49 protein-coding genes, 5 pseudogenes and 1 riboswitch (1 of these 55 running past the window's edge) are annotated in these 57,671 nt (G+C 58.5%); of the genes and pseudogenes, 34 read left to right on the top strand and 20 right to left on the bottom strand.

Going from position 1 to position 57,671, the window contains the following annotated elements; genetic code table 11:
- The 8 genes from NKH28_RS26300 to NKH28_RS26265 form a co-directional block, all read left to right on the top strand.
- Positions 1-204, top strand: the final stretch of a protein-coding gene (locus NKH28_RS26300) for a methylaspartate ammonia-lyase (protein WP_352980768.1). Its footprint begins 1,050 nt before the window's first position; 204 of the gene's 1,254 nt are visible here — the last part of the coding sequence; its start codon lies beyond the left edge, outside the window; it ends in the stop codon at positions 202-204.
- Positions 205-219: 15 nt separating this feature from the next.
- Positions 220-1,371, top strand: coding sequence for a CaiB/BaiF CoA transferase family protein (locus tag NKH28_RS26295; RefSeq protein WP_352980767.1), 1,152 nt, complete (start codon positions 220-222; stop codon positions 1,369-1,371).
- Positions 1,372-1,504: 133 nt separating this feature from the next.
- Positions 1,505-2,407, top strand: coding sequence for an HpcH/HpaI aldolase/citrate lyase family protein (locus NKH28_RS26290; RefSeq protein WP_352980766.1), 903 nt, complete (start codon positions 1,505-1,507; stop codon positions 2,405-2,407).
- A gap of 130 nt (positions 2,408-2,537) precedes the next feature.
- Positions 2,538-3,464: a LysR family transcriptional regulator gene (locus tag NKH28_RS26285; protein ID WP_352980765.1), complete on the top strand. Its 927-nt coding sequence runs from the start codon at positions 2,538-2,540 to the stop codon at positions 3,462-3,464.
- Between the two features lie 197 nt (positions 3,465-3,661).
- Positions 3,662-5,095 (top strand): NAD-dependent succinate-semialdehyde dehydrogenase, encoded by a 1,434-nt coding sequence (locus NKH28_RS26280; RefSeq protein WP_352980764.1) that lies wholly within the window; start codon positions 3,662-3,664, stop codon positions 5,093-5,095.
- A 6-nt stretch (positions 5,096-5,101) separates the two neighbouring features.
- Positions 5,102-6,646, top strand: a complete 1,545-nt coding sequence (locus NKH28_RS26275) for a fumarate hydratase (protein ID WP_352980763.1) — start codon at positions 5,102-5,104, stop codon at positions 6,644-6,646.
- Between the two features lie 485 nt (positions 6,647-7,131).
- The gene (locus NKH28_RS26270; protein WP_352549738.1) at positions 7,132-7,629 is read left to right on the top strand and encodes an Lrp/AsnC family transcriptional regulator; all 498 of its coding nucleotides are present in this window, start codon (positions 7,132-7,134) and stop codon (positions 7,627-7,629) included.
- Between the two features lie 194 nt (positions 7,630-7,823).
- The gene (locus NKH28_RS26265; protein ID WP_352875030.1) at positions 7,824-8,234 is read left to right on the top strand and encodes a hypothetical protein; all 411 of its coding nucleotides are present in this window, start codon (positions 7,824-7,826) and stop codon (positions 8,232-8,234) included.
- 614 nt (positions 8,235-8,848) lie between these two features.
- Here NKH28_RS26265 and NKH28_RS26260 read toward each other — a convergent pair.
- Positions 8,849-8,935, bottom strand: a pseudogene (locus NKH28_RS26260) (IS5/IS1182 family transposase); the annotation flags it as partial.
- Positions 8,936-9,504: 569 nt separating this feature from the next.
- Here NKH28_RS26260 and NKH28_RS26255 point away from each other — a divergent pair.
- The 4 genes from NKH28_RS26255 (at position 9,505) to NKH28_RS26240 (ending at position 13,503) form a co-directional block, all read left to right on the top strand.
- On the top strand, positions 9,505-9,711 hold the full coding sequence (locus NKH28_RS26255; RefSeq protein WP_352549734.1) for a hypothetical protein: 207 nt from the start codon (positions 9,505-9,507) through the stop codon (positions 9,709-9,711).
- A 167-nt stretch (positions 9,712-9,878) separates the two neighbouring features.
- Positions 9,879-11,051: an ABC-three component system protein gene (locus tag NKH28_RS26250; RefSeq protein WP_352980762.1), complete on the top strand. Its 1,173-nt coding sequence runs from the start codon at positions 9,879-9,881 to the stop codon at positions 11,049-11,051.
- Positions 11,048-11,533, top strand: coding sequence for a three component ABC system middle component (locus NKH28_RS26245; RefSeq protein ID WP_352980761.1), 486 nt, complete (start codon positions 11,048-11,050; stop codon positions 11,531-11,533). The genes NKH28_RS26250 and NKH28_RS26245 overlap by 4 nt, the downstream gene beginning before the upstream one ends.
- Positions 11,533-13,503 carry a DUF3732 domain-containing protein gene (locus tag NKH28_RS26240; RefSeq protein ID WP_352980760.1) on the top strand — a complete coding sequence of 657 codons (1,971 nt, stop codon included), beginning with the start codon at positions 11,533-11,535 and terminating at the stop codon, positions 13,501-13,503. The genes NKH28_RS26245 and NKH28_RS26240 overlap by 1 nt, the downstream gene beginning before the upstream one ends.
- Positions 13,504-14,198: 695 nt before the next feature.
- On the opposite strand, the gene NKH28_RS26235 is transcribed toward NKH28_RS26240, so the two are convergent.
- Both NKH28_RS26235 and NKH28_RS26230 read right to left on the bottom strand, forming a co-directional pair.
- Positions 14,199-14,363, bottom strand: coding sequence for a hypothetical protein (locus tag NKH28_RS26235; protein ID WP_352980759.1), 165 nt, complete (start codon positions 14,361-14,363; stop codon positions 14,199-14,201).
- 195 nt (positions 14,364-14,558) lie between these two features.
- Entirely contained in the window at positions 14,559-15,035 is a 477-nt protein-coding gene (locus tag NKH28_RS26230) for a hypothetical protein (RefSeq protein ID WP_352980758.1), read from the bottom strand.
- Positions 15,036-15,501: 466 nt separating this feature from the next.
- Here NKH28_RS26230 and tnpA point away from each other — a divergent pair, with 466 nt between their 5' ends.
- The 8 genes from tnpA (at position 15,502) to NKH28_RS26185 (ending at position 21,723) form a co-directional block, all read left to right on the top strand.
- Positions 15,502-15,903, top strand: a complete 402-nt coding sequence (gene tnpA / locus NKH28_RS26225; RefSeq protein WP_352980757.1) for an IS66-like element accessory protein TnpA — start codon at positions 15,502-15,504, stop codon at positions 15,901-15,903.
- On the top strand, positions 15,900-16,559 hold the full coding sequence (gene tnpB, locus NKH28_RS34535) for an IS66 family insertion sequence element accessory protein TnpB (protein WP_502906664.1): 660 nt from the start codon (positions 15,900-15,902) through the stop codon (positions 16,557-16,559). The genes tnpA and tnpB overlap by 4 nt, the downstream gene beginning before the upstream one ends.
- A 288-nt stretch (positions 16,560-16,847) precedes the next feature.
- Entirely contained in the window at positions 16,848-17,345 is a 498-nt protein-coding gene (locus tag NKH28_RS26210; protein WP_352621197.1) for an Lrp/AsnC family transcriptional regulator, read from the top strand.
- 163 nt (positions 17,346-17,508) lie between these two features.
- Positions 17,509-18,915, top strand: coding sequence for an aminotransferase (locus NKH28_RS26205; RefSeq protein WP_352980756.1), 1,407 nt, complete (start codon positions 17,509-17,511; stop codon positions 18,913-18,915).
- 541 nt (positions 18,916-19,456) lie between these two features.
- Positions 19,457-20,185 carry a LuxR family transcriptional regulator gene (locus tag NKH28_RS26200; protein ID WP_352496525.1) on the top strand — a complete coding sequence of 243 codons (729 nt, stop codon included), beginning with the start codon at positions 19,457-19,459 and terminating at the stop codon, positions 20,183-20,185.
- A 91-nt stretch (positions 20,186-20,276) separates the two neighbouring features.
- A complete protein-coding gene (locus NKH28_RS26195) occupies positions 20,277-20,903 on the top strand; it encodes an acyl-homoserine-lactone synthase (protein WP_352980755.1) in 627 nt (208 codons plus the stop codon).
- A gap of 33 nt (positions 20,904-20,936) precedes the next feature.
- Positions 20,937-21,170, top strand: coding sequence for a transcriptional regulator domain-containing protein (locus NKH28_RS26190; protein ID WP_352549367.1), 234 nt, complete (start codon positions 20,937-20,939; stop codon positions 21,168-21,170).
- Positions 21,171-21,228: 58 nt separating this feature from the next.
- Positions 21,229-21,723: a DUF2285 domain-containing protein gene (locus NKH28_RS26185; RefSeq protein WP_352496528.1), complete on the top strand. Its 495-nt coding sequence runs from the start codon at positions 21,229-21,231 to the stop codon at positions 21,721-21,723.
- A gap of 12 nt (positions 21,724-21,735) precedes the next feature.
- Here the strand turns inward: NKH28_RS26185 and NKH28_RS26180 are convergent, their stop codons facing one another.
- Positions 21,736-22,011 carry a DNA -binding domain-containing protein gene (locus NKH28_RS26180; RefSeq protein ID WP_352496529.1) on the bottom strand — a complete coding sequence of 92 codons (276 nt, stop codon included), beginning with the start codon at positions 22,009-22,011 and terminating at the stop codon, positions 21,736-21,738.
- A gap of 125 nt (positions 22,012-22,136) precedes the next feature.
- Here NKH28_RS26180 and NKH28_RS26175 point away from each other — a divergent pair, with 125 nt between their 5' ends.
- The 3 genes and pseudogenes from NKH28_RS26175 (at position 22,137) to NKH28_RS26165 (ending at position 23,270) form a co-directional block, all read left to right on the top strand.
- Positions 22,137-22,382 carry a helix-turn-helix domain-containing protein gene (locus tag NKH28_RS26175; RefSeq protein WP_352496530.1) on the top strand — a complete coding sequence of 82 codons (246 nt, stop codon included), beginning with the start codon at positions 22,137-22,139 and terminating at the stop codon, positions 22,380-22,382.
- A 204-nt stretch (positions 22,383-22,586) separates the two neighbouring features.
- A pseudogene (locus tag NKH28_RS26170) lies at positions 22,587-22,810 on the top strand (helix-turn-helix transcriptional regulator).
- Between the two features lie 190 nt (positions 22,811-23,000).
- Complete coding sequence (locus tag NKH28_RS26165; protein WP_352980754.1) at positions 23,001-23,270, top strand: hypothetical protein; 270 nt, start codon at positions 23,001-23,003, stop codon at positions 23,268-23,270.
- Positions 23,271-23,495: 225 nt separating this feature from the next.
- Here the strand turns inward: NKH28_RS26165 and NKH28_RS26160 are convergent, their stop codons facing one another.
- The 4 genes from NKH28_RS26160 to NKH28_RS34530 all read right to left on the bottom strand — a co-directional run bounded on the left by NKH28_RS26160 (position 23,496) and on the right by NKH28_RS34530 (position 27,374).
- A complete protein-coding gene (locus tag NKH28_RS26160; RefSeq protein ID WP_352980753.1) occupies positions 23,496-24,269 on the bottom strand; it encodes a 4'-phosphopantetheinyl transferase family protein in 774 nt (257 codons plus the stop codon).
- 310 nt (positions 24,270-24,579) lie between these two features.
- Positions 24,580-25,122 (bottom strand): amino acid kinase family protein, encoded by a 543-nt coding sequence (locus NKH28_RS26155; protein WP_352980752.1) that lies wholly within the window; start codon positions 25,120-25,122, stop codon positions 24,580-24,582.
- Between the two features lie 190 nt (positions 25,123-25,312).
- Positions 25,313-25,993 (bottom strand): OmpW/AlkL family protein, encoded by a 681-nt coding sequence (locus tag NKH28_RS26150; protein WP_352549383.1) that lies wholly within the window; start codon positions 25,991-25,993, stop codon positions 25,313-25,315.
- Positions 25,994-27,089: 1,096 nt separating this feature from the next.
- The gene (locus NKH28_RS34530) at positions 27,090-27,374 is read right to left on the bottom strand and encodes a hypothetical protein (RefSeq protein WP_502906663.1); all 285 of its coding nucleotides are present in this window, start codon (positions 27,372-27,374) and stop codon (positions 27,090-27,092) included.
- A gap of 146 nt (positions 27,375-27,520) precedes the next feature.
- Here NKH28_RS34530 and NKH28_RS26140 point away from each other — a divergent pair, with 146 nt between their 5' ends.
- The 3 genes from NKH28_RS26140 to NKH28_RS26130 all read left to right on the top strand — a co-directional run bounded on the left by NKH28_RS26140 (position 27,521) and on the right by NKH28_RS26130 (position 32,584).
- Positions 27,521-28,891, top strand: a complete 1,371-nt coding sequence (locus NKH28_RS26140; protein WP_352980751.1) for a lysine N(6)-hydroxylase/L-ornithine N(5)-oxygenase family protein — start codon at positions 27,521-27,523, stop codon at positions 28,889-28,891.
- 506 nt (positions 28,892-29,397) lie between these two features.
- Positions 29,398-30,177, top strand: coding sequence for a phytanoyl-CoA dioxygenase family protein (locus tag NKH28_RS26135; RefSeq protein ID WP_352980750.1), 780 nt, complete (start codon positions 29,398-29,400; stop codon positions 30,175-30,177).
- Positions 30,178-30,514: 337 nt separating this feature from the next.
- A complete protein-coding gene (locus NKH28_RS26130) occupies positions 30,515-32,584 on the top strand; it encodes a class I tRNA ligase family protein (RefSeq protein WP_352980749.1) in 2,070 nt (689 codons plus the stop codon).
- Positions 32,585-33,342: 758 nt separating this feature from the next.
- Here the strand turns inward: NKH28_RS26130 and NKH28_RS26125 are convergent.
- The 3 genes from NKH28_RS26125 to NKH28_RS26115 form a co-directional block, all read right to left on the bottom strand.
- Positions 33,343-34,800, bottom strand: coding sequence for an NAD-dependent succinate-semialdehyde dehydrogenase (locus NKH28_RS26125; RefSeq protein ID WP_502906665.1), 1,458 nt, complete (start codon positions 34,798-34,800; stop codon positions 33,343-33,345).
- A gap of 509 nt (positions 34,801-35,309) precedes the next feature.
- Positions 35,310-36,734, bottom strand: coding sequence for a M16 family metallopeptidase (locus NKH28_RS26120; protein WP_352980748.1), 1,425 nt, complete (start codon positions 36,732-36,734; stop codon positions 35,310-35,312).
- A 958-nt stretch (positions 36,735-37,692) separates the two neighbouring features.
- A complete protein-coding gene (locus tag NKH28_RS26115; protein WP_352473851.1) occupies positions 37,693-37,920 on the bottom strand; it encodes a hypothetical protein in 228 nt (75 codons plus the stop codon).
- A gap of 372 nt (positions 37,921-38,292) precedes the next feature.
- Between NKH28_RS26115 and NKH28_RS26110 the strand changes: the two genes are divergently transcribed.
- The gene (locus tag NKH28_RS26110; protein ID WP_023679670.1) at positions 38,293-38,505 is read left to right on the top strand and encodes a cold-shock protein; all 213 of its coding nucleotides are present in this window, start codon (positions 38,293-38,295) and stop codon (positions 38,503-38,505) included.
- 227 nt (positions 38,506-38,732) lie between these two features.
- Here the strand turns inward: NKH28_RS26110 and NKH28_RS26105 are convergent, their stop codons facing one another.
- Positions 38,733-39,203 (bottom strand): Ros/MucR family transcriptional regulator, encoded by a 471-nt coding sequence (locus NKH28_RS26105; RefSeq protein ID WP_352980747.1) that lies wholly within the window; start codon positions 39,201-39,203, stop codon positions 38,733-38,735.
- 560 nt (positions 39,204-39,763) lie between these two features.
- On the opposite strand from NKH28_RS26105, the gene NKH28_RS26100 reads away from it, so the two are divergent.
- Together NKH28_RS26100 and NKH28_RS26095 are read left to right on the top strand one after the other, a co-directional pair.
- On the top strand, positions 39,764-40,084 hold the full coding sequence (locus tag NKH28_RS26100; protein ID WP_352642380.1) for a DUF982 domain-containing protein: 321 nt from the start codon (positions 39,764-39,766) through the stop codon (positions 40,082-40,084).
- A 780-nt stretch (positions 40,085-40,864) separates the two neighbouring features.
- On the top strand, positions 40,865-41,917 hold the full coding sequence (locus NKH28_RS26095; RefSeq protein WP_352980781.1) for a cytochrome-c peroxidase: 1,053 nt from the start codon (positions 40,865-40,867) through the stop codon (positions 41,915-41,917).
- A 1,043-nt stretch (positions 41,918-42,960) separates the two neighbouring features.
- Here the strand turns inward: NKH28_RS26095 and NKH28_RS26090 are convergent.
- The 3 genes and pseudogenes from NKH28_RS26090 to pdxR all read right to left on the bottom strand — a co-directional run bounded on the left by NKH28_RS26090 (position 42,961) and on the right by pdxR (position 45,631).
- Positions 42,961-43,668, bottom strand: a complete 708-nt coding sequence (locus tag NKH28_RS26090) for a B3/B4 domain-containing protein (protein ID WP_352980746.1) — start codon at positions 43,666-43,668, stop codon at positions 42,961-42,963.
- Between the two features lie 218 nt (positions 43,669-43,886).
- Positions 43,887-43,964, bottom strand: a pseudogene (locus NKH28_RS26085) (MOSC domain-containing protein); the annotation flags it as partial.
- Between the two features lie 161 nt (positions 43,965-44,125).
- Positions 44,126-45,631, bottom strand: a complete 1,506-nt coding sequence (gene pdxR, locus NKH28_RS26080; protein WP_352980780.1) for a MocR-like pyridoxine biosynthesis transcription factor PdxR — start codon at positions 45,629-45,631, stop codon at positions 44,126-44,128.
- A gap of 73 nt (positions 45,632-45,704) precedes the next feature.
- Here pdxR and NKH28_RS26075 point away from each other — a divergent pair, with 73 nt between their 5' ends.
- Genes NKH28_RS26075 through NKH28_RS26065 form a run of 3 tightly spaced genes read left to right on the top strand, consistent with a single transcriptional unit; the run spans position 45,705 to position 48,145 of the window.
- Positions 45,705-46,937: a trans-sulfuration enzyme family protein gene (locus tag NKH28_RS26075; RefSeq protein WP_352980745.1), complete on the top strand. Its 1,233-nt coding sequence runs from the start codon at positions 45,705-45,707 to the stop codon at positions 46,935-46,937.
- 52 nt (positions 46,938-46,989) lie between these two features.
- Complete coding sequence (locus tag NKH28_RS26070; RefSeq protein WP_352980744.1) at positions 46,990-47,892, top strand: dihydrodipicolinate synthase family protein; 903 nt, start codon at positions 46,990-46,992, stop codon at positions 47,890-47,892.
- A 34-nt stretch (positions 47,893-47,926) separates the two neighbouring features.
- A complete protein-coding gene (locus NKH28_RS26065; RefSeq protein WP_352980743.1) occupies positions 47,927-48,145 on the top strand; it encodes an FMN-binding negative transcriptional regulator in 219 nt (72 codons plus the stop codon).
- A 98-nt stretch (positions 48,146-48,243) separates the two neighbouring features.
- On the opposite strand, the gene metE is transcribed toward NKH28_RS26065, so the two are convergent.
- On the bottom strand, positions 48,244-50,589 hold the full coding sequence (metE, locus tag NKH28_RS26060) for a 5-methyltetrahydropteroyltriglutamate--homocysteine S-methyltransferase (RefSeq protein ID WP_352980779.1): 2,346 nt from the start codon (positions 50,587-50,589) through the stop codon (positions 48,244-48,246).
- A gap of 94 nt (positions 50,590-50,683) precedes the next feature.
- Positions 50,684-50,884: riboswitch (cobalamin riboswitch) on the bottom strand.
- Between the two features lie 393 nt (positions 50,885-51,277).
- Here metE and NKH28_RS26055 point away from each other — a divergent pair.
- Positions 51,278-51,664 (top strand): hypothetical protein, encoded by a 387-nt coding sequence (locus NKH28_RS26055; RefSeq protein ID WP_352980742.1) that lies wholly within the window; start codon positions 51,278-51,280, stop codon positions 51,662-51,664.
- Positions 51,665-51,968: 304 nt separating this feature from the next.
- Here NKH28_RS26055 and NKH28_RS26050 read toward each other — a convergent pair whose 3' ends face one another.
- From NKH28_RS26050 to NKH28_RS26035, 4 genes and pseudogenes are all read right to left on the bottom strand, one after another.
- Positions 51,969-52,802, bottom strand: a complete 834-nt coding sequence (locus tag NKH28_RS26050; protein ID WP_352980741.1) for a helix-turn-helix transcriptional regulator — start codon at positions 52,800-52,802, stop codon at positions 51,969-51,971.
- Between the two features lie 184 nt (positions 52,803-52,986).
- A pseudogene (locus NKH28_RS26045) lies at positions 52,987-54,331 on the bottom strand (MFS transporter).
- A 230-nt stretch (positions 54,332-54,561) separates the two neighbouring features.
- Positions 54,562-55,821 (bottom strand): tyrosine--tRNA ligase, encoded by a 1,260-nt coding sequence (gene tyrS, locus NKH28_RS26040; protein ID WP_352980740.1) that lies wholly within the window; start codon positions 55,819-55,821, stop codon positions 54,562-54,564.
- Positions 55,822-56,266: 445 nt separating this feature from the next.
- Positions 56,267-56,503 (bottom strand): hypothetical protein, encoded by a 237-nt coding sequence (locus NKH28_RS26035; protein WP_352980739.1) that lies wholly within the window; start codon positions 56,501-56,503, stop codon positions 56,267-56,269.
- 247 nt (positions 56,504-56,750) lie between these two features.
- Between NKH28_RS26035 and NKH28_RS26030 the strand changes: the two are divergent.
- A pseudogene (locus NKH28_RS26030) lies at positions 56,751-57,516 on the top strand (IS5 family transposase).
- Positions 57,517-57,671: the final 155 nt, after the last annotated feature.

The following is a 57,671-nucleotide window of genomic DNA, read 5'->3' as shown; positions in this document are numbered from 1 at the left end:
GGAGCGTATGTCGGGGGAAGCTGCACTGAGACTGATCTCTCCGCCCGGGCTTCGGTCCACATATCGGTGGCAACCCAGGCGGACATGATGCTCGCAAAGCCCGGAATGGGAGTCGATGAGGGATTCTCCATCGTCGGGAACGAACAGAACCGATTGCTTGCGATGCTGAACCGTCGTCGGACACAAAACGAAAACGTTGGATGAAAAGCACGGTGTCGCATGCAAAACTCTCTTGAGGGGATCACTGTCGTAGCCGTGGAGCAGGCCGTTGCTGCCCCTTACGCATCGTCTCGCCTTGCGGACGCTGGAGCCCGGGTGATCAAGATCGAGAGGCCCGAAGGGGATTTTGCCCGAAACTACGACAAGTTGGTGCGTGGGCAAAGCGCCTATTTCGTCTGGCTTAACCGGGGTAAGGAGTCAGTGTGTCTGGACTTGAGGTCGGAGGCGGACCGGGCCATCCTGGAATCGCTCATCGCCGTTGCTGACGTCTTCATCCAAAACCTAAAGCCGGGCAGTATCGAAAAACTGGGTTTCGGGTCTGCTGGTCTGCGCCGACGCTTTCCACGGCTGATCGCCTGCGACATCTCGGGTTTCGGGGAGAAAGGGCCGTATTCCCACTTGAAGGCTTATGATCTCATCGTCCAGGCCGAAACAGGGCTATGCGCGATCACCGGCAACCAACAAGGGCCCGCACGTGTAGGGGTCTCGGTTTGCGACATCTCAGCGGGCATGACGGCGCATAGCGCCATTCTTCAGGCCCTCTATCACCGCGAGGTCACCGGCGAAGGCACTAGCATCCAAGTGTCACTGTTCGATGCCGTCGCCGACTGGATGAATGTTCCGGTTCTGCAAAACGACTACAGTGACTATCACACGCTACGCGCCGGCGTGAAACACCCGTCGCTGGCGCCGTATGGCGCCTATCGTTGTGCCGATGACAAAGAGCTCATCTTTTCGGTGCAAAATGACCGCGAATGGGTAAATTTCTGCGAGAAATTCCTGCAGCAGCCGGAGCTTACACGCGCACGTGGTTTTGCTGATAATATGGAGCGCCTCAGTAACCGTGCGCAACTTGATGAGATCATTGAGAGGCGCTTTTCCGAGCTGTACCGCGACGAAGCGATGCGCGAGCTTGAGGCCGCCGGTTTGGCATATGGCCGACTGAACGAAGTAGCGGATGTTTCAAACCATCCACACATTCGCAGGGTGCAGGTTGGCACACCTGAAGGAGTTGTAGACACGATAGCGCCGGCGGCGATTTTCAACTCCGAGCACCCCGCGTTGCGCCCAGTTCCGGCTCTTGGCGCTCATACCGAGACTGTCCGCGAGGAGGTTCTAGGGCGTTTGCGCGAGAGAGCCGCGTCGGAGTGAGCGCGCATCTCGGTAGGGTGGGTGCGCTCGCTATTTCCAAGGAGCCTGTGTACCGCGCATCATCTCAGCACGCCGGCCGCCCAGAAAGCTCACTGGCACCGCCCTCGCTAAAATCGGCCGCGGAGGCGACTCCATGATCAAAGACACCTTTGCGGCCGTTGAAAGCGCGATGTCTGTACCCCGCTGGAGATCCCTGCTCTTCGTTCCCGCTCACGTTCCGCGCTTTGTGGAGGCGGCTCATGAGCGCGGGGCAGATGGCGTCATACTCGACCTCGAGGACTCCGTTCCCCAGGATCAAAAAGGGGGGTCACGTTGGCAGCTTTCTGCATCCGTGGCAAAGGTGGGCCGCAAGGGCGCGTCGGTTTTGGTCCGCGTTAATCGTGGTTTGCGCGCCTTGGCGGCCGATCTGGATGCAGCCGTGATACCGGGTGTTGACGCACTTGTTCTTCCGAAGACGGACTCGGCAGAGTGGGTTTTAGAGATCGCGAATGCGGTATCAGAACTTGAACGGGAAAGAAATCTTCCGCTGGGACGCATCCGGTTCCTTGCCCAGATCGAGACGCCGGGCGCCTTGCAAAGGCTCGCGGCCATTGCGTCGGCGCATCCAAGGATGGTCGCGATGGGACTTGGTCCTGAAGATTTCAGTGCTGCTGTTGGCGGCGCCCCGGAATTCGACCTTCTCTTGTCGCCGAACCTTTCTGTTCTGTTTGCCGCCCGCGCGGCGGGCTTGCTCCCGCTGGGCTTCGCGGGAAGCATTGGCGAGTTCTCGGACTTTGATAAACTTCGTGAAACCGCAGCGCATGCGCGGCGGCTTGGCTTTGCCGGAGCTTTGGCGATCCATCCGACACAGGTGGCCATATTCAACGAGGCTTTCTCGCCAAGCCCGCAGGAACTCGAGTGGGCCCGTCGCGTCGTTGCGGCGGAAAACGATGCCGCCACGCGTGGCCTGTCTGCATTCTCGTTGAATGGTAAGATGATTGATCCCCCGGTGGTTCGGCGTGCTCACGAGATCCTGGCTCTCGCCAGCAATAACTGAGCTGCCTTAATCAGCAGCCGGACAGGCGCTTGTTTTTCGAGACATGGCCCGAATATTGCTTGCCTTCCATCTCGTTTCGAGATAGATAAGAAGGCACTGGGGATTATGCCTCGGTTTGGATTTGTTCAGCGTGGACATTAGGCAGTTAAGATACTTTGTCGGCGTCGTCGAAGCCGGCAGTTTCACGAAGGCAGCTGCGACCCTCAACGTTGCTCAAAGCGCTCTAAGCCTGCATGTGCGTCAACTGGAGGAAGGATTCGGCACGCAGCTGCTGGTTCGCGATCGGACCGGTGTCAGCGTCACGGCGTCCGGAGACAAGCTGCTGGAACGCGCGCGCATCATTCTGAAGGAAATTCAGCTCACTGAGGCGGAACTGACCAACTCGGTGGCTGCTCCTTCCGGAGAGGTGACCATTGGCATTCCTTCCGGAGCCGCTCGCGTCCTTAGTGGTCCCCTGATCGAATCGGTAAGAAGCGAATTGCCAAGGATTTCGCTGAAGATGATCGAGGGCATGACCGGACCGCTAGAGGAGTGGATGGCCGGCGGCCGTTTCAATCTGGCTGTCCTGTATCGCACTGCCGAGAGCGTGGGGCAAATGACGGTGCTGGCCCGCGAAGAGTTTTGCCTGGTGGTGCCGCCGGGCCAACCGCCATTCGAAGATTCGATACGGCTCGCCGACCTGCACGCGTTTCCGCTGGCGGTTCCCATGCGCAATAACAATGTCAGGCGTTCGGTGGCTGATGTCGTTGCCCAACACGGTTGTGTGCTGGACGTCAGATTCGAAGTCGACTCCCTTTCTACGATCATCAATATGGTCATGGAAGGAAAGGCGTATTCCATCCTTACCCCTTCGGCCATTCAGAAAGAGGCGTCTCAAGGCCAAGTCCGGACGGTTAAGATCATTGATCCAGTGATCACCCGTTCCGTTGTGCTTGCGGTCAACCCGAAAGATGAGCGCTCTCCAGCCGTTTCTGCGGTCCGCAAGCTTATCCCCAAGGTCGTCAGGACATTGATCGAGAGCAGGCACTGGTCGGCCACGACACCGGACCGACCTTAGGCACATCCTTCAAACCAAGTTCCAGGTGCTACCGCTCCTCCGCGGCTGCTTGCGCGATATCAATCTGGATTCCAGATGGTTTTGGGCGATATTCCATATTTGACCGGACCCGATCAATGCGATGAACTGCAGAGAAGCGGGCCTAGGTTCGATATCGGCGGGTCTCGCATTGGCAAAATACTCAAGCGGAGCATGGGATGTCCAACGCCACGAGCTATCAGCTCTTCATCAATGGCAGATGGCGAGCCGGTGGTAGCGGAGCCACTCTGCCGGTCATCAATCCGGCGACGGAGATGGTATTTGCCTCGGTGGCCTCGGCGACGATACCGGATCTGGATGAGGCCCTCGCTTCGGCAGAGCGCAGCCGCAAGGCCTGGTCCTCACGGCCTGCAAAGGATCGTGGCGAGATTCTTGTGGCAGCCGCCGAAATTCTGGCAGCGAAGGTTGAAGCGGCGGCTAGGGACCTGTCAGCCGAACAGGGAAAGACGATTGCCGAAGCGACAGGTGAGTACGCGCGCGCTGTCGAAACGCTGGAGTGGAACGGCACGCACGCCGAAGAGCTGTCGGCCCCCATTCCGATGGGCCCGAACCGGATGATAGTACCGGAGCCGCTTGGCGTCGTTGCTGCCTTCACGCCCTGGAACTATCCCGCCGTTCTCATCGCTCGCAAGCTCGCCCCTGCTTTGGCGGCAGGCTGCCCGGTGATCCTCAAAGGGGCTGAAGAGACACCAAGCGCGGCTGTCCACTTCGTCGAAGCCTTGCGACAAGCGGGTATCCCGGACGGCGTGGTCAATCTCGTCTTTGGCGTTCCGGTGCAAATATCCCGGCATCTCCTCAGCTCGCCGATCGTCAAGGTCTTGACTTTCACGGGCTCTACCGAGGTTGGAAAACAGCTCGCCAAGCTCGCCGCGAATAACTTGCAGCGGTGCATTCTTGAACTCGGTGGGCACTCCCCGGTCGTTGTATGCGAGGATGCCGACCTGGCAACGGCCATACCGGCAATTGCGGAATACAAGTTCGAGTGCGCGGGCCAGAGCTGCAATGCGCCTAGCAGGATCCTCGTCGCGCGGCCTCTCTACGAGGAATTCCTGTCCCGGATGACCGAAGTCGCCCGCAAGATCAAGATCGGTCCACCGGACGACCCGGCGACGGAGATGGGTCCGATGGCAAATGCACGGCGAATCGAGGCCATGCAGCGTCTAGTCAAGGATGCGGTCGATCGCGGCGCCACCGTCGAAACCGGTGGCACCCGCCTCGACCAACCGGGTTTTTACTGGCCGCCAACGATCCTGACAGGGGTGCAAAAGGATGCGAAAGTGCTTCATGACGAGCCGTTCGGGCTCATCCTCACCGTGGCGCCGTTCGACACGATCGAAGAGGCGATCGAAGAAGCCAACGCCACTGAGTATGGCTTGGCTGCCTACTTCTTCACCGGCGCCACCGATGCGAAACGGGCGCTGATCGGCGGTCTTTCGGCAGGCGCCGTCAGTGTAAATTACCTGAAAGGGGTTTCTGCAGATGCGCCGTATGGAGGCGTCAAACAGAGCGGCTATGGATATGAGGGCGGCGAGCAAGGTTTTCGGAGCTTCCAGAACCTGAAACTGGTGAACGGGCTCGGGTCATTCGGATGAGATTTCGTGAATAAAAGAACACGGACCATTGCCGGCAAGGATATCACAAAGAGCGTCGCCGACGCCCTTCAGTACATCTCGCACTACCATCCCCCCGACTATATCCGGTACCTTTCGCAGGCATACACGCGCGAACAGAGTCCGTCGGCTAAGAACGCCATCGGGCAGATTTTGCTGAACTCTCGCATGGCGGCCTTCGGACGGCGCCCGATCTGTCAGGATACCGGTCTTGTGGTGGTCTTTGCAAAGGTCGGCATGGGCGTCCGCATCAAATCAACGGCCAGTTTCGCCGACCTCGTCAATGAGGGCGTTCGCCAAGCATATCTCGACCCCTACAATCCCCTTCGACCATCGATCGTTGCGGATCCGCTTGCCGGGCGGGTGAACACGCGTGACAACACGCCAGCGGTCATCCACGTCGACCTTGTGCAAGGCAACCAGATTGAGATCACCATCGCCGCAAAAGGGGGCGGATCGGAAAACAAGGCGCGTTTCACCACCCTGAACCCCAGCGCGTCCGTTGCCGACTGGGTGGTCGACACTGTTTCGACCCTTGGCAGCGGATGGTGCCCCCCCGGCCTGATCTCGGTCGGCATCGGTGGCAGCGCTGAAAAGGCGATGCTGCTAGCCAAGGAGGCCATGAACGAACCCATCGACATGTCGGAACTGATCGCCAGGGGGCCGTCAAGCGCGGAGGAGGCACTACGGGTTGAGCTTTATGAGCGGATTAACGCGCTGGGCATCGGCGCTCAGGGCCTCGGCGGCCTGACAACAGTCGTGGACGTCAAGGTTGCAACCTATCCTACCCACGCCGCGTCCAAGCCCGTGGCACTCATTCCGCAATGCGCCGCCAACCGGCACCTGACCTTCACATTGGACGACACAGGGCCGGTCCAGCTCCAACCGCCCGACCTTTCCGAATGGCCACAGATCGAAAATGAGGAGTTGCACACGGCCGATGTCCGGCGGGTCAATCTCAGTGCGCTCACAAACGAAGAGACGGCATCATGGCGCTGCGGGGAAACCCTCCTTTTATCCGGAAAGATGCTGACGGGCCGTGACGCCGCCCACAAGCGAATAGTCGATTTGATCGATACCGGCGAGCCGCTTCCCGTCGATCTGCGGGGACGCGTGATCTACTACGTCGGACCCGTCCGCGCAGTGAGGGATGAGGTGGTCGGGCCGGCTGGCCCAACAACCTCCAGCCGGATGGACAGTTTTACTGAAAAGATGCTCGCCGAGACCGGCCTATATGCGATGGTCGGCAAAGCGGAGAGAGGCCCGGCGGCCATCGAGTCGATTGCGAGACACAGAACGCCCTATCTCATCGCAGTCGGTGGCGCTGCATACCTGATTTCAAAATCGATCAAAGCGGCGCGGATCGTTGCCTTTGAAGACCTGGGCATGGAAGCCATCTATGAATTCGAGGTGCAGGACATGCCGGTCATCGTGGCTGTCGATGTTAAGGGAAACTCCGTTCACAGTTCGGGGCCTCTTGAGTGGCGTAAGCGCATGGCGGCCGACAGCATCGCACGCAACATCGGCGTTTGAGTCTTCCCGGCTGGGCACCGGCCAGACTCCAGCGCCGGATTCTGGGCCGTAGCGGTAACACGAGCTGCATGTTGCAATGCCAATCGGCGAGCCAGATAAGAAGGGCGTTTAGTCTCGAAGCCGAATGCGCCGATGTAAGCACTGCATCTAACTATTCAGTGCACGCAATCAATGCTCGGATGCTGTCGAGGGTGTCAGTTAAAGCAGCGGAGGATCAAAAAAATGCGTTATCTAGTTACGATGAGGTCTCCGCCGAAGGCGACTATACTCTCCAGTTGCGTCATCGCCCCGTTAGGCCGCGAGGCGATAGCCAAACTGCTTCTACAGCCTTTCTCCATGGATCGCTTCCACTGACTTTCGACAACCCCACTCTGGCGCATTGCGGGCCGAGAACGGATGCCGTCCACTACATTCGATCACTTCATTAATGGTAATATTGATTGGCATGAATTGCGCTGTCGACAACGGCTTGAGAGCAAAAGGTCATGAAGTCGAAATCTGATCCTGTGCGCCTAGACGCTTGGGACGTCCGGATTCTCTCAGAGATTCAGTCAGACGGTCGGATTTCGAAAAGCGAGCTCGCAAAGCGTGTTCATCTTTCGGCTTCGGCCTGTTCGGAACGGCTCCGTATACTCCAAGCCGCAGGAATAATTGAGGGGTTCTACGCGCGACTAAGTCCAGCGCTCATCGGGGGCATGATCTGCATAATGGTGGAGGTGGTTCTGGATCGTCATCGTCTGGAGGATCAACGGAACTTCGAGACTGCGATCCAAGAGACGCCGGAAATCCTGGACTGCTGGGCTATCGGGGGGCGGATCGATTATCTTATGCGAGTTTCATCTCCTTCTATGGCTGCGTATCAGGATTTCATGGAGGGACTGCTGCAGGCAGGCTTAGGGATCGATCAATACTACAGCCTTATCGTGACGAAACCAGTGAAATCCAATTCACCAATCCCTTTGTCCGCACTAAGTCAACGGTAAACTCCCGAAGCCGTGGTTTCCACGGCGATTGGTGCCGATCCAGCGAATTCGTCGGCTAAAGACATGCATTTCCGTGAAACTCGAGAGGCGTTTGCCGGTATGCTTTCAAGAGTTAATAAAGCGCCCTGCGAATTGGATTTAAAAACCGCAGGGGGTTCTCATGATCAGAATACTAAAAGTCGGAGGAGAGTTTGATGTCCACGTTTTTTACGAAGGCGGCAATCGCCGCGAGTTTTCTGTGGTTTCTGTCAATCTCGGCTTTAGCTGAGGATGTCGGGACAATTGACCTCAGTGATGCGAAGGGTTGGGTTGACAGGCAACCGCCACCTCCAGACGGCCTCCACATTCGCGAAGTGAAGATCTGGGCCCCGACCCCCTGCCACCACGCTGTGATGAAAGCCGCCGGAGAATCAAAGTCTAGTCCACCTGTACCTCAGTTTGAGGTCACGATTGAGGAGCCCGCAACAAACGTTGTCTGCGTCCTTGTTGTTAGTAAAGTCACCGTGGAACCATTCGATGTAGACGATTATACGGGCGGCTTGCAGGTCCAGATTTTCTACAGGGGCCACGAGGGACAGCTACTCGAGTTGCAAGAGGTTCACTGAAGGCCCGCGAGTAAAAAATGCCCGCCGGCATTCGCCCGGCGGGGCTAGTTTGCCGCGCGGCGCGGTTTAAGCAAACTGGCGGAGGCGCAGCTGTTCTAAAAGCTATCCTCATTGCAAATATACGTTGGTAGTTCTAGCGTGTGCGACCGATCCCGTTGAGCACCGTAGAGCGGGAATTCTCCCACTTCCTGTCAGAAAATGCGGGAAATGTGCGCGGACAGCGAGAAAACGCCGAATTCCTGCGACGATGGGGCGGTTATTCGCGCAACGCGGTCCGTTTGGCGCTGCTATACTCACGAAGCGGGCATTGAGCAGCCGTTATCGAGGATTGCCTAGAAGGACGGAAACTGGGGAATAGAAATCACTGAAAGCAGCCTGATTACTGAAGGTCGAATGTTCCGGCAAATTGCTGGTGATCGACTGAAGTGTTTGCCGGGCAGCTTTGGCGTTGCCCTTGCCGAAGCAGCCCAAATAAGAAACCATTTGGCCGGAAGAAGGTGATTTCCATATCCGAAATGGCACATTCCAGGTTTAGGTGGAGATCATCAAGTAGTGGGAGCGCAAAATACCAGAGAGATTTGAGTGCTAAGAGTCCGTTTGAGAATTGGTTCAATGGCTGTTCTGCGCATCAAAAGACTGCCCACGGCGACGTGGATCATGGCTTCGGAGAGGTCGATGCGTCGTTCGTAGTCGCGCACGAGACCATAGCGCCCATCGTATTCGATTGCATGCGCTAGACCCGACCGTCCAGTCGGTGTCGGCTAAGCGGGATTCCCAAAAAGGGCTCATCGGCGGCTCCTTCCGAAGTGCTTAGGTCCGCACCTCCGGGATCGAAGCCTGCCGCCGATGCGAAGGGCGCCTTGACCAAGGCGCCCTTCATTCTAGAGCGTCGAGCATTCTGACTGAATCGAACGGATTGCCGTCGTGTAGCGACGACCTGCTGTCAGAAAATCTGGATTTGAATATCACGTCGGGGGATGTTGTTGTCTACAGAGCGGTACAGCGGCTTGGGACTTCCACTGTCATTCGTTCTTAATTGCTGAAACGGAAGACGAAGGTGGTTGCCGGAGAACCGAATGACGTGCGATTGAAAAACGTTGACAGCCAATGGATTGTCCAGGTCGTCGAAAATGGCAAAATAACTCGGCATTTATTCGACGCTCAAGCCGTTGCCGAGAGCTACGCCGAAGGCCAGCGAATTAGGCTCGGCCTGCCTGGAAGGCCACCGATCAGTTGACAAGCGTTGAACCTGGATTAGGAGGAGAACCCGGTGGATGAGCGCCCTAAGAGGCTCCGCGAAACACCAGACTTCATCATCAACGATGTACTCGACCTCGCCGAGTACTCCGATCGCCGTATTGTCACTACCCTAGTTGATACGCACGGAGTTCGCCTTCGTCTCCACCTCACAGTCGTGACCTCAGAATTGCTTTGCGAGCGAATTGCCAACGCGCTGGAGCGCCGGTACGGCGAATAGCGACCTAAGAGTCCTCTCTGTCTAGTGGATGTGGCGACCGTGTGGATAAGATCAGATCGGTAGTACAAGCTGCTCGTCCGATACTAAGCCGCCTGTTAGGGTAGCGCATACTTTATTGAAATTCTGAGGGTAGGGGCGGGGAACTGCATAAGTCCGCCGCGGGGCACATGAGCGTAGAAGACATGGTAAGACCGGTGAAGACATCCGCTCCTGGACAATATCTGGGATACGCGGTGCAGCCAGTACGATTCTGCTACCACTTACTGCGCGCCGCCCATGGAGAGCTGGTGTCGCTTGAATATATGGACGACGTCGCTATCCATCGTCCTTCGGGTCAAGTGGCACTTGAGCAATGCAAGAGCTCAATTCGGCCGAAGCTCATTACCGACAAATCAATTGACCTTTGGAAGACCTTCGGCAACTGGGTGGACATATGTGCTGCCCACGGGCTGGAACCGGGGAACACAGAGTTCATCCTCTATGTGGCTCCCGGGGAAGCTGGTCCCATCGTCGAAGCCCTTCACGCGGCAAACACGGATGACGCGGCTAACGCGATCATCACCAAACTCAAGAGTTGGCTGACCCCAAGTACGGTAGGAAAGGGATTCGGCGAACATCTCCAAAGATTCCTGGTTGCCGGCGATCCCGCATGCGCTGCAATCATCAAGAAATTTAGGTTCGATGCCGAGACGGACCCACTGGATCGAATCCGCGAGATTTTGCGCGCCACTATTACCGAGTCAGCTGTAAATGACTTTTGCAGTGCTGCGATTGGACGTGCCAAGGAGGACGCCGAACGCCTAATCCGAGATGGCAAGTCGCCAGTCGTCGATGCGCAAGCGTTTCGGCGTCGCTTTCAAGCGTTTGTGCGAAAACACAATCTTGCAGGCCTGCTCAACTCGACGACCGCTGCACCTGGTACGGCGGACATAGAAAAGACCATTGCGTCGGCACCAATGTTCGTCCGCCAGCTCGAAGCGGTGGAGCTCACCCCAGAGCTTATCGTCGGTGCTGTGAGCGCTTGTCTGCGCTCGACTGCCGACAAGATCAAATGGGCTGCCGACGGTGACATCGTCGAAGACAGCCTTGATGAGTTCGACGCGGGCTTGCAGCAGCGCTTCTCGCTCGTACGCGACGAAGTCGAGGACCTTCATGCCGCGCACGATCCCAAAAAGCGCGGCCGATTGGTCTACAGGCGTTGTGCTACCGTGCAGATGCCACTTGAAGGACGGACTCTGCCCAATCACTTCGTCGAGGGAGCATACAACGATCTGGCGAATGATCTTCGTGTCGGTTGGCATCCGTCGTATCAAGATATCCTTGGGAAGAATTGGGCATGACGGAGAGACTCTCAGCCGTTGAGCTGGTTCAAAACCCAGCGTTCGGTTCGACGATCCTTTGGAATTTCATTCATGGGTTCCAGGAGGAATCCATGGATCGCCTTCCGAATATGGAATTGATGTTTCTTGTTTTTCCGATCGTCATGCACACGCAGACAATGGAAGTGGTCACATCCACGCGGGTCGGATCAGCATTAGGGAAGTTCGTCGCCAATCTTTCAGAAAATCGTGAAGACCTGCTTGCCCTTCACGATCGCGCCCTCGCGATGCGGCTTTTTACTCTCGAGTCCATCGGCACGGGTGTTGCGAGCAAAATCGTTAGCCTTGATTACGCGACTGCAACGTTGCGCGCGAATGAAGTCAAGCTTCCTAAGCCACCTGAGAGGTTAAAAGCACACGGTCCGGCAGCAGAAAAATTGGGCCGGTGGATAGCGCGCGTCCCGGCAAATCATGCCTTCTCCATCCTACAGGTTCATCTCTGATGCATTTTCAGATTCTCAAACTCATCCTCTGGCCCAAAGGCGATTTTGCGCCGCGCGAAGTTGAATTCGAACCAGGTATGGTCAATGTCATTAGCGGTGCATCAAAGACCGGCAAGTCCGCTGTCATTCCGATCATCGACTATTGTTTGGGATCGGGAAAATGTCGAATTCCCGTCGGAAGCATCCGAAATGCCTGCGCGTGGTTTGGCGTTTTGATCGAGACGCTGGATGGACAGAAATTGTTGGCCCGGCGAGAGCCGGGGGATGCGCAGCAGACTGGTGACATGTTCGTCCTGGAAGGAGGCGGTATCGAAATTCCGAACCGCATCGACCAGAAGAACGCAACGGTCGATGAAGTGAAGCGAATGTTCGACCGCCTTGCTGGACTGTCACAGCTACGGCTTGATCCCGATGCCTCTGAACAAAGTTTCCAATCCAGGGTCAGTTTTAGAGACCTGACAGCCTTCATGTTCCAACCGCAATACATAGTCGCCAATCCGATGGTGCTATTCTTCAACGCGGACACAACCGAGCACCGCGAGAAACTGCGGGCGATCTTTCCTTACGTTGTTGGGGCTTTGACCCCTGCGATGCTGGCCGCTCGCTGGGAAATTGACAGGCTTCAACGGCTACTGCGCAGAGCAGACAGTGATCTGTCGGGCATTCGCCGAGGCGTCCGAGCGTGGCAAGCTGAAACACAAGCGTGGATGCGCCAAGCGATCGAATTTGGTCTACTGCCTGTAGGCACCATCGTCCCCGAGGAGTGGCCCGAGACCGTGGACCTTTTGCGTCAGGTGGTGCAATCAGATACGCGCCTCGCCAATACCACGGTCGACTCCATCGAACCAACCTTGGTTCAACTTGAGCAGCTACGTCAGGGAGAGTCGGCTGCAGCAGCGCTCGTTTCTCAACACAGGCAGCGTCTCAATGAAGTTCAAAAACTGATCGAGAGCAGCTCTAGCTATGGGGCCGCAATTCGCATTCAGCGCGATCGTCTCAGTATCGCATCATGGCTGAGCAGCTTTGCCGGTCGAACGGACGATCCTATCGCCGCACTGACAGGCTCCGGCCGTGAGAAACTCGACCAACTCACTGAGGCGCTATCCGGAATAGAAATTGAGCTGCGAAGCCAGCCTCTTCTTTCTGACACGTTCGATCGAGAGCGACTTCGGCTGCGCGGGCTCGTTGAAGAGTCCACAGCTCGTTTGAGTGGCATCAGGCAAGAAATTTCTATTCTCGAACGCAGGTCCGATGAAGTCAGCAAGGCAATTTATCGCTCCGACCGCATCGAACGCTTCCTCGGCAGACTAGAGCAAGCGTTGGTCACTTATGATCGCGCGGACGAAACGTCCGAGCTCAATGCTCGCGTTCAGCAGCTAACTGAGCAAATTGAAAAGTTGCGGAAGATTTATTCTGAGCAGCAAGTGAAGGCTCAGACCAACAACGCTCTTCGGATCATAGAGAATTTTGCGGCACAAATTATCCCAACGCTCGACGCAGAATGGAAGGAAGCTCCTATCAAGCTTCTAATCGACGATCTCACAATTCGTGTCATTCATGCGGACCGTTCGGACTTTCTCTGGGAGATAGGCAGCGGCGCCAACTGGCTCGCCTACCACGTTGCATTAACGCTGGCGCTCCAACGGTTTTTCCTCGAAGAGGGCAATCATCCTGTCCCGGCGCTTCTAATTTATGACCAACCAAGCCAAGTGTATTTCCCACGAAATCTCGATCAGGGCACTGATGACGTCCCAGTGCGCATCAGAGACGTGGATATTTCTGCCGTTCGCGCCGTGTTCGAAGCCCTCGGCAGAGAGGTTGTGCGTGCAAAAGGCCGTCTACAGGTGATCGTTCTCGATCATGCCGGGTTTGACGTCTGGGGCGAGATCGAAGGTGTGACGCTTGCTCAGGAGTGGCGCGACAACACAAAACTGGTTCCGCCGGAGTGGCTAGGATCGGCGCAACAATGATTGATCGTGGGGGGTAGCGGCCCGTTTGGCTGGCTAACGAACGAGGGCCTGGATCGAACCAAGCGCTACGCTCGCGAGAACGGGATTAAGAAAATGATCATTTGCCCCAAGTTGCCGGGTTGAGGGGTGTGCGATGCCGAATGTCTCGCGCCTTGTGCAAAGAATTCATTTTGAAGATTTTGTGGGGCCGAATTCGAGAGGCTCGTCTTTGCATATCATGTCCGGGCCGGATGGACCGAGATCGCCTGGTATGGGCAAGCCGGGGGCGACCACGGGCGGTTGCTTGACGATGGCACGCGCTGCCGGGCGGTCATTCAATGCGTCAATCGTAGCAGCCTTACCCAAAATAAGGCTGAGCATGACATGCAGAGGATGCTTTCCTCTCCCTCGAAGATTGATGCACTCAAATTCGTAACGCGCGGCGCGGTGTCCGCAACGCGCCGAGACGCCATTCAAACATTTGCCAAAGCAAACGGCATAAAAATCTATCAATCTGGTCAGGCGTAGAGTTCGAGGAACATCTGCGCCTGATCGGCGAAGATCTTCTTAGGCCGCTTTTGCGCTGGGGAAGTTTTTCCAGATAGGGCTGACGAATTGCTCCGTTTTGCCGACGACTTATCGGCCTTACAGATGGCGATGCCCTTGCTCCATTCGACCGTCCTGCATTTCGAACACCGTTCCTCGAAGAGTGTTCGCTATCGGCGTTTCAGCAGGCCATTGAAGATACCATCGTCGCGCTGAATACCGACATTTGGCGAACGCGAGAGGGCGATGAGATACGTCGGATACCTTCGCTGCATCACCTGCGTGACCAGCGAGTTAAAGCGAGCGTTTCGCGCGCCGTTCAATTGATTGATCAATTGCGGCGCACCTTTGTGTCAGGTCTGCGAGACAAGAGCATCAGACTTTGTGCATGTGGAAGTAGTGACTGCACGACATTTAATGTCGAACGCGCCGCCGGGATCAAGTTAGACAAGATTCGATCAGAGGCCCTCGGAGCCTTTCGAGATGCGTACCCAGGGTTTCGGGTGGAAATCGCGTAATCGCTGCTTATCTCAAAGTCTGCGGAAGATGCCTTCGGCGGCATCGAACGAAGGCCGGGGCCGGTTAGGCTGCGCTTGCCGTCGCATAGGTTCGTAGAGCATCGAAAAGAACGTATCGGCGATTTCAGCGGCCAACTCAGGCAGAAGATGGTCGACAGACCCAACAAAACTGGAGCCGGAGAACAGCGATTTGACCGAAATGCGCCGAGCGATGATCTGGTATGTCTTGAACATCTCTCGGACCAAGGTCGTCCCTCGATCGCCCTGCACATGTCCTTCATCTTGAGGGTCGATGGAGATGCAATCCCAACGGAGTTCGAAATATTTACGCCGGGTCGCGATACACAAATTTGGAATGCCTCGCTTTGTGCATTCGCGGAACCAACGAATTAGCACTGCGATCGCCGCTGGCGAATTCGACCCAGATACGATCTGGCAACGACGGCGATCTCGCAACCATCCTGACGGCTGAGAGATCAACATCGGCATGGCCGAACGTTGCCAACCTGTCTGACATTCGCCACAGGTCTAAGTGCGAGAGCGTAGGCCTCGCAGGCGAAGTGCTTTTAAGCGACGCAAGTAGCGCGGCGTTTGTGCCGTAGCCCAGTCCGGACGCGAGCGCTTCCGTAAGGTGTGATGATTTCACCTGCGAGAGCAAGCCTCGCAGTGTAACCATCGGCGTGGTACGGTGACGGCCGCTTTGCAGCGTTAGATCTTCGTGGTGGGAGTCAGGCGGTCATCGCGTTGTGCGACGTCATGACGTCAGCCGGCACCCGCGACCGCACGTCCCCTCTGCTGCTTGCACGTCTCGGGCTGCGCGCCGTGCGATATTGCGTAAGCGATGTTCCGACGGCACCTTTCGGGGATCGGCGTGAAGGACGATGTTCGGAGCCTTTGAGGGCTTCGACATATGACGATTTCAGAGCTTACGCTTAAGTCGAACGACTTGGGGCCGGTGCGCCGGTTCGAGGTGTTCACGGGCTCCGGCCGGCGACGCGAATGGCCTCCAGAGGAGAAGGCGCGGATCGTTGCGGAGAGCTACGAGGCTGGCGAGACGGTTTGTGCTGTAGCTCGCCGATATGCGCTTTCCCCGCAGCAATTGTTTGCCTGGCGCCGGGCTGCGCGTCAGCCCTCGGCGGAGGCGCCGGCATCAGAATCCCTGTTCGTTCCTGCGGTGGTTGCGGCGTCCTTGCCGGAACCGGTGGCGCAGCGCCCAGGACGACCACGGAAGCAGAAGGCGGTCCGCGACGCCGGCGTGATCGAGTTTGAGATCGACGGTGTCGCCATGCGCGTTGGCCGCGGCGCCGACACCAAAACGGTGGCTGCTATAATCCGCGCGCTTAAGGCAACGACGTGATCGGGCCGACGGGTGCGGTCAACGTAATGGTGGCGACAAAGCCAGTCGACTTCCGCAAGGGCGCGGAGGGGCTGGCCGCGCTGGTGCGCGAGACGATGGGCGCCGATCCGTTCAGCGGCGCCGTCTACGTCTTCCGGGCGAAGCGCACCGACCGGATCAAGCCGATCTTTTGGGACGGCACCGGCGTTTGCCTCTATGCCAAGCGCCTGGAGGACGGCGAGTTCCGCTGGCCGAAAGTACAGGACGGCGTGATGCGGCTTACGGCCGCGCAACTGTCGGCAACCGCCAGCCGGATGGACGGTTTTACTGAAAAGCTGCTCGCCGAGACCGGGCTTTTCGCAATGGTGGTTAAGGCGGAGAGGGGACCGGCGGCCATCGAGTCGATTCTCAGACACAAAACGCCCTATCTTATCGCAGTGGGTGGCGCTGCGTACCTGATTTCAAAATCGATCAAGGCGGCACGGCTCGTTGCCTTTGAAGATCTGGGCATGGAAGCCATCTATGAATTCGAGGTGCAGGACATGCCGGTCATCATGGCTGTCGATATTGAGGGGAACTCAATTCACAATTCCGGGCCTCTTGAGTGGCGTAAGCGCATGGCGGCCGACAGCATCGCACGCAACATCGGCGGATTCTGGGCCGTAGCGGTAACATGAGCGGCATTTTGCACTACCCAGCGGCGAGCCCGATAAGAAAGGCCTTCAAGCCGAATGCGCCGGTGTAAACACTGCATCTGACTGTTCCGTCCACGCGATCGATGCTCGGATGCTGTCGAGTGTGCCAATCAGGTAAAGCAGCGGAGATTCAAAGAATGCACTCGACAACCCACTCTGGCGCGTTGCGGGCCGGGGAGCGGATGTCGTCCACTACATTCGGTCACTTCAATTAATGACAGAATTGATTCGGATCAATTGCGCTGTCGACCACCGCTTGAGAGCAAGGTCATGAAGTCGAAATCTGATCCTGTGCGCCTAGACGCTTGGGACGTCCGGATTCTCTCAGAGATTCAGTCAGACGGTCGGATTTCGAAAAGCGAGCTCGCAAAGCGTGTTCACCTTTCGGCTTCGGCCTGTTCGGAACGGCTCCGTATACTCCAAGCCGCAGGGATCATTGAGGGGTTCTACGCGCGACTCAGTCCATCCCTCATCGGTGGCATCATCTCTATCATGGTGGAGGTGGTTCTGGATCGCCATCGTCTTGAGGATCAACGGGACTTCGAGACTGCGATCCAAGAGGTTCCGGAAATCCTGGACTGCTGGGCTATCGGGGGGCGGATCGACTATCTGATGCGCGTTTCTTCTCCTTCCATGGCTGCGTATCAGAATTTCATGGAGGGACTGCTGCAGGCAGGCTTGGGGATCGACCAATACTATAGCCTTGTCGTGACCAAACCAGTGAAATCCAATTCACCGATCCCCTTGTCCGCTCTAAGGCAAAGATAAACTCCCCAAACCTCGATTTCCACGGCGATCGGTGTCGTTTCCGCGAATTCGTCGGCTAAAGTCGTACATTCCCGCGAAAGTCGAGAGGCGTTTGCCGGTATACTAATTGCTAAAGAGGCGGCTGGCTGAGTGTCCTCCGCCGATGATCGCGAGGAGACGGACGATGAGCTTGAGCAATCTGGGAACCGAGCAACTCCGGGAGAAGGATCGGAGCTTTGTCTTTCATCCGTCTACGCACTTAGCCAAGCACAGCCGCGGCGAGACGCCAAACCGAATTATGGTAGGCGCAGAAGGCGTGTACATCTGGGATACCGAAGGCCGAAAAAGCCTCGACGGTTTTGGCGGGCTCTATTGCGTCAATATGGGGTATGGCTGCACCGAGATAGCCGACGCCATTGCCCGGCAAGCGCACGAGTTGCCGTTCGCCCATGTCTATGCAAGCCAAGGAACCGAGCCAGTCGCGCTCTTGGCAGAGGCCGTGGTCGAATATTTCGGTCAGAACATGCGAAGGGTCTATTTCGGCCTCTCCGGTTCCGACGCTAACGAAACCAATATCAAGCTGGTCTGGTACTACAACAACATCCTCGGCCGTCCTGAAAAGAAGAAGATCATCTCGCGACATCGCGGATATCACGGGTCCGGGCTGATCACCGGTAGCCTGACAGGCCTTCCCTTCTTTCACAATTTCTTCGACCTGCCGCTGGACTTGGTGCGCCATACGACGACGCCACATTACTATCGCCAGGCGCATGACGGCGAAAGTGAGGAAGCGTTCTCCAGACGCTGTGCTAACGAACTTGAAGCCCTTATCCTCGCTGAAGGCCCCGAGACAGTTGCAGCCTTTATCGGAGAGCCGGTACTTGGGACCGGCGGCATCGTTCCGCCCCCAAAGGGATACTGGACGGCAATTCAAGGCGTGCTCGACAAGTACGATATCCTTCTGATCGCCGATGAAGTGGTCTGCGGCTTCGCGCGAACCGGTGAGAAATTCGGTTCCCACCTGTATGGCATGCGCCCGGATTTCGTCACGATCGCCAAGGGCTTGAGTTCAGCCTACCTGCCTATCTCCGGGTCTATTATCGGTGATCGGGTCTGGTCGGTCTTGGAACAAGGAACGGAGAAGCACGGCCCACTTGGCCATGGCTGGACATATTCTGGTCACACGCTTTGCGCGGCGGCAGCGCTTGCGAATATTAAACTGCTCAAGGAAAGAAACATCTTGGAACATGTTCGGGATGTCGGACCGTATTGGCATGCCCGCATGAGAGCCGAACTGGAGGGACATCCTATTGTTGGCGAGGTTCGCGGCGTCGGCATTCTAGCCGCCGTGGAGCTGATGCAGGATGCTAAAGGGCGGGTACCATTTGAACCCGGACTTCAGGTCGGCGTGCGCGCCGCTGCTGCTCTGTTTGAGAATGGTGTCATCGGCCGCGCTATGCCGCATGGCGATATTCTCGGCTATGCCCCACCTCTGATCATTTCCCGGAAAGAGATCGACATCATCGTCGACGCGACCGCGAAATCAGTCGATACGACCTATCGCGCGCTGAAGGCGGACGGCGCGATATGATCTGGCGTGAGATGAAGCCTTCCACTCGGATCGGCCGGGACATTCACGTGCGGCAGCCCTGTGGCGTCATGAGCAGGGGGGCGCAACAATCCGCTTCGCTTTTAAGGCAACTTGCATGGAGGGTGTGCGAGCCGATGCCGAAATGCGACGCCAATCTCGAAAAACACACTGCCGCCTTCGCGTCCGAAGACGGCTCACGTGAGCTGCTGCAAAAAAAGAGGTGACGCTTTCACAGACCACAGACCGCAATCTACCGTGAGGCTGAGCTCCTCCATGGAGCAGTCTCAACCGCACGCAAAAAGACACCCCGACCGTGATGAAGTGCAAACCCAAGAGGACAACTGTCACCTGCTAACAGATGACGCTGGAATGACGTCTCGGTTTCGATAACAGCGCCGTCGAAGCACATATCGCCCTCCCAAGGCGCACCGGCCCGGCACGGAGCTCAGTCTCCGGCCGGGCCTTCTACCCAGAATGGCTGCGGATTGGCCGGCCCGTCTTGGCTCCTTTTTGGGAGGCCAGAACTCACTGCAGTTTAGCTATGCAAGACGCTTTTCATAGATTTGTAGAGCAGATCGCGGACAGCGCTGACGCGACGGACCTGCGCAACGCTCTGGGCGAGATTGCCTCTTCGCTCGATTTGCCGTCTTTTGCCTATCTTTTCCCTTCGCCTGTCAAGGGCCGCAAGGTCCGCCTGATTTCCACCTACCCTCAATCCTGGACATCTCACTACCTTCAAAGTCGGTATGAAAAGATTGACCCGGTTATCCATCAGGCGCGTGGTGGTCAGGAACCATTCAACTGGGATGCGCACGGTGCTGTTCTCGAACTATCGACGCAGCAGCGACAATTGATGGATGAGGCGACGCAATTTGGCATTCACTGCGGCTTCACGATCCCGATCCATGACAGCACCGGTACTTTTGCAGCACTGACCTTCGCCTCCGATGAAAGGCGACCACCGTTCTTTCGCCTGATTGATCGATATGATCGCGTGCTGCAGCTCATCGCGGTCTTCTTCCACCTTCATGCCTGTCGCAAGCTGGCCGACGGCAGGACCGTGGCTGGCGTTGCCCTGTCGCGAAGGGAAATGGAATGTCTGAAGTGGGCGGCTCGCGGCAAGACGGCGTGGGAAATCGGCCGCATCTTGGGAATCAGTCGGAGCACCGCAGCCTTTCATCGGGATAACGCCAGGAAGAAGCTTGGCGTGAAGACGGCTATTCAGGCAGCCGTTCGACTTGCACTATCCAGGCCATCTCTCTTCACCTGATCTCCGAAACCTGGGCACATGCACAGGTTGTATCAACTCCGGCCTTTCCCTTCAATCGCAGGTGTTATCCATGCGAGGGAGAAAGGCCATCATGATGCAGTTGATCACGCCGGATTGCTACGCTGAGTTCAGCGACGAGCTCGAGCAGATGCACCGCTTGCGGTATCGCGTCTTCAGGGATCGACTTGATTGGGACGTTTCGTTCAGCGGCGGCTTTGAGGTCGATCCGTTCGACGCGCTTCGTCCCCACTACCTATTGCTGCGTGCGCCCGACGGACGCATCGACGGCTGCGTGCGCCTGTTGCCGACTACAGGACCGACAATGCTGCGCGATAGCTTCTTCGCTCTCCTTGCCGACCGTCCAGCGCCGGAAGATCCGCGTGTTTGGGAAAGCAGCCGTTTTGCGCTTGATCTGCCGCCTTCCGCGCCGAAACAGGCGGGCATCGCTACTGGCACCTACGAGCTGTTTGCCGGGATGGTCGAGTTTGGGTTGTCACGTGGTCTGCACAGCATCGTTACCGTAACGGATCTACGCATAGAGCGGATCTTGCGTCGCGCCGGCTGGCCACTCGAACGGCTGTCCGATCCGCAAACAATAGGCCACACGCGCGCCGTTGCCGGATATCTCGACGTCTCAACACAGAGCTTGGAAGCCCTCCATCGCAATGGCGGACTCAAGGGCCCGGTACTGTGGACACCGGTCATGAAGATCGCCTGAGCCTGGAATCCGACCTTTCTTGGAAACGATGCAATGGACGAAACAAGACCTGGTGATGGTGACTATGGCTATGTCGAGCGGCTGACCAGCCGAGGCTGGGCCTGGGAATTCCTCAGGCGCAATCCGGACTTCCAGAAGGATCTGGCGAACGCGCTACGCGGTGCCGAACGCACGAACGCCCCGTCCGTGGACATTATCAGCCTGGCTTCGAACACTGTTGATCTCTCGCGGTGGGGCCTTCTGTTTTGCAAGCTCAAAAGGAACTGATGCGAGCGTTTTTTGGTGCCCCTGCCAATGTCCGCATGTTTTACCGGTTGCTGCCGAAATGGCGGCGCGGCCGCGCGGGGTCGACGTGCTCGATCTCGTCGCGCACTCCTGCCGCATCTCCATACTCGTCACGCGGGATGGGCATCAGCACGTCCTTGTCGAGGACAATGGCAGGAGCTTGCAATTGGCTGCTTCAGGCGTCAGCATCCTCGAACCTGTGCGATTGACAGCCTCCGTCCTCTGGTCGCCAGAGGAACTGAAGCAACGCCTGAACGCGCTGGAATGTCTGAACAGCCTCCGTTCGACCGGCAGGCTGCAACCAGGATTCTTTCCGACCGAGCCCCGTTGCTCGCGGTTGCGCCGAGTGTTGCGTGCGCTCGACGGCTCCATCGCTGGCGCACCACACCGCGAAATCGGCCTTGCCCTGTTCGGCAGAGCCCGCGTCGAGCAGGACTGGGCCGACCCCGGTGACCATCTTCGCGACAGCGTCCGCCGTGCAGTCAGACGCGGGCGCTGGCTCATGAACGGTGGGTATAAGCGGTTTCTTCTATAGCGATCGTCACCATCAGGCCTCTTGGCCAGAGAACAGCTCTTTGTACCCCGCGATCACCAGCCAGTGGGCGCGCGCGAGATGGCTGCGAACCGCCTTTTGGGCGCGAGCCGGCTCTTGCACTGGATCGATGCCCAATATCGCGTGCGCCATCTCTTCTTCGCTGGCATTGCCGGCGCATGCGTCTAAGAGCTTCAAATATATCGTGAAGTGCTCATCGTCGTAAGCCGTCAGGCTCTCCGCCCATGGGACCTCGTCGGCAACAGCAGGTTTGAGCAATCTGTCTACCATTTCATGTCTCGCCGTATGACCTATGCCGCGTCCGCGCAGATCTTTGACTGCACAATATCCTAAAATGGGATAATCCGAAACTGGGATTAGTCCATGAGCCGGTTCCTTCTTGGCCGGTTCGTCTGATGCCGAAATCCCTTCGATCAGCTCGCCAGCGCCGGCTGCTAGAACGGCTGATTGCGGCGCGCAAAACCAAAGGGGTCACCCAGACCCAGGTTGCTGATATGCTGGGCCGCCCACAATCCTTCGTGGCCAAGTACGAGGGTGGTGAACGTCGGCTGGACGTAATTGAGTTTCTCGACGTTACCGAGGCTCTCGATATCGATCCTTGCGAGCTTCTGGCACAAATGCGTCGCTCTCGTGACCTGTAGACGGCGTTGCGCTTGGATTGCTCAACAAACGCCCTCAACAGGGGCCTCGTCCGCGATCGGCGCATTCGGTTCAGAGTGAAGCACCGCTGTCCTATCTTCGATAAATCGGTTCCGCGCAGCCGCCCGCGGGCGGATTGAGACCTCCGGTGCGGAATACATATTATAGTTAATAGACTGAAGATGCCTAATCCGCTGACTCGGGGGATGGACATGCGCCAGTTGGTCGGACGGAATGTGCAGACGTTCAGGCAGAAGAACCATCTGACGCAGGAGCAGCTTGCCGAGATCTCCGGCTTCAGTCAGCAGTACATAAGCGGTTTGGAGAAAGGCCGCAGAAATCCGACGATCGTCACGATCTACGAGCTGGCACAAGCGTCGGCGTGAGCCACATGGAACTCGTTCGGCCTGGCCTGAGAAACGGTAGGTGACGCCTGGGCCTTGCCACCTATCGAACCCATCGGCTTGCCAGCCGATCGCACTGCGAAGGAAATTGGTGCCCAGAGCAATGAATGGACCCGCTCCCGATGTCCTTGCCGTAGCCGTGCCCGCCCGCGCCGGGCTCGTGGAAATAAGCGGGATAGCCAAGAGCCTGCAAGCTTTGCGGCCATCTTGCGGCGCGTGGCCCGGATCCGGATCGGGCGCGGCGCCGGCGTCTGCAGCGAGCTTGCGTCGCGTGACCGCTTCGCCGCCTTCCAGCCGCGCCTCGTCATCAAGTCCCGTGTCGTCAAGCTGGATGGAAAGGGACTTCAGCGGGCGCGCGCTCAATCTGCGCTATATCCAGCGCGCTGGCATTCGATAGCAAGCCCAAGGGAACTTTATGATCCGGAGGATGGCACGACCAGCGACCGTCATCAGTTCAGCTTCATCTTTTCGGCCGAGGCACGGTGACCGATACCGGGATCTGGCGTTTCGAGCCGAGACCGGTCGCGACAGCCTCGTCCGCCCGGGCAAGGAAATGTTCGAGCAAGTGGAGTGTGTGTCTGAGCAGCGCAAGGAACTGACGACGCGCATAGTTTGCAAAAGCTGACGCCTCACGAGCGCGCGCCGAGGATCCGCCAGACGGAACCGGCTGTGAAAGGGCAGACCGCTATATTTTATATGCGGCTCGGGGAATCAGACTTGCCTCCGTAACCGATGCACGGCTAGCCAAGTCAATACCCAGTCGGCGGTGGTATTAAAGCGGATGTCATAGGATTCGCCCGCAGGTAATTCCCTGCAAAGGGTTTGTGTTAGGTGCAGCCGCAAGCATCCGTTCGCAGGGGGCGTCCGTAGTTCAGCACACTCGAACCCAAAAAAGCGCCGCACCACCGGGTAGAGTCCTTTGAAAAGTGTTTCCTTTGCCGAAAAGAGCAGCGTTGCCAGCCGATCTGGAGGGAGCGCCGTCTGTCGTGCAATCAAGGCACGTTCACGCTGGTTAGCCGTCATGCTCAGGATCGATTCCAGCGCGTGACCGCTGGCTATTGCCTCGATGTCGACACCGGCTTGCCAGCCTGGATCGCCTTTGGCGAAACAGGCGCAATGCCCCCGCGCATGGGTGATTGAACCAATTGAGCCTTTTGGCCAGACTGGGGCGCGGTCGGGGCCGATGGGAATCTCAGTAGTAAGTTGGCCCAGCGCTTGCAACGCCGCGTTCGCCATCGCGCGACCGGCCAGAAATTCGGCACGGCGTAACGGTAGTGCCGTGCACAAGCTGGGAGGGAAGGCCAAGGCGAGCTTATGAAACAGATCTTCCGTGTAGCACTCGAAATCGAACCGGCCATGTAAAAGAACCGCATCGACGTATCCCGTGTCGTGCAAGGTCACGTCTTTAAGAAATCCAAGCGAACGGGCAGAAAGAGCAATAAGGTGCCTGACGGGTGAGGCGCGCATGCTGGAGGCCGCGCTCACCGACACAGGGCCTAGCCTAGACCCCATAGCCGTAGACAAACGCAAGGTTCTCCTTCGGCTCGGGAAAGCTCAGTTTTCGCGGTGGCGACCGCATGTTTGGCGAGCGTGATCATGGATGATTTCTCCTCAGTCTGTGCCGCAGCGCTTTTGGGGATAGCCCGAGCATGGGTCGTGCCAACTAGGACCTTTCAGAACAGTGCGATCATTCCGATGGTACTGTATCATCCGACATCGTCGAAGATCCGACACCGAGTCCTAGCGTGACCGCCTGTCGGTTCCCTGTGCGAACTCGGTGTGCGCCGCGGAAAACTCAACTCACCGCGCACTGGTCGAGTTGCATCCGAGGAATGACTCGATTGCAAGGTGTGGGCCGACCGTTGATCTCGCGACACAAGCAACCTTCCATGCATCTGGATTTGACCCGGCGCCCGGCATGTCGGAATGCGTGCGACCGCCGTTGCGGTCGTGTCGTTCTCGTTGATAATGGGTACGGCGCCAACTTTGAGAAGTCGTTGAAGGGTTGAAACCGCATTGAGGCGGCGATGCTGATCATCTCTTCGCGGGTCAATAGTATTTGCCCAACGCCAAAACTATGGCGTTTTAAACTCTGTTCATAGGCACGCATGAGTTGAACCTGACCGATAGCGCCCGCCGTTTGTTTCTCCTCAACTCGCAGAGATCTGTCCAGATGGTTGAAGTGACTTGAGCCGACCGCGACAGCACCAGACGTGACGATGATCACCTGCTGCCCGCGTGCGAAAAATCGGACGACATCCTCTATTAGTGTTTCAAGCCAAGAACCGCGTATTTCTCCGGTTTCTGGATCGCCGATCAGTGCTGAGCCAATCTTCACTATCAACCGGCGAGCCGAAACCAATCGGATCGAGCTTGTTGGTGCTGCCGCTGAGTGTTGCTGCACTGGAAGTGAAGACACGTATCTCCAATCTCACCTGTCCTGAGCGTCATGGCCTTCGAGGGGTATAAGGGCGCACGAGGCGCCCTTGATTTCAGATCGGCTGTCAGCAAGCCGCGTCGCCTTGGTATCAGAAACGATAGGTGACGCCTGCGCCTATCAACCACGGATCGAGCGCAGCCTTCCCCGTCAGCTTCGCGCCGTCGACCGTGACGTCGAAGTCTGGCTTGAGGAAAAGCTTCTTCACATCGAAGTTGACGCCCCAATGCTGATCCACCATGTAGTCGAATCCGACCTGCAGCGCGGTGCCGAACGTGTTCTTAACCTTGAGAGCATCGGCGCTGCCGGCATCCTGGTTATAGAATATCGTGTAGTTCACGCCGGCGCCGACATAGGGCTTGAAAGCGCCGAGATCGGTAAAATGATACTGCAATGTGAGCGTAGGCGGCAGCAGCCAAACCTTGCCGATCTTGCCAAGCCCGCCGATCGTTCCTTGGCCGTCGATGTTGGCGTAGGTGGTGCCGAGTATGAGCTCCGTGGCGATGTTGTCCGTGAAGAAATAGGAGATATCGAGTTCCGGCGTCACCGTGTTTGAATAAGAAAGATCGGAGCCGGGCACTGCATTGACGTAGCCCGAATCCTGAGTGACGACCCCCAACGCACGCAGGCGGATCTGCCAAGGGCTTGGCGCTTCCGTGGCCGAGGCTCCTGCCTGCGGGACGCTCGCCGCTTGCGCAAGGTCCGCCGCGACGGCCTGCTGTCCCATCACGATGAGGACAACGGCCGCTGTTACTCCCCGCGCGGCGCGCATTTGGTTTCTCGCCATAATACTTTCTCCTTGCTCTTCAGAAATGTGGACTGAACTACGAAAAGTCCTGCTCGAATTGCTTGGGATTGCCGCGGCGCTCATGCGCAGTTTGCGTGTGACCGCGCACGCATCATTTGCGCCGTGCTCGCAATCACCGACCTGACTCCTGTGTCCGTGCCGCAGCGCGTTTTGCGGACAGCCTCGCAGGAGGCGTGCCAAATGAGAAAATGGTTTCAAAACAATGCGATCACGCTGAGGGCGCTGTGTCTCATGTCCGACATCGTCGAAAATCCGACAACGAATGCAGCCGTGACCGCCTCATAGAACCTCCTGTGCCAGCTCGGTGGGCACTGCGGAATAAGCAGTGAAGCTCACCGCGCAACTGCCCGAGCTTCGGATCGACATCGGCGACGGGGCCATCGACGACCACTACGTCGCAGGTGTCGGGCGCGGCACAGCCTGAGGACTCCGCGGCGGCGCTCATCAAATAGCTGCGTTTACGATGGCTCCATCCTGGCCCACCGGTGGGCGCGCAAAAGGCTGCTTTGCGGCCTCATCCCTCCGCCTGGATTGAGTCGCAGGGACCGAATGGCGCACGTGCTTTTGGAACCGGCAGAGTGGCCATAACGCAATTGTCTTCCGGCTATCTTTGCAGAGATTCGACAATCCGTTGGTGAAGGTCCCATGTCGCCCAATCATTGATGTGCTTAGGTCTGGGCATGCGCTCATCCGCAACTATCTCATCAAGAGCATCGATCCGACACCAACGTAGAGAATTGCTTCCCCATGAGAGAGGCCCTCGCGGCTGACATGAGAGTGCGCCACTCTTCATGATCGCGGCCTCCCAGGATGTCTGGATCGACCCAGTGCAACGGCACTTAGGGCGGAGGATCTGGCAGCTCTTGCAACTGCCGACCTCGATGGGAGAAGGGCAATCGCGATCCGTCCGGCAGACACACAAGGTTCTGCACTGTCCGTTCATGAAGACTTCGTGCTGGTCTCCATAAGAGAAGTATTCTGGTGCAGAAGGTGCCCGATTAGCTATTCGGAAAAAGGCGACATCGACGTGCAAATCGGGCGCCGCCGTGAGGCGTCCCCATCAATGTCGGATTTCCGACAGGATCGCAAATCCAACAACCGATTGTTTAATAAGATCTTCCTTCTCTGGCACGGCCCATGCAATGGGACTCTGCGAACGCATCAGCGAGAGGTCTCCATGATCATGCGCACCGAAAATGCCGTCGCCGCAGTGAAAACCGCGCTCTCGCCGCCGAAAGGCCGGCGCGTCATGGTTGAGGCGGACGATTGCGCCGGCTTCAAATACCTCGATGGGCTGCGTCTCGCGTGACGGCGACGCGGGCATCCAGACGGGCGGATAGGACATACGTCGTTGCCCCACGTCGCCGGCCTGACCCCTCGATTGTCACCGCGCTGGAATGCTCGGGTCTACATTCGACGACCCGAACGCGCTGGACAAATTCTCGCGAACCCGGTCGGGACCGGGCTCCGAAACGTCCGCGAGGGGGCCCAATGGCTATGGCCGATATTCGCCGCGAACAAGCCGCCGAGTCGGAAAAATCTATAGGAGCAAAGCAAGTGGAGTTATCTTGCGTTGGAGTCGGTGCTGGGCCGTCTAATTTGAGTCTTGCGTGTCAGATACACGAGCAAATTGGGCGAGGGGCGCTGTTCCTGGATCGGCAAGTCGACTTCCGTTGGCATCCCGGCATCGCGTTCGATTCCTCGGAGCTCCAGGTCAGCCACTTCAAGGATCTGGTCACGCTGGTGAATCCGCGATCAGCCTACACTTTCGTAAACTTCCTGCACGAGAACGGGCGTCTGTATCACTTCCTGAACGCACAGTTCGAAGCCGTGCTCAGAGTTGAGTTCGAGCAATACCTGAACTGGGCCTTCCACAGGAACCCACTTGTGCGTCGCGGCGAGATCGTGCACGAAATCCGCTTTGACGGCGAGTTTCGGGTGCGGACGGATAAGGCGGTTCTTGGCGCCAGAAACGTCGTGGTTGGCATTGGCAAGCAGGCGCAAATCCCGCCTCAGTTTCAGGGCTGGATTGGATGCAACCTGTTCCACTCATCTGTTTTACTGCACATCCACCCTGAGGTGCGGAGAAAGCATGTCTGCGTGGTCGGCGGAGGCCAGTCGGGAGCCGAGGTGATGTTGCATCTTGTCGGCCTGCCGAAAGAACGGCGGCCTGCCTCGATCACTTGGGCCTCGCAGCGCGAAAACTATCTGCCTCTGGACAATAGCCCGTTCACAAACGAGTTGTTCATGCCCTGCTTTTCGGATCGTTTCGCGGCGATGAGCGAGTCGCAGCGCAAGCTGCTCCTGCGGCGTTTCGTGCTTGCCTCGGACGGCATTTCGGAAAGCACGTTGCGCGCGATCTATCAGGCGCTATACCGCCACGCATTTTTCGAGCTAAACCGATGCGACATCACACTGCGGCCAGGCTGCACCGTCTCGCACTGCATCAACGCCGGCGCGGGTCACAGGCTGACCCTGCAGCACGGCATGGACGAAGTCGAAGAAGTCACGGCTGACATCGTCATCCTGGCCACCGGCTACGAGAACGCGGTGCCAGACTTCTTGGAACCCATCGCACACCGGCTGGAGCAGATCGACAATGAATTAGCTATTCGCGAGGATTTTTCGGTGAGCTGGGACGGGCCGGGTGACAGACGCATCTTCGTACAAAACGCGAGCCTCGGGCAGCGCGGCCTGGCCGATCCGAACCTAAGCCTGCTGGCCTGGCGCGCGCGCCGCATCCTCGATAGCCTTCTTGGGCGCGCGCCATGCGCAAACCCCGAGCATCCTGGCTTCATCAGCCATACCTCGGTCGAGAGCTGGCCCGCCCCCGCAGCCGAAGAAATGGGCAGCGGGATATGACTCGTAGACTTTTGATCATCGGCGGTGGCATCCTAGGAATGATGTCCGCCTCCGCTGCGGCGAAGGCCGGAGGCTTCTCCGAAATCGTCGTAACCGAACAAGCCCTTGGACCAAGCGGCGCATCGCATTATTCTGGGGGCGTGCATTTCCCCTACGGTTGTCCAGACCGTGCCAGGTCGCTCACTCGAAAGAGCGCCGTGGTCTTGGCGGCCATGGCTGGGTCGGCGGTCAGCGGATGGTGCCGGCCTTTAGCGATGCGTGTCGTGGCTGGACCGGGTGAAGCGATTGATCCGGCCCAGTTTACGGAACCCCTGGACCCGGCTGAGCCTGACATAGGCAGTCTCGCGCCGAGCTTCTGCGGACAATATCCGCCGGAGCGGAACGCACTTAGCATCGCCGTCCCACATGACGTGAGTCCGTCTCCGTGGACCCGCAACTTGACCAGCGCCCGACTGCCCTAATTGGGATGTCCGACCAACCAGTCTTTCCAACAGGAGGCTTTTCGCATGTTGACCGATGCACAAAGAGAAAAGTGGCAGAAAGACGGATACGTCCGGCTCGAAAGGTTCTTCGCTCCAGCGGCTCAGGAAGATATCTCTACTTTTGTCGAAGATATGTCACGCTGGGATGTCAGCGATGATAAATGGCTCATGTGGTTCGAGAAGACGACGGACAATCGAAAGATCACCTCCAAGATCGAGAATTTTCTCGACTTCCATGATCCATTGCGTCGTTTGCTCTTAGAAGATCAGCGCATAAAGTCAGCGGTCGAAGATTTGCTTGGCGAAGATTCGCGCAGGCTCAAGGAGTTGCTGATTTTCCACTACCCCGACAGCGGCGGATATCTCCCGCATCAGGACATTTATCACATTCCACACAAACTCCCCGACCGGATGGTCCATGCGGTGGTTGCCATAGGCATCGACGACTCCGACCCGGAAAACGGCGGGCTTTTCTTCAGCCCCGGCAACCACAAGAAGGGGGTGTTTCCCATGGATGCCGGTGGGGTGATCGATCCTCAAGTCGCCGAAATGTTCTCCTGGGAACCCGTAGTATGGAAGGCTGGCGACATCTTCATCTTCAACGATTACGCACCGCACTACTCACGACCGAACAAGAGCAATCGTTCTCGGCGGACACTCTACTTGGTGTTCCAGCGTGCTTCAACCGGTGGACCGACCCGCGCTGAATATAACGTGCTTAAGCGCGCCCTTAACCCGCCCGAGGGCAAAGTGGCCGATCTCGACAATCTCAAGCCCCCAAATGGCATCTTCTATCGCGATTGAGCTCACGCAGCCAGGCGGAGGCATGCACACGAAACTGATCGACCGCTCAAAAATGCGCGGACGGTATGGCGGTCTGATTTGCGGGCTCGCGGAGCATCGACCGCAGCCCGTTACGACGCTTTGGCACGTGGATTGTGGAGGTGGTCGCAGGCGGTCTTCTGTGCGCCTACAGCCCGACTAGTGCCCCCCTTGGTCGCCCGCCTGGCGGCCCAGAGCCGCATTATTCTGGCCGGGGCCGCCAACGAGTTGGGCTGCCGCTTCGCTGCGCAACTTGCACAAGAGGCTGTTGCGTTGGCAGCCGAAGGTCCCACTGCTTGAACAGCTTAGGTTCATTGTCATGCGCAAATACACGTTTTCTCGAACGGAGCTGTCGCGGGCGTTCGGTATCGACATGGCCACGCTTGGAACGGGAAGCGCTCTCACGGGGTTTTCATTCGGAAAGGTTGGACCCGGCATCACATCCGAGCCCCATCGGCACGACGAAATCGAGGCCTTCGTGGTCCTGTCTGGCGCGGGCAAGGTCACGACCGACTGTGGGGAAATCTCGGTCGAGGCGGGCGATGTCGTTCTGTTCCACCCTTTTGAAGCGCATGTGCTGCGCAACGACGGAAACGAAGACCTAGATTTCGTCGATGTCTACTGGCGAGACGGCGAGGCCGCCCTTCATGCCGCTGCAAAGACGACGGCTCCACGCGGGCCGATCTTCGTTTTCTCCACGCCGCCGACGCCTAATGGCGATCTGCATTTAGGGCATCTTTCTGGCCCTTATTTTGGCGCTGATGTCTATACGCGTTTCCTGCGCATGAAAGGGGTCGAGGCCTACCACCTGACAGGAAGCGATGACAACCAAAGCTACGTCGCGACACGCGCCGACGCCGATCAATCGACGCCCGCAGAGGTAGCGCGCCACTACGCGGACGAGATTCGCGCCACGCTTGCACTTTTTGACTGCGAGATCCACAGCTTCCTACACACGATGGGTGATGCCGCTTATTGCGAATTTCAAGCCGCGTGTTTCCGCAGTCTTCTGAGCAGCACGGCGGTAGATCTGCGCCAGAGCCCTGCGCTTTTCGATGCCGTGACAGGCCATTACCTTTACGAACCGGATGTTAGCGGCCTCTGCCCCGATTGCGGCGGCTCCGCCGGTGGCAACATCTGCGAGGAATGCGGCGGCCCAAACCTTTGCCACGACTTGGGTGCAGCCCGGTCACGGCAGTCTGCCGAGGCGCCGCTGGTCGGCTCCGTCCGCCGCCCGGAACTTGCCTTGGACCGATGCTACGACAATATCGACCGGCATCTAAGGGCGTCGGGCGTCCCGCTACGAATCTTGGATCTCTTCGCGCGCCTACGCCGACGCGGCAACTTTTCAGTGCCCATTACCCACCCCTCGGACTGGGGCCTGCCGGCCGAAGGGCTCCCGGGGCAAGTGATCTGGGTCTGGCCGGAGATGGCTTTCGGTTTTCTTTACAACATCCAGGCGCTCGGCCGCTTGCTGGGTCGCGACTGGAAGGCGGAGATGCCCGGCAATGACTGGCAGATTGTCCATTTTTTCGGCTTCGACAATTCGTTCTACCACGCGCTACTCTACCCCGCTCTTTACGCCGAGGTGTTCTCCCACTGGACGCCACGCATCCGGTATCATGTGAACGAGTTCTACCTGCTCGACGGCAAGAAGTTCTCGACCAGCTGCCGCCATGCGGTCTGGGGCAAGGAGGTTCTGAGCCCAAAGACAGTCGACGTCGTGCGCCTCCATTTGGGCCTGACACGCCCGGAAGGTGAGCGGACGGATTTCACGCTGGACGCGCTGCGCCGCACCGAGAACGAGGTGTTCCAAGGGATTTGGCTGAACTGGCTTGATGCGTTGAACCAGGAAATCAAGCAGGATTTTGCCGGCCGTGTACCCGATGCAGGCGACTGGAGCCCTGTCGGCCGCGCCTTCTTTGCTCGGATAGAGATCTATCGCGCGGCGATGGAGCGCGCCTATTCGGACGAAGGCTTCTCGGTCCGGCGCGCGGCCGCTCAGGTCTGCGATTTCGTGCGCGATTGCGTGATCTACCGTCGGGCGCAAGACTATGCGGCGGCGCGACGTTTCTATCCCGCCCGCAATCGGACTTCGCTAGCCCTTCAGACGACGGCCGCTGCGATCCTGGCACCGACACTCGCTCCGCTCATGCCCCGATTCGCCAGAACGCTGGCGCGAGGCATCGATGGCGTCTCAACCGAAACATGGCCCCGGTCCGTCCAGCGCCTTGCGCCCGGGACGCGCTTTGATCTCGGACCCGTGTTGGTGTTCTACGCCAAATCCGGCAATCCTCATCTCGATGAGGAGGAAGCACTAGGAGCCCAAAGGTGCACCAGTGAGCTATCCCAATCTCGACCAGATCTGCGCGGCAATCAAAGCCGATGATGCCAACTATCTTTGCTCGCTGTCACTGGCGACCGAACCCGCTATCAGACGGTAGAGACCAGATGACGGACCTGAACCAACGCATCGTCGACACCCTGGCCCGCGCCTTCGAGGACCGCTCGGCCGATCGCTTCCCAGCCCTTGCTGTTTCGTGCCGCAAATGCCGTGTGGGTTCGACTGCGCTGACCAACCTCTTCGGCATCGCGGGATTTCCGTCCTCCAGCCGGTCAAGACTGTCATGCGGTTCGAGCGCTTGGTCAACCTGGCGCGCCCTGGATCGTGCGCCGATCACCGGAAATGTCGAATGCGAAGGCCTGCCTGATGGTATCTTCGATTCTGTCCGAGCCTGTACTGGCGCGGCAGTCGGCCGAAGAACGACTGAGCTACTGACAATCGGAAGGTAGCAGGTTCAAAATTCTGCCCCAGAAACCGGATATTACGCACAACCAGCGTTCACGATCGCGATGGTGCACAAGCTTCCAACCAGACCCGCGCAACGACAGCCCGTCGCCTGAAGATAGTCGGCGAGGCCGCCAAATCCCTCGCAAGCGTATCCTCCGTCACATGCACGCCGTCTTCGCCGACAATGCAGACGCTTGTCTCGTCGAGAGATAAGTCCAGCCAGGGTGCTCCTTCAGGATTGCGTGTTTGCTCGGGCACGGAGCCGCCCCTCAGTTCCCCGAGGAGCGATCCTACAATTCACATATTTGGAGATCGCTCGCTAGTTACCCGGTCTGTGAACCCTGCAAGCCGAAAATTCAGATGCCGCCAATGCAGAGATATTTCATTTCTAGGTAGTCCTCGAGGCCATGGCGGGATCCCTCCCGCCCGATGCCGGACTGTTTTATCCCACCGAACGGCGCCGCTTCTGAAGACATCCGGCCGGTATTTACCCCGACCATTCCATATTCCAAGGCCTCGGCCACACGCCAGACACGCTTCAGGTTGGAGGCATAAAAGTAGGCCGCGAGGCCGTAGATCGTGTCGTTGGCCTCACGCACGACCTGATCCGCAGCTTTGAAGCGAATAATCGGTGCCAGCGGCCCGAATGTCTCTTCTTGCGCGACGGTCATCTCGCTGGAGACACCGGTCAGGACTGTCGCTTGGAAAAACGTGCCATTCGTGCCGATGCGTTTGCCCCCGCATCGAATTGCGCCGCCTTTGGCGACGGCATCGGCAAAATGGGATTCGATCTTGGCCAAAGCGTGCTTGTCGATGAGCGGTCCGATGTCCACTCCGGGAGCGAAACCGTCCCCAACTTGAAGTTGGCGAGCCCGTTGCATGAATTTCTCGACGAACTCGTCGTGAACGCCCGACTGGACGTAAAGGCGGTTCGCCGAAACGCAGGTCTGGCCGGCATTGCGGAACTTCGCCTGGATCGCACCGTCAACCGCCGCATCGATATCGGCATCATCGAAGACGATGAAAGGTGCATTGCCGCCGAGCTCAAGGCTGACTTTTTTGATCTGATCCGAGCACTGGCGCATGAGAAGGCGCCCGATCTCAGTCGACCCGGTGAAGCTGATCTTGCGGTCCTTGGGGTTGGTACAAAGTTCGCGGCCGACCGCGTCACCTTCGGACGCATAGATCAGGTTGACGACGCCTTCGGGAAAGCCAGCCTGATGGGCGAGGGCGAACATTGCTCCCGCCACGAGCGGCGTCTGTTCAGCGGGCTTGAGGACGATCGTGCAGCCCGCCGCCAAGGCTGGCGAGATTTTGCGCGCCACCATTGAGGCCGGGAAATTCCATGGCGTTATCGTGCCAACAACTCCGATGGGCTGCTTGATTACCAGCATTCGGCGGTCCATCGATGGTGCGGAGATCGTCTCGCCATAGACGCGATTGGCCTCCTCGGCGTACCATTGCAGATACGCCGCAGCATGCGATATCTCCGACTTGGCTTCGGCAAGCGGCTTGCCCATCTCCGCGGTGAGAATTGCGGCGAGATCGTCGGCGTGGTCGATGATCAACTGATGCCATCGCCATAGAACGTCGCTGCGCTCACGTGCGGTCAACCCTGCCCATCCAGGCTGCGCGACATAGGCCTTGTCGATCGCAGCGCCTGTCTCCTCGACACCCATGTCGGGTAGTTCTGCCAGCACTTCGCCAGTCGACGGGTTGAGGACCTCGAATGTCCGCTCGCTAATCCGCGTGCCAAGTGCCGGCAGGCGATCAATGGGTCCAAACAGGTCGGGGGATCTCAGGTGACGGATCATCGGCAGGCACAGGGGCAATACCGGATTCCTCCTCAACGCAGCAGGTATATATAGCAGGTGCGGTGTGTACTCCGCGACGTCCGGGTTCCTTATAGGGCCTCGGCCAGACAGCTGGTAGACCACGGTACCCAACTGGAAAGGGAGAATACCTGAATACGCTAGAAGATGCCTCGCGGTTCTACTAGTCGAACGATTGAACAACGGACATCGGCTTCGCCAGCCGCGCGGAGTGGATGCTGGTGGCCTGCGCCTACAATCTGCGGACCACGAATCGGCGACTCTGTTCACTCGAAGAGAGGCTGGCCTGAGGAGGAGCGCACCCCAATAATGACGCCTGAACCGGCAAATGCCTGGCAAGGCCCGCGAAAACCGCTCCTCGCGGCTTTAAACAGATCCCGTTTACCGGGCGAGCGCCCGCAAGATGAGAAAGAGGATGGAGAGGAACAGGGTGGCGAAGGCGCGCCGAGGGAAGATCGGCCGGCGCGTTTGCATGGGGATGGAGCTCATGATCAATTCCCCGCCTGTTGCTGCGGCAAAAGATAGCCTGTGGTCGAATGGTCGAGCACCAGATAACGCGCGGCGACCGTCTTGACCTCGTCGGTGGTGACCTTGCGGATGCGGTCCGGCCTCTCGAGCACGTCCTTCACATTGCCACCGGTGGTGAGCGTCTTGCCATAAATGTTGGCGATGTGGCCCAGCTCGTCGTGCGCAAAAATCACCGAGCGGATATAGCGGTCTTTGGCCTTGTCCAGCTCGTCGCTGGTGACGCCATCCTTGGCGATCCGGGCGACTTCGGCAACGGCCGCCGCTTCGAGATCGACTAGCTTTGCATCGCCGCGCGGCGAGCCGGAGATGGTGAAATTGGTGTCGTCTAGCATGGTGCCCTGGAAGGAGGCGCCGACCGCCGAGGCTATGCCTTGCTTGACGACAAGCTCCTGATATAGCCGGCTGCGGCTACCGCCGCCGAGGATCTCGGCCAGCAGGTCGAGCGCCTCGGCCTCGCCGGGCTCTGCCGTATGATAGGACGGCACCACCCATTGAGTGGAAAAGCTCGGCACCGAAACGCGCGCATCGGTCAGCGTCACTGTGCGCCTGGTGTTCTGCTCCGGCTCGACCGGACGGTGGCGCGGGGGCAGGTCCGGCCCGCGCACAACCTTGCCATAGGTCTTCTCGGCCAGCGCCTTCACCGTCTCAGGCTCTACGTCGCCGGCCACCACCAGCACGGCGTTGTTCGGTCGGTAGTATTTGTTGTAGATGGTGAATGCGTCGGTGCCGTTCAGCTTCTCCATCTCCTGCATCCAGCCCATGACCGGAATGCGGTAGGGCTGGTTCTGCCGCAACGTCGCGTTGACCTCCTCGTCCAGCAGAGCATGCGGGTTCGTCTCTCTGTGCCAACGGCGCTCCTCCAGGATCACGTCGCGCTCGGTCTTGATATCATCGTCGTTGAGGATGAGGTTGAACATGCGATCGGCCTCGAAGCCCATCATCTCACCCAACGCCGAGGGCGCCACCGTCTCGAGGAAGGTGGTGTAGTCATAGGCGGTGAAGGCGTTATTGTAGCCGCCGATGGCTGAGACGGCTCGGTCGAACTCGCCGGCGGCGTGGTTGGTCGTCGCCTTGAACATCAGATGCTTGAGGAAATGGGCAAGACCGGATTTGCCGGGTGGCTCGTCGGCGCTGCCGATCTTGTACCAGAGCATATGAGTGACGATCGGCGCGCGGTGATCGGGGATTACGACCACTTCCATGCCGTTGTCGAGCAGGAAATCCGTCACCTTCCCGCCGTCGGTGGCGGCCAGAGCCGGAGCGGTCGTCACCAGGGCCAGCGCGGTGGCAATGAACGCCCTGCGCAGCCAGGGGGACGATCGATGGCTGCGGTTGTGGTGGTGGCTGGTCGAAAGGCAAGGTTCGAGGCAAAGTGATTTGTTCCTCATTTTGATGAAGTCGCTGCGTCCCCGTCTCCCCGCGTGGGAGGATCGGGGGGCAGCGGCGAGCCAGATGAATAAGCTCTTCACGGGGCCAGGCCTTACTCGAGCCTCATCTTTGGATGGACCCAGGAGACCTGCGGGAGTATTTCTCGGTGAGGTGATCATGGGACGGGATTCTCCTTGGTCCGCGACGCCTTGCGGATGACCAAGCATGCACCGTGCCAGATCAGAAAACCGTTCGAGGCAGTGGACAAATAGGGCTCTGCCATGTTGCGCATCCGACATTGTCGGACATCGGACAGGGCCGAACGCGACGGGCGCGGCTGAGAATATCTTCTTCGTTCGGAAGACGATTGGGCGCGCTGCCGGGGAGGGGTATAGGATGCGCTTCGAATGGCCGCTGCACTGACGGTGAGAATGGAGATGTTGGTCGCCCCAGCGGGACCCTGTCCTCGACAGCCAGACCGGGTCGATGCTGAAGGGCAGAGGCGTGAGCAGCCCAGCCAACTCGAACCCGGAGCCTGCTCGCGCGCTAGGACGGATCTGATCCAAAAATCGGCAAGTTGGGCGATATCCGCGAGGCGCTGGAAAACGAAGATCGTAGGACTCGGGCGGGAAAAAACGATGCGGTCGCGCGCTTCTGGCGTAATGCGCCTGCCGCGAGGCCGTTGAGCCTGATGAGTTGCTGCGGGAAAGGGGAGTGTTTGCGCGGGACCTTGGTCAAACGTAAGAAACAACCGTCGAGCTCGCCGTAGAGGGGCATGCAGGCACGTCTGTCGCTGGAGGACAGCAGCACGGAAGCTGTCCGCGCTTGCCGTCGTCGCTGGGTACCAAACAGGAGAATTTGGCGGTCGCGGTCGAATTCATCTGCGCAAATACCGACTGGCTGTGCTCGGTTTGCCGGCGAACAGATTTTGCCTTCTTTGCGGCTGCAAACGCATCCCTGGCGGCGTGGTCCCTTAGGTCAAGAGCATCGGGTGAGTAACAGCCTGATCCTGCTCAATCTGATACGCGCCAACCGCCTCGCCGGATTGTGGAACCGCTCGCGGGTAGCTTCTACCACAAACAGCAAGGTCATGAAATCAAGTAGGAAGTCGTCGATCGCTTGGGCGATTGTTTCTGACTTGCCCTTGAACTGGTCCAGCAAAACGCGCGCGTTATCGATCGCTTCCACGCTGGTGGCATCGATCAACCCCTCGACCCTCTTGAAACAATCCAATTCGAAACTCCTTCAAGCGCTTGCCAAGCCGTTATGCACGAAGGTAGCTCCGTGAACTACCCGGCCTTTGACCTGGCGGCACGAGCAGCGGTCGGCCTTACGTCCCGTGCCTCCAAGCACCAGCCCTAGACGTGGCGCTGAGGAGCGTTGGAAGGATCGGGCGCTTCCGCCATGCTCGAGCGGTAGTGTAGGACAGTGCTTGCTGGCGACTACGGCCAAAATGGAGTGCGCCAGCTGATCGGGGCTTAACAATTTTTCGCTTTTTGCTGCGCCCAAGTCTCGGCTATGAGTCAGGCAGGCCTAATGGCCTGCCCGACGTTGCAATTGTTAAGGAGGAACACGTATATGCCTACTGGAACGGTAAAGTGGTTCAACAGCACCAAGGGGTTTGGATTTATCCAGCCCGACAATGGCGGTCCGGATGTTTTCGTCCACATTTCCGCTGTCGAACGCGCGGGCCTCTCGACCCTCGCTGACGGCCAGAAGATCAACTATGAGATCGAGCAGGATCGCCGCACCGGCAAATCCTCCGCTGGCAGCCTCAGCAAAGCTGGTTGAAATTTTCTCCTGCGTCCTGGCAAGAGTGGGCGCGTAGGTCCGGAGGTCCTCACGGCCGCTCGATAGGAGCGAGCAAAAACTGAGGGCAGCAGATTGCTGCAGGCGTCGCGAATTCCTCATGAAACAAAAAAGGAAGGCGGGGTTGGCCCCGCCTTTTTATATGACGATATGACGCGCAGATTAAGCCGATGGCTGCAACGCTCCAGAACGAATCTCCATTGCCGAAATCAAGCCGCGACCTTCTTGCGGGTTCGCTTCGTCGGCGCCGGCTCCGGCGCTTCCGGCGCTTTCGGTTTGCGGCCGAGCCCCATTGTCTTGGCCAATGACGAGCGCGCCGCGGCGTAGTTCGGCGCGACCATGGGATACTCCGCCGACAGGCCCCATTTGGCCCGATATCCATCCGGCGTCAGCCCATAGTGGGTCGACAGATGGCGCTTTAGCGATTTGAATTTCTTCCCGTCCTCAAGGGAGATGATGTAGTCCGGTGTCACCGACTTCCTGATCGGGACTGCAGGCGTAAGGGCAACCGGCTCTTTTGCAGAGACACCTTCCGCCGTCCCTTTCAGAGCCGCGTGCACTTGGCCGATGAGGGCAGGGAGATCCCCCACCGGGATCGGATTGTTGGAGACATAGGCTGAGACGACATCGGCCGTGAGCTCGATGAGGGTGTTGATGTTTTTTTCGGCTTCTTCTGTCATGAAACTCTCCAGGCGGCGTGAAACACAGTCGGCGAAGCGTCGCTTCATAGTGGCGGTCTCCGCTGAAAGCAACCAAGGTCTCGACAGGATTATTGCGATGCTCGTCCAGCGAGATCTATGGCGCAGTATCGCGCCGTCATGACCGTTGATGCGTTCCGTTGTTGGCGACCTGCCGCGGTGCTTGCGCATTTTCAGGCGCGTCTCGGCCGAAAGCTTTGCGCCAAAATGACCAGTAATCTCGAAACGAAGCGGGCTATTCCTGTTTCGCCATTCTCTTTTTGGCTGTGAAATCGATGGCAGAGCAGTGGCCGCTTCCTGGTGGCGCGTGGAGGAACTATCAAGCGTTGATTCGCAATGGTCGAAACGATCTAGATTCATCCGGTGAGCCGCTCTTGCAGCAGGATGTTAGGGATTGACCCGCTGGCAAACCGAGGACATCACGCCGCTGCTTTGCTATTGAACCGCTATCGCTGTGACAACACATTCCGCAATGGTGGGCGGGTGTAGAGGAGGCGCCTGTTCACGCAAAACTAGCGGTTTCAGCAGGTCGGGAGGAACGAATGAGCTCAGGGACTTTCAGCAGCCCACTTTTCGTAAGGCGTGCAGCGCACATCGTGCAAGAGATTGCCAGTCCTGCGGATGCTATCGATTTTCTCAACGAATGGCCAGAAGATCGCAGAGACCGGATCTACGAAGCCGCCCTCAGGGCGTGCTTTGATGCATACAACGGACGAAAACCTGCGAGCGCAGCGCGCAAGGCTGTTTTCCGCTTTGCGAAACAGGTCGCCATATTGGAAGATGCAACCTCGGCGATGCAATGGCTCGCTGCCTGCATGTCGGGCAGTGGAAAGCGCAAGTATAGGCGCCGCAGTCGTGTGTGAGGCTGGAGCGGGTACGCCGACGAGGTTATTGTGTCGAGATTTCGCCGGCATCTGGAGCGTAGTGTAGCGAACAAACAATATTTTGCGGCGCTATGGCGATGTTAATCATCTTGTTGTATTTGTAAATCAGCTTCTCGCGATAGGATTGCAACGCCTCCGGTGTGAAAATCACTGCGTGGGACTTGGTTCTCAAATTCATGATGGTAAATTAGCATGTAATGATTGCAAAGCAGTTGTCCCATCGAAGCAAGATGATAAACGAAGCCAAAATTGTGCTCCGTCGTCTGCCAATATTCGCTCTATGGAGGCCTACAAGCCAATTAAAACAGCTACTCGGGCGCCTCTGAAATTCGATAATTCTGCTCACCCCAAACGGCCCTCTACAGTCGAAATAAGATCGTCCCGCAAAGGTGCTACAAGACACTATCGCGGATCGATTTGGGCCAAGGTCGATCTGGCGAAGGCAGGCGGAAGTCGAGCAGGACCTGCTGCGGAACAGATAACCGGCCCCAAACCGAATCCGACACGGTGGCCCCGATTTTTTCATAGTTGAAGGCGCAGAGAGAACCGGAGCACGGCTCCGGCGCCGCCGCTTGCCGAGCAGCGATCCTCCGCCTCCCAAAATCCAATCGAGAAGAGCGTTCAATTCCGGGACGGTCCCATCTCTGCCGCGAAAACAGGTGTCAGACCCCCGGTCCTCTCCCGCAACTGATCTAGCGCAGGGCGTTTATGAGCCGCATATCCCAGAGTGGCTGCGTGCACGACGCAGCGAGATCATTTATGAAAATCCTATTCAGTATGGCTGTCCCCTTGCTGACGGCCACCGCCTTTGCTGCGGATTCGATCCCCGCAGACCTCAGAGAAACGGCAATGGCCACTTTCAAGGCTTTGCCACCCACCACGCCGGCAGTCGCCAACAACCCGATCACCCCGGAAAAGATCGCTCTCGGCAAGGCACTGTTCTTCGATCCACGCGTCTCTGCGTCAGGCGTCTTGTCGTGCAACTCGTGCCACAACCTGGCCACCGGCGGCGACGACAATCACGAAACCTCGATCGGCCATGGTTGGCAGAAGGGACAGCGCAACGCGCCGACTGTACTGAACGCTGTCTTCAACATCGCCCAGTTCTGGGATGGTCGTGCCGAAGACCTGAAGGCTCAGGCGAAGGGACCGGTCCAAGCCGGGATCGAAATGGCCAATACACCGGGCCAAGTCATCACCACGCTCAAGTCCATGCCGCAATATGTCGAGTGGTTCGATGCAGCTTTTCCGGCTGAAGCCGATCGGGTCACCTTCGACAACCTTGCCAAGGCAATCGAAGCCTTCGAGGCGACACTGGTCACGCCGGCCCCCTTCGACAGTTTCCTGAATGGCGATGACGCCGCCATGACTTCCGAACAGAAACAGGGCCTGGCGCTTTTCATCGACAAAGGCTGCTCGTCCTGCCATGGCGGTATCAACGTTGGTGGGCAAGCCTATTACCCATTCGGCCTCGTGGAACAGCCCAGCGCCGAGGTCCTGCCGGAAAAAGACAAGGGCCGATTTGCGGTCACCAATGCAGCCGACGATTCCTATGTTTTCCGCGTGGCGCCGCTGCGCAACGTTGCACTCACCGCGCCATACTTTCATTCGGGCAAGGTTTGGGATCTGAAACAGGCCGTTGCCATCATGGGAACCACCCAGCTTGGCGTGGTACTGGCGGACGAAGAAGTCGACCTGCTTGTTGCCTTCCTCAACTCGCTGACCGGAAAGGCACCCGAGGTCGCCTATCCCATCTTACCCGCCGAAACGGCGACAACACCCCGGCCTATAACGCAGATCTTAGGAAAATAAACGGCCAGCTGACTGCGGAACATCGCACTTGACAATGATTGCGACTTTTACTGGACGAGACGAGTCGCGACGTCCATGAGAACGCAAATGGCTCGTTTCCAAAGTGCAGACACTGCTTCCGTCACCAGCTCGTTGCGATGGAATCATGTTTGGGATCTGGCGTGCGACATGCCAAGGAAGGCGTCTGACGCATGAGGCTCGCGCGCTGTCGATACCGCGCGGCGGCCGGCCATCGCGCTGGCGGCCGAATTGCCGCGCGCCGAAGTGATCGGCCCCCTTAGGGCGAAGGGGCAGCCACTCCGTCCTCCATGTCCAGCGATTCTTCGACTGCTTCCGGATTCCGGGCGATGGTCCAAGGAGAGTATTCGCCGCTGCATCCGGTTTCGAGCGACCTTGCTCCCAGTTTCGAAGCGTTGCCAGATCGAGGCCATACCTCACGGAGAATGCCTCCTGAGAGAGCTTCGTGCGATCCCGGACTTCGCGAACACTTATCGGCCGCGGCGCATGAACCTTCGCGATCACGCCTGCGGACGACAGTTCATTCTTCAGTGCCAATAGGTCGTCGACGCAAGGAACCGTCACGAACGCCTTGCCGTGATCGACCATCTCCGTGAGTATCCGTGGGCCGTCCTGAGCGGCAGCTGTCTCTTAACGAGAATCCGGGCGGCCTCAGGAGTATTCGCGCCGTGAAGAAAACTGAGGCTCAGTCGGACGGGAGAGCCTGACGACACCGGGACGACGTCCCGGGTTCGCACCCGTTGTCCGTACCGCTCCATGAATTTCGATGTAGTCGACATTAAGCTTCTCCGCGATCACTCGACCGAGCTTGCGCAATTTGGACCATCCCCACTGGAGGCATCGCGATAAAGTACGCCAAACAACGCTAAGGGAGAACAAGCAGTGATCTGATTTCGTTCGACGCTCGTTTTTGAGAGCCGTTCTGGGTCGTTCGCAATCAACTGTGTAGGCCAGCGGAGCGAGCAAGGAGCGCCAGATCCGGACAGGGCTGAGTGGAGTGTTTCTCCGAAAGATGGGGCCATGCCCTAAGGAACACGAGATGTAGTGGACTCGTCGATTCGCGCGGTTTCGATTCGCGCACCCGGGCACAACGCTTGGATAAGTCCCATCAAATGCTCTCCGGTGGCCGTCATCTGTTTAGCTGACATTGGGCCGAGGGCTTCCAGCACGAGCCACATGGCGCGGGTATCGACCGTGACCATGGTGCGCCGCCCCTGCCGCCAGTTCCAGCGGCGGCACGTGACACCGGCATCATCGCACCAGATGACTTCGCCCGGTTCGGGATGCTCGGTTACCATTTCACCTTGCTCGATCGTGTCGAATGGCTCCGCTCCCTTCGCAATTAAAAGTCTCGGGACCCCCTGGTAGAGATCGAGATCTTCCCCGCCAATCGGAACGCCATACAACACGCTGACGGCATTGTAGGCATCAACCAGTGGGGATATCCGCGGGAGAGAGCCATCTTTCCGCACCCGCTTGAGAAGCGCGGCGGCCGAGCACGGCGTTCGATTGGCTTTTGTGCCGAAAGCCTCGTAGGCAACGGCCCACGCCGCAAGATGCGCGTCCCTTTGGGCGTCATCGCGAAGCGCCGCCTGTTCCGCCGCCGCAATCGTGTCGTTCAACGCCTGTGCACCCGGCACGTCGATTTCAGCGTTCCGCACCACAATGCTCATCAGATGAAAATCCGGGTAGCGGGCCTTGATCTCGGGGGCAATCAATGGCGTGAAAGACATGGGATGCTCTTTTCTCATGGGGAGGCTTTGCGCTGCGGGTCGTTCGGGAAATGTTTGAAGAAAGGTGCTTGTCGAGCGTCCAGATCTTCTGGCATCGGCATGGTGCATGCCGCACCATGCGCTGGATAATTCCATCATTCGGCCGTGGACAAGGCCTGGTAGAGATCGTCGATTATCTCTTGCGGGTGCTCGAGCCCGCCTCGGCCGGCAACAAGCTACGCCTCCGCCAGATCCTCCATTTCATAAAAGGCAGCGGGCGCGATATGGATGTGAAGCAGCTTTCCTTGCCGGGTCATGCATCGCTCTCGGAAATTCGTCTCGCACGAAAATCTGCCGCCAAACTGGCCTGATCAACAGCACCAGTTGCATGGCGTTTTCCCAGTCCAGTTGGCTTTGCAACGAAATGCGGTTCAGCCCAAGGGTCGGTTTCCTCGCCAGCACGCCACGTCCCGCCGTTTTAGCCACCGTGTCCCGGCAACGCGTCTTGCACCTGCTTGACAACCGCTCGTAGGATCTCAACGCCCTTCTCGATTTGCCGAATGCTCAAGGCGGCATAGCCCACGACAAGCCCCACGCGATCGATGTGGCCTTCGTCCGATTGCCGCTCGTAAAGGGGCGAGATCAGGTGCAGCCCCAGGCCCGCGCCTCGGGCGGCTTCGACCAGGGTCGTTTCTCGCGATCGCGGCAGTTCGTCGAACCAAACCACGACGTGCAGACCGGCCTCTGCTCCCTGGACAGCGATGCGATCTCCGAAGCTGCGCCGCAAGGCGCCCAACAACGTCTCCCGACGCTCGCCGTTCAGCCTGCGCACACGCCGCACATGGCTTTCGTAGCCGCCACTCTCGATCAAATAGGCCAGAGCCTCCTGTTCAGCCACCGGCGAATGCCGGTCCGCGAATTGTTTGGCGGTAGCGAAGACCTCCTGCAACTCCGTCGGGACGACGAGGTAGCCGATACGCAGCATCGGCGAGAGCGTTTTGGAGATCGTGCCGAGGTAGATGACAGCCCCGTGGTCCTCAAGACTGTGCAGCGGAGGGACCGGATTGATGTCGTAGCGATATTCGCTGTCGTAGTCGTCCTCGATCACATAGGCGTTGTTGTGCCGCGCCCATTCCAGAAGCTGATGGCGGCGCGCGATCGGCATGACGCCGCCCAGCGGAAACTGATGCGATGGCGTGACATAGGCCAGTCGCGCCCCGATCCCCGCCAGCAACTCCGTCTTCATCCCGTCCTCGTCGACGGTGACGGGGATGGGCAAGGCACCCGTACTGGCAAAGACCTGACGCGCCATCCTGTAGCACGGGTCCTCGATGACGAAGCGGTCGGCACGATCGAGAAGCAGGCGAGCGCACAGATCGAGGCCCTGCTGCGAACCGTTGATGATGATGATCTGCTCGAGGTCGCAGCTCAGCGTTCGGGCGCGCCAGAGATAGCCCTGGAGCGCCTGGCGCAGCCGGCGCGAGCCGCGGGGGTCGTCATAGGCAAGACGCAACGGGCGCTGCCCCATCGCCTCGTTCATCGCACGTTTCCAGACCAATGCGGGGAAGTCTGACGGCGCCAGGTCGCCATAGCGGAAATCGACCTTCAGTCCAGTCGGCAGATAATCCGGCCAGGGCGGCGTAACGCGCAGTCGTTCGCCATAGGCGGACAGATGAACCGGGCCGACTCGTTTCGCGACAGTGCGGCTCGTCTCAGGACCGATCAGCGAGGATGCAACGCGAGGTCGTGCGCCTTGACGGACTTCGATGAAACCTTCCGCAGCCAGTTGCTCATAGGCGACCGTCACCGTCGTTCGCGAAACCCCAAGGTCATTTGCGAGGCCTCGGGAGGACGGCAGCTGACTGCCGGTTTCGTAGACACTTCCGAGGATCTGCTCGCGAAGAGCCTCGTAGATCTGGCGTGCACCCATCGCGTGCGTGCGACCTGCAGAACCGGCACTTGAAGACTGGACCATTTCATTCATCGCCAACTGGATATTTCACATTGGCCAGTTTGCCGTCAATCTTTCGGAAACCCAAGAAAGATCTAGAGGCCGAATGACCCGTTCCTATCAATCCGAAACCGATGCTCTCACGCGGTCGCTCAACGACACCGGTCCCGGATTCGCCACTCGGGCGATCCATCATGGCTACGATCCGGCCGGCTTTTCCAATGCCGTTCAGCCGCCAGTCTTCTTGACCTCGACCTATGGATTCGAAAGCGTGGCAGCGAACGAGGCCGCCGCCGCGCTTGGCGGAAGGCTCTATGCGCGCGAATACAATCCGACGACGGAGATCCTCGAGCAACGGCTCGCCAATCTGGAAGGAGCCGAGGCAGGTTTGGTCGTTGCCTCGGGGATGGCGGCTTTCGGCACACTGATCCTGTCGCTCCTGTCCCAAGGCGATGAACTCATCGTCCACAAGACACTTTATGCGAACACGCTTGCCATGGTCGAACAGGCGGTCCCCCGCTTCGGCATCAAGGTCGTCGCGGTCGACCTGTCCGATCCTCACAATCTCGATGCCGCGATCACCGAGCGGACCCGGCTTGTTTTCTTCGAGACGCCGGTGAATCCGCTGAGCCGCATCCTCGACATCGCTGCCATTGCCGAGCGCGCCCACGCGCGCGGTGTAAAGGTTGCAGTCGACAGCACCTTCGCCTCGCCCGCGCTCCAGCGGCCGCTCGAACATGGGGCCGACCTCGTGCTCCACTCGCTGACCAAATACATCAATGGGCATGGCGACGCCCTTGGCGGGGCGATTCTCGGCGACGCGCAAACGCTCCGCACGCTGCACGAGACGGGCCTGCGCTACATCACCGGCGCAGCGCTCTCGCCCATGTCAGCCTTCCTGATCCTCCGCGGTCTGAAGACGCTCACGCTACGCATGGAACGCCACAGCGCCACAGCCCTTACGGTGGCTCAGGCACTCGAGGCGCACCCGGCGGTGGCATGGGTGAGTTATCCCTTCCTCGACTCGCACCCTGATCAGGTGACGGCGCGAAAGCAGATGTCCCAAGGGTCGGGCATGTTGGCCTTTGGCCTCCACGCTGGGTTCGAGGGCGCGCGGCGGATGATGGACCGGCTCAACCTGATCACCCGGGCTGTCAGCCTCGGCGATGCCGACAGCCTCATCTATCATCCGGCAAGCCTGACCCGTGCTCGTCAGCCGATCCGCAAGGATGCGCATCTGGCCGATGGAGTCGGCGAGGACCTCATGCGTCTCTCGGTGGGTCTTGAAGACGCCGATGACCTAATCGCCGACCTGCGGCGGGCTCTGGACGCCTTGTGATGACCTGTCGTCCGGCCAGTCCTGCGCTCACGCACAAACCTGGAGCCTTGCCATGGCATTCCTGAGCGGTCTTTCCGCGTTTCCCATCACGCCCGCCGATCGTGACGGCCGCGTCGATACCGTTGCTCTGCGCAGGCTGATTACTCGGCTTGGCGCCGCTCAGGTCGACTCCATCGGTCTTCTCGGCAGCACCGGCACCTACATGTATCTGTCGCGCGAGGAACGGCGACGGACGCTCGCCGAGACCTTGGACGAAATCGCCGGGCGAATGCCGCTCCTGGTGGGTGTGGGCGCGCTGCGCACCGATGAAGCAGTGAGGTTCGCGCAGGACGCCAAGGCCCTTGGAGCTGCCGCGGGGCTGCTTGCGGCCGCCTCCTATACCCCGCTCACCGAGGACGAGGTGTTCGAACATTTCTCCACGGTGGCGCGCGAAAGTGGCCTTCCGATGGTCATCTACGACAATCCAGGAACGACGCATTTCCGTTTCACCCCAGCACTCGTCAGCCGCCTGGCAAAGGTGCGGGGGATCGTCGCTATCAAGAATCCGACAGACAAGGGCGATGCGATCAAGAGCCATCTGGCCGACCAGAGGCGCACTGTGCCGGAAGGGTTCTCGATCGGCTACAGCGGCGACTGGAACGCCGCAGAGGCCATGATCGCCGGCGCCGACACATGGTACAGCGTCCTCGCCGGCATCCTGCCCGAGGTCTGCGTGAAGATCGTCACGGCGGCGCAACAGGGCGATGCGGCCGAAGCGCGACGGATCGATGCCACGCTTGCGCCGCTCTGGAGCCTCTTCAAGGAGTTCTCGAGCCTTCGCGTCGTCTATGCACTTGCCGAATTGCTCGACATTTGCCGTGCCGACCCCCCGCGTCCCATCCTGCCTCTGCCCTCAGCAGCGAAGCGCCAGATAGCCGCCGCGTTGGAACGCTTGCCATCGGATGCCAGCCGGTGAACAGCGAACCCGGCGGCCAGTGAAGGAACCTGTCATGTATGTACCCGCGCATTTCGATGAACCGAGCCGAGAAGTCCTTTACGAACTGATCGAGAACAGCGCACTTGGCATGCTGATAACCCATGGCCGGAGCGGTCTCGACGCCAATCACATCCCCTTCGAACTTGACACGTCACAGGGAGAAAACGGTACCCTTTATTCCTGCGCGATTAGTACACGTGCCGAAGGAAAGTGCACTTTCTCGCTCGAGTGACTTATTTCAAAGGATGTGATCGCGTTTTGGCACATTCACGGCCCACATGCGGCAGCCGGTAACTCACCACATGGTGAGCAACCAGGAAACCTTCCGGCCTACACTTTCTCCCGGAGCGCGCGTGCTGCAGCAACCATGTTCATGAGGGCAGGGCGGACCTCCTCCCACTTGCGGGTTTTGAGGCCACAGTCCGGGTTTACCCACAGTTGGGCATCGGACAGTCGCTCGCGGGCAAGCATGACGAGATCCGAAATCTCGCCGACTTCCGGGACCCGTGGTGAGTGAATGTCGTAGACTCCGGGCCCGATTTCATTCGGATATTTGGAGCTCGTGAAGGCGTCCAGCAGTTCCATTTTCGAGCGCGACGTCTCAATCGAAATGACATCCGCATCCATTTCAGCGATCGCGTCGATGATCTCGTTGAACTCCGAATAGCACATGTGGGTATGGATTTGAGTCGCGTCCTTTACACCCGTTGAAGCGATCCGGAAGCATTCGACAGCCCAGTCGAGATAGTCGTTCCAATCAGACTGGCGCAGTGGCAATCCTTCGCGAAACGCGGCCTCATCGATCTGGATCATCCTTGCGCCGGACCATTCGAGATCCGTCACTTCGTCGCGGATGGCGAGCGCGATCTGGCGGCATGCTTCGGAGCGGGGTACGTCCTCGCGAACAAATGACCAGTTGAGAATGGTCACTGGGCCTGTGAGCATTCCCTTCACAGGGTTTTCCGTAAGCGACTGGGCGAACTGCCACCAGCGCAGCGTCATCGGATTGGGCCTCGATACGTCGCCGAAGATGATGGGGGGGCGCACGTAACGCGACCCATAGCTCTGCACCCAGGCATGCTGGGTGAAGGCGAAGCCGGACAGCTGCTCGCCGAAATGCTGTACCATGTCGTTTCGTTCGAACTCACCGTGCACCAGCACGTCCAGCCCGATCTCTTCCTGCCAGCAAATTGCAGCCTCGATCTCCTTCTTCAGGAAGGTCTCGTAGTCGACATAGCTCAGCTGGCCCTTCGCATGAGCGGCCCGCGCCCTGCGTACCTGCGGCGTCTGCGGGAAGGACCCGATAGTCGTCGTGGGGAACGGCGGCAGCCCGAGCGTGCCGGCCTGGACTCTGGAGCGCTCGGCAAAAGCGCTCTCTCGTCGCTTCATGCTGTCGTCAATGCTGGCGATCCGCCCCTCAACAAGCGGGTCATGGATCTTCGTGGATGTCAGGCGAGTGGCGGCAGCCTCGGCAGACGCTTTCAACGCGCCTGCCACCGCATCCCTGCCTTGGGACAGGGCCCGGGCAAGCATCACCAACTCGTCGGTCTTCTGGGCCGCGAAGGCGAGCCACGACCTGATGTCCGCGTCGAGCTCCGTCTCCATGCGGAGGTCGATCGGCACATGCAGCATCGAGCAAGAAGGCGCGATCTCGACGCGGTCCAAGGGCCAGCCGGCGACGATCGGTTTGATGCGGTCGAGAATGGCGGGCGCGTTCGCACGCCAGACGTTGCGGCCATCGATCAAGCCAAGCGAGAGCACCAGATCCTTCGGTGCGAGCCGACCCACCGTTTCCAGCTGCTCGGGAGCGCGCACGAGATCAATATGCAGCCCGGCCAGGGGCAGAGAAACCGCGGTTTCGAGATTGTCTCCCAGCGGCCCGAAATAGGTAGCCAGCATGATTTTCAACTCGGGCACGGCTTTTGACAGCTGGCCATAGGCGAATTCGAACGCAGCTCGTTCGTTCGGGTTCAGATCGAGGACAAGCGCTGGCTCATCGATCTGCACCCAATCGGCGCCCGACAGCTTCAAGCTCCGCAGGAGTTGCTCGTAGACGGGCAGAAGCCGTGGTAGGAGCGCGATGGGATCGAAGCCTTCGGCAGGCGATTTAGCCAGCTTGAGGAAGGTGACCGGTCCAAGGATGACTGGGCGTGTGTGAATGCCGAGGGCTTTAGCCTCGAGGAAGTAATCAACCGGCTTCGTCGACGAAAGAGCGAACGTCTGATCATCGTCTAGTTCCGGCACAATGTAGTGATAGTTGGTGTCAAACCACTTGGTCATTTCCATCGCGGTTACGCCAGGCCGATGAGCCGCATGCTGGTGACCACCGTGCCCACAATCCTCCGTCTGACCTTGGTTGCCGCGCGCCATAGCGAAGTAGATGTCGAGTGGGACCTCGCCGCCATTCCAGACGTAACGGGACGGAAGGGCGCCGACCATGGCTGCGGTGTCGAGCACATGGTCGTAAAGCGAGAAGTCGTTCGACGGGATTTTCGACACGCCGCGATCGCGTTGCTCCTCCCAGCTAGCGGCACGGAGCGCCTTCGCCGTCGTGAGAAGGTCGGCAGCGGACGATTTTCCGGACCAGTAGCTTTCAAGCGCGAATTTCAGTTCTCGCCGACGACCGAAGCGGGGCACGCCGAGCGTTGCTACAGGAATTTGCTGAGAGACAGTCATGCATACCCCGATGGTTGGGGCGTCGGTGACAAGGAAGGCGCTAGCAGGCCGGCACGAACGCCAGGCTGCAGCGGCCATCGAGACACCCCGCCCGTGGACGTAATTCGCCGTGGCAGGTCTCCTGGCTCGCGGGGTCATAGCCTCTACCCGTCTTCCCAAGGCTATTCGCCTCAGTGACATGAGTGGGGTTGGCTCGCCGCTAACAGTTGCGGGGGCAGCGCCGGCATCGCACCGGCTTCCCTCTTAGCTCCGCTGCGGCAGCGCCGTACGGAGAACCACGACACAGGAGACAATTACCGCAGTTCGCTTCTTTGTCAACGTCGCATAAAGAAATGTTTATGTCGTTATGTTAAATTTCGGTTGCCATGTTGCCAAAGGTCGCCTTGAAAGCGAAACTATGGAAGCCTTGAGCGGCCGGTAAATCAAAGCAATAACGCACAGCGGTCCAGGAGGATAGGAGTTCGTCGGCTGCCGGCGGCAAACTACCGGCAAGCGCCGTGGTGCTGCTTCCCGCATCATGCGAACGCCACCTCGGCGTCGAACTTCGGCTCCGAGCTTCCGACCGCTATTCGGCTCAATGGCGAGGCTGTTGCCCATGTGGAAGCTGTTGGCCGTGATGCCCTCGGTGATATGACACAACGATTTCGGGGGGAGCACACCGAGGCCAGGCGCAGCGGCGTGTTGCGAAGTGATCGAGGCCAATGTCTCGAACTGCTTGTTCGCAGCCCACCGGCTCAAGGTAACCCGGCTCAAACCACCGGGCCAGCTCAAGTCCTGTCCAAATGAGGCCGAGCGGCAAATCGTCGTGCACGCGCACGGTTTGGCGTTCGATCTTGTGATGCGTCTTGGGCGGACAATCGCCACGGTGCAGCGCGCAGAAGCGGTCCCCAATTGGGAAGCCGAGGGCGGTGAGGGCAAGCCAGCGCCACAGGCGGAAGGGGACTTGGACCTGTTTGCCCTGCTGGACCACAAGTTCGCGACACAGGGCCTCAAGGAGAAGACCAAGAGTGTTTATGCGCGGGACCTCGCCAAATTCATCAAAAGCAGCGGGCAGTCAAAGTTCGGCGCCGATTGACATGGAGATAGCCATCGCGGCGGACCGCAAGCCGGAATACAACCGGGTGCAGGCGGCCAAGCTCGTCCACAAGATGGCGTCGGGCACACACCGGCGATGGGAGAGCGGACCGTGGAGTGCAGGAACTTCACGCCTATCCACGCTCCCGTGGACGTGTCCTGCGGCACATCGGCAGCGATATTGAGGAGGCAGTTGAGCTTCTGGTCGAGCACTCTTACCTGCCACTACCCACGCTTAACGTCATCTCGTACTGAAAACGCACCACGCAAGGTCGAGATGTAACATGCGCCCTTCGTGGATGGTTCTAAGCTTCCTCGGGCGCGGTCAATCTGTGATAACGGTCGCTTGGAACCTGCATCACCGCGACGCGATCAAGGTTGGCGTATCGCGCTCGGTAGTAACCTTCTTCCTCCACTTCGGCGAAACTACACTGGGGAACGTCAAAGGTCGCAGCTTCCAATCCGAAGAAAGTCGTAGCGGTTTCTTCATCCAAGAAGTTCCACTCATCTTCTCCGTCGTCATATGTGACGCGAACATAGGAGGCCATGCGCACGGCTTCCTGATCACCCATCTCTGCGATGATGGCATCGCATTCTTTCTTCAGCTTTCCTGAAACCTCACCCTTATCCCAGTCATCCAAAGCCCGATAGATTTCTGGATGATAATACTCTGGCATCTCCTCTACATCTTCACCGATAAGCTCAATGGTGCGGACATATTGCGGATTTATCAAGAGTATTTTGTTGTCAAGGCTCCAACAATACAGCCATGGCCTGCTTGTGTTATTTCTACGAAGATTATGAAGTTCCTTCAACTGACGTAAAATCGATTCACGCGCCTTTTCATCGATAGGATATTGGCGGCTGCCAACAGTCGTCTTGATTCTGAGCGTGCCGTATCGCGTTTCGGCATCGGCAATTGCAAACGGGCTCGTGCGCCACTCCTCGACATCAATCTTCCAGCCCAGCAGCTCCTCGACCGTGCATTTCAACGTGAGACAAAGGTCCTTGATCTGCTCGACGTTCAACTGCGTTTTGCCTGTTTCCCAACGGGCCACAGTCTGTTGCGTCGTTGCCATCTGCTCTGCCAAATCTTTTTGAGTCATGCCCAGTCGAACCCTAAGCTCTTTCATGTTCATAACTCACCTCGCGTGTTCAACACACGCATTGTGGATGAATTAATCTAATCGTCAAGCGTGTTCAAAAATCGCAGCATGTGTTTTTAGGGCGTCTTCGAGGCTCCGGCAGCCGTTCGTGACCACTTGCGCAAGACACAGGGCTGGTACACAGCACGAATGGGCGATCAAAAATTACTGCTGAACTTCAGATAATTATTGTGGGCGAGTCTGGATCTCTCTGATCGACACGATAGTCGACCATCACCATGATCGGGCCGCTTCGTGGCCGCAGGTCAAGTTGCAGCGTCGGTTCGCTGAACTTGTTGGTCGGATCCAGATTGAGCGTTTCAAAATCCGGCTGACGCAGAAGGATGCCCATCAGTCCCCCAATGACAAGAACCAGCTGGCGGACGAGCAAGGCTCCCGAAACACCTTGGACATCCGCCAGTTCGCCCCAAAGCCAGCTTCCCGCCGCCATGCCGCCGTATGTGGCCGTCTGATAGAGAGAGGGCGCGTCCAACCACCCCCCGCGGCGACGAAAGCTGCACTGTGACGTAAACAGCGAGAATGATTGAATCCAGGCCGCGCCGGCTGGCATGAGGTTGAGACAGCTCAGCCCAACGTGCTCGCTCCATGCCCGAAAGAAGCAGCTGATCGCCAATACAAAGAACGCACCGCGAATGACCCATTCGTTGGAGAGAATTTCTCGGACCCGCCCGATGAGGAGCGCGCCGCAAATCGCTCCCAGGCCGAAGAAGCCGAGCATCACGCCGTAGGTGACTGCGGTCCCTTTGATCTGTTCGCGAGCGACCAACGGCAGGAGAGCCAAAATGACAACGGCGGTGAGGCCGAAAATGAAACTCCGGCACATCACCTTGAGAAGGTTCGGCGACAAGAGCACGTAACGGAAGCCCGCCGCCATCGCACTGCCGAAAGCCTCCCGCGGCAGCGCTTGTCGCGCCCGTTCGGCTTTCCATCGCAACAGCGCAGCGATCAGAGCGAAGTAGCAAAGGACGTTGAAGAGGAACGCGAAGGCCGCACCGGCTGTGGCCACGATTATGCCGCCAATCGCCGGCCCGATGCTGCGCATGAGATTGTAGCTCATGCCGTTGAGCGCAACCCCGCTTGGCAGGTGTTCGCGAGGCAGGATATCTCCCATGGAGGCTTGCCAAGAGGGATCGTGCAATGCCCAACCACAGCCGACTAGGAAGGTGAGACCCAGAAGGGTCCAGGGTGTCATTCCCCGCATAGGTCAGGAACGCCAGGACGGCGGATACGCAGACCATCAGCAGTTGCGCAGTCAACATGATCCGGCGACGGTCAAACTTGTCCGCGAGCGCTCCCGCCGCGAGCGAGAAGATCATGTAGGGGAGGGTGGTCGATGACTGGACGAGCGCCACCATTCCATGGGAGGTGGCGATGCTCGTCATCAGCCAAGCTGCCGCCGCACCTTCCACTAGGGTGCCAAGGTTCGAAATGAGTGCAGCCGACCATAGCGAACGGAAGGTCTTGTGCTGAAAAGGAACCAGTGAAGATGTTCTCTTCGCCATTGTGGGAAGCTTCGGGATCGACCGCGGGGCTGGATTTGGTTCGCCTCACTCAACCATGGCCTCGCCATACAAGCCAAGCTGCCACAGTGGCGCGCCTGCTAACCCAGAAAACTTGGCGGCCTTAACTACCCCCTGAGGAGTGTCTCTCGACATTCCTCAGGGAACTCGACGCGAATGTCTGCAATATCCGCTAAGCGGGCAGAATTTCTGCGACAGCATTTGCTGAAACCCTACTTTACAACAGTGTGGCGCTTCCGGCCGAGCGAAAGCCGGATCGGGAGGTCTTGGGAAGATATCATTGTATCAACCTCGACAACGTTGCCGTTGATCCGCACACCTCGTCCCGAGATCGCCCTTCGCGCTTCCCCTTTGGAGGAGGTCAATCCGGCGCGTACCAGCAAATCCACAAGGGCTACTCCGGCCAACCCCTCGGCGTCATTTAGATGAAGCGTCGGTAGCCCCTCTGCGGCTTCGCCCTGCCCAAATGCTTGGCTAGCCGTGGCCTCCGCCTGTTTGGCGGCGTTAGTTCCATGTGCCAGGGCCGTAGCTTCGTTGGCGAGACGTTCTTTGACGGCGTTTAGCTCGGTTCCTTCAGCCTGTCCAAATCGCTCGATCTCGTTCATCGGCAGATCGGTGAAAAGCTTCAGAAACCGAACGACATCAGCGTCTTCCGTGTTACGCCAGAATTGCCAGTAATCGTATGGCGAAAGGCGATCTTCGTTCAGCCACACAGCTCCGGCAGCCGTCTTACCCATCTTGACACCTGAAGGAGTCTTCAGAAGCGGCGTAGTCACTCCGAAGACTTCCTTTCCATCCGTCCGCCGTATCAAGTCGATGCCATTGATGATGTTCCCCCACTGGTCGGCTCCACCCATCTGCAAACGGCAACCGGTCCGGCGGGTTAGCTCAAGGAAGTCGAACGCTTGGAGGACCATGTAGTTGAATTCTAAGAAGCTCAGATTCTCCTGCTTTTCCAGCCGCGACTTCACACTGTCGAAAGAGAGCATCCGATTGACGGAGAAATGCCTGCCGACGTCTCTCAGCATGTCGATCCAACGAATGCTGTCCAGCCAGTCGGCATTGTTCACCATCACGGCATCCGTCGGGCCGTCTCCGAAGACAAGGAGACGGCCAAAGACCTTTCTGATCCCTTCAATGTTGGCGGCGATCCGCTCGTCCGTCAGCATCGGCCGCGCGTCCGAACGGAAGCTGGGATCGCCGATGCGGGTGGTCCCACCCCCAATGAGAACGATGGGTTTATGGCCAGTCTGCTGAAGATGACGAAGCGCCATGATCAGAAGAAGATGGCCGACATGAAGACTGTCAGCCGTCGCATCGAAACCAGCGTAAGCGGGTACGATGCCTGCTTCAAAGGCGGCATCGACACCCGGCAGGTCGGTCCCTTGATTTACATAGCCGCGCTCAATGAGCGTCTTCAAAGCCGCCGAATATGGTTTGGAATGACCGGTTGATAAATCGGGAAGTGCCATAGGGAATCCTCCTGGTATTGCCGCAAGGGGTCCTCTCAATGAACAAAGCCGCCTGACGGCGGCTTGTTTCAAGGCATGATCGAAACGCGCCGCTCCTTATGGAAGCGTCGCATAATAGATTGCAGCGATGAGCGCGGACTTGATCATGTGCCGATGCATAAAGGACTTTTTCCGCACCTGCAAGCAATCTGAAATGGTTACTTCGGGGAGCTGCCGAGCCTCTGTCGCGACGATTTGCAACTGATTTTTGCACCTCGCAGAACTCAACTTTTGCGACAACATTTCCTGCTTCCCGCTTTCCTTCTGATGTCGAGCCCAGCGCGCTTCACCTGCGCTTCGCTGCAGCCGGTCAGCTTTGCCGTCCTGCTGATACTGTTGCCGCCAGACCGGAAGACAATAATGCGTTCGTGTGTCACCAAGTCAGCTTGGCCTCCGGCGGGGCGGCTTATCCGGATGACTGCACGCGATCAGTTGCTGGTTCAAGACAGGGAAGAAGGCCTGCATCGCCTTTGCCGATGTTCAAGGTCAGTTCAATGTGGGTAATTTTCCGATGCCGTATTGCGCCACCGGCAAAAACGGCGTGAATCCTGAAACCTACGCCTGCAATTGGTGTGAAGCAGGCGAAAAGGGCTGCAGTGGCGGCGATTTCATCGAGGAAGGTTTGCGGCGGCGGCAGCGACACCGTTTTCTCGCGTCAGCAAATCCCGCCAAACCATTACCACCCCAATTGCGACCACGATATTCAGGGGCCGTACCGGAACCACGAGGGTCCTTACCAGGCGTGTCTCGCCACGCAAACCACCACCCACAATGGCATGGTGTTTGCCCTTAGAGCCTGACCCGAAACTCGGTTTTGGGGGTGGAAGCGGTTGAGTGGCCCCGTCCGTTGTGATTCGCTTGAGTTGTCTAGACTTGAACGGAATAACGACATGGGTTGGACGGAGACCACCCGCCGGCGATATTGCCGCGCGGGGCAGCGAGATGCAAACGCGTTGACGGACAGGGAATGGGCGTTGCTCGAGCCGTTCCTGCCGGGAACGAAGACAACGGGACGACCGCGGACGACAGAACTTCGGGCGGTCGTGGACGTGCTCCTCTACATCGCCTGGACCGGCTGCCAATGGCGGGCATTGCCGGATCGGTTCCCGCCGGTCTCGACGGTTCAACGCTATTTCTATGCCTGGCGGGACAACGGGCTGTGGAAGACGATCAACTTCCACTTGGTGGCTGCGGCACGCCTGGCGCTTGGTCGCGAGGCGAGCCCGAGCGCCGGTGTCATCGACAGCCAATCGGCAAAGACCACGGACGTTGCCGGTTTGCGTGGTTACGACGTCGGCAAGAAGGTCAAAGGCCGCAAGCGCCATATCATTACTGCCACCGAGGGACACTTGGTCGGGCTGACGGTGCACACGGCCGACATCCAGGAAGGCAGTCGGCGTCATCGCCTCCATTCGACGGCTTTCTCCCTGGTTGCGGCATCTGTTCGCCGACGGCGGCTATGCCGGAGAAAAACTGTCGCAGGCACTGGCCAATCTCGGCACATGGACCATCGAAATCATCAAGCGCTCCGACGCGGCCAAGGGCTTTGAGGTGCTGCCACGACGATGGGTCCTCGAGCGAACTTTCGCCTGGCTGGGACGTTGTCGCCGGCTCGCCAAAGACTTCGAGGCGACCATCGCCAGCGCCGAGGCATGATGGGGTGGACGGCGCCCGACGGCATCGGATGTGCCAGAATGAGTTCGTTGATATCTCAAACAAGGGAGCCGTCCGTGGAACACCTTATCCGTATTGGCATGGATACGTCCAAGAGTGTTTTTCAGCTGCATGGTGTCGACGCTGCGGAGCGTTCG

Source organism: Mesorhizobium sp. M1227, assembly GCF_040318315.1.
Taxonomy (GTDB): Bacteria; Pseudomonadota; Alphaproteobacteria; order Rhizobiales; family Rhizobiaceae; genus Mesorhizobium.
This window is presented reverse-complemented; position numbering and strand designations above follow the sequence as displayed.

Coding starts and splice junctions, on each gene's coding strand:
- NKH28_RS26295 (WP_352980767.1), top strand. CDS start 220: ATGCAAAACTCTCTTGAGGGGATCACTGTCGTAGCCGTGGAGCAGGCC.
- NKH28_RS26290 (WP_352980766.1), top strand. CDS start 1,505: ATGATCAAAGACACCTTTGCGGCCGTTGAAAGCGCGATGTCTGTACCC.
- NKH28_RS26280 (WP_352980764.1), top strand. CDS start 3,662: ATGTCCAACGCCACGAGCTATCAGCTCTTCATCAATGGCAGATGGCGA.
- NKH28_RS26270 (WP_352549738.1), top strand. CDS start 7,132: ATGAAGTCGAAATCTGATCCTGTGCGCCTAGACGCTTGGGACGTCCGG.
- NKH28_RS26265 (WP_352875030.1), top strand. CDS start 7,824: ATGTCCACGTTTTTTACGAAGGCGGCAATCGCCGCGAGTTTTCTGTGG.
- NKH28_RS26250 (WP_352980762.1), top strand. CDS start 9,879: ATGAGCGTAGAAGACATGGTAAGACCGGTGAAGACATCCGCTCCTGGA.
- NKH28_RS26245 (WP_352980761.1), top strand. CDS start 11,048: ATGACGGAGAGACTCTCAGCCGTTGAGCTGGTTCAAAACCCAGCGTTC.
- NKH28_RS26240 (WP_352980760.1), top strand. CDS start 11,533: ATGCATTTTCAGATTCTCAAACTCATCCTCTGGCCCAAAGGCGATTTT.
- NKH28_RS26230 (WP_352980758.1), bottom strand. CDS start 15,035: ATGCCGATGTTGATCTCTCAGCCGTCAGGATGGTTGCGAGATCGCCGT.
- NKH28_RS26210 (WP_352621197.1), top strand. CDS start 16,848: ATGAAGTCGAAATCTGATCCTGTGCGCCTAGACGCTTGGGACGTCCGG.
- NKH28_RS26205 (WP_352980756.1), top strand. CDS start 17,509: ATGAGCTTGAGCAATCTGGGAACCGAGCAACTCCGGGAGAAGGATCGG.
- NKH28_RS26200 (WP_352496525.1), top strand. CDS start 19,457: ATGCAAGACGCTTTTCATAGATTTGTAGAGCAGATCGCGGACAGCGCT.
- NKH28_RS26195 (WP_352980755.1), top strand. CDS start 20,277: ATGATGCAGTTGATCACGCCGGATTGCTACGCTGAGTTCAGCGACGAG.
- NKH28_RS26190 (WP_352549367.1), top strand. CDS start 20,937: ATGGACGAAACAAGACCTGGTGATGGTGACTATGGCTATGTCGAGCGG.
- NKH28_RS26185 (WP_352496528.1), top strand. CDS start 21,229: ATGGCGGCGCGGCCGCGCGGGGTCGACGTGCTCGATCTCGTCGCGCAC.
- NKH28_RS26180 (WP_352496529.1), bottom strand. CDS start 22,011: ATGGTAGACAGATTGCTCAAACCTGCTGTTGCCGACGAGGTCCCATGG.
- NKH28_RS26175 (WP_352496530.1), top strand. CDS start 22,137: ATGCCGAAATCCCTTCGATCAGCTCGCCAGCGCCGGCTGCTAGAACGG.
- NKH28_RS26150 (WP_352549383.1), bottom strand. CDS start 25,993: ATGCGCGCCGCGCGGGGAGTAACAGCGGCCGTTGTCCTCATCGTGATG.
- NKH28_RS34530 (WP_502906663.1), bottom strand. CDS start 27,374: ATGTCCTATCCGCCCGTCTGGATGCCCGCGTCGCCGTCACGCGAGACG.
- NKH28_RS26140 (WP_352980751.1), top strand. CDS start 27,521: ATGGCTATGGCCGATATTCGCCGCGAACAAGCCGCCGAGTCGGAAAAA.
- NKH28_RS26135 (WP_352980750.1), top strand. CDS start 29,398: ATGTTGACCGATGCACAAAGAGAAAAGTGGCAGAAAGACGGATACGTC.
- NKH28_RS26130 (WP_352980749.1), top strand. CDS start 30,515: ATGCGCAAATACACGTTTTCTCGAACGGAGCTGTCGCGGGCGTTCGGT.
- NKH28_RS26125 (WP_502906665.1), bottom strand. CDS start 34,800: ATGATCCGTCACCTGAGATCCCCCGACCTGTTTGGACCCATTGATCGC.
- NKH28_RS26120 (WP_352980748.1), bottom strand. CDS start 36,734: ATGAGGAACAAATCACTTTGCCTCGAACCTTGCCTTTCGACCAGCCAC.
- NKH28_RS26110 (WP_023679670.1), top strand. CDS start 38,293: ATGCCTACTGGAACGGTAAAGTGGTTCAACAGCACCAAGGGGTTTGGA.
- NKH28_RS26105 (WP_352980747.1), bottom strand. CDS start 39,203: ATGACAGAAGAAGCCGAAAAAAACATCAACACCCTCATCGAGCTCACG.
- NKH28_RS26100 (WP_352642380.1), top strand. CDS start 39,764: ATGAGCTCAGGGACTTTCAGCAGCCCACTTTTCGTAAGGCGTGCAGCG.
- NKH28_RS26095 (WP_352980781.1), top strand. CDS start 40,865: ATGAAAATCCTATTCAGTATGGCTGTCCCCTTGCTGACGGCCACCGCC.
- NKH28_RS26090 (WP_352980746.1), bottom strand. CDS start 43,668: ATGTCTTTCACGCCATTGATTGCCCCCGAGATCAAGGCCCGCTACCCG.
- pdxR (WP_352980780.1), bottom strand. CDS start 45,631: ATGAATGAAATGGTCCAGTCTTCAAGTGCCGGTTCTGCAGGTCGCACG.
- NKH28_RS26075 (WP_352980745.1), top strand. CDS start 45,705: ATGACCCGTTCCTATCAATCCGAAACCGATGCTCTCACGCGGTCGCTC.
- NKH28_RS26070 (WP_352980744.1), top strand. CDS start 46,990: ATGGCATTCCTGAGCGGTCTTTCCGCGTTTCCCATCACGCCCGCCGAT.
- NKH28_RS26065 (WP_352980743.1), top strand. CDS start 47,927: ATGTATGTACCCGCGCATTTCGATGAACCGAGCCGAGAAGTCCTTTAC.
- metE (WP_352980779.1), bottom strand. CDS start 50,589: ATGACTGTCTCTCAGCAAATTCCTGTAGCAACGCTCGGCGTGCCCCGC.
- NKH28_RS26050 (WP_352980741.1), bottom strand. CDS start 52,802: ATGAACATGAAAGAGCTTAGGGTTCGACTGGGCATGACTCAAAAAGAT.
- tyrS (WP_352980740.1), bottom strand. CDS start 55,821: ATGGCACTTCCCGATTTATCAACCGGTCATTCCAAACCATATTCGGCG.